The following is a 57,671-nucleotide window of genomic DNA, read 5'->3' as shown; positions in this document are numbered from 1 at the left end:
CTGAGGGAACCTTTGGGCGCCTCCGTTACCTTTTAGGAGGCGACCGCCCCAGTCAAACTGCCCACCTGACACTGTCTCCCCGCCCGATAAGGGCGGCGGGTTAGAAGGTCAATACAGCCAGGGTAGTATCCCACCGATGCCTCCACCGAAGCTGGCGCTCCGGTTTCCAAGGCTCCTACCTATCCTGTACAAGCTGTACCAACATTCAATATCAGGCTGCAGTAAAGCTCCACGGGGTCTTTCCGTCCTGTCGCGGGTAACCTGCATCTTCACAGGTACTATAATTTCACCGAGTCTCTCGTTGAGACAGTGCCCAGATCGTTGCGCCTTTCGTGCGGGTCGGAACTTACCCGACAAGGAATTTCGCTACCTTAGGACCGTTATAGTTACGGCCGCCGTTTACTGGGGCTTCAATTCGCACCTTCGCTTACGCTAAGCGCTCCTCTTAACCTTCCAGCACCGGGCAGGCGTCAGCCCCTATACTTCGCCTTACGGCTTCGCAGAGACCTGTGTTTTTGCTAAACAGTCGCCTGGGCCTATTCACTGCGGCTCTCTCGGGCTTGCACCCTAACAGAGCACCCCTTCTCCCGAAGTTACGGGGTCATTTTGCCGAGTTCCTTAACGAGAGTTCTCTCGATCACCTTAGGATTCTCTCCTCGCCTACCTGTGTCGGTTTGCGGTACGGGCACCTCTCACCTCGCTAGAGGCTTTTCTTGGCAGTGTGGAATCAGGAACTTCGCTACTATAATTCGCTCGCCATCACAGCTCAGCCTTCACGGGAAACGGATTTGCCTATTTCCCAGCCTAACTGCTTGGACGCGGATATCCAATACCGCGCTTACCCTATCCTCCTGCGTCCCCCCATTGCTCAAATGGTGAGGAGGTGGTACAGGAATATCAACCTGTTATCCATCGCCTACGCCTTTCGGCCTCGGCTTAGGTCCCGACTAACCCTGAGCGGACGAGCCTTCCTCAGGAAACCTTAGGCATTCGGTGGAGGGGATTCTCACCCCTCTTTCGCTACTCATACCGGCATTCTCACTTCTAAGCGCTCCACAAGTCCTTCCGGTCTTGCTTCACAGCCCTTAGAACGCTCTCCTACCACTGTTCGAAGAACAGTCCGCAGCTTCGGTGATACGTTTAGCCCCGGTACATTTTCGGCGCAGAGTCACTCGACCAGTGAGCTATTACGCACTCTTTAAATGGTGGCTGCTTCTAAGCCAACATCCTGGTTGTCTAAGCAACTCCACATCCTTTTCCACTTAACGTATACTTTGGGACCTTAGCTGGCGGTCTGGGCTGTTTCCCTTTCGACTACGGATCTTATCACTCGCAGTCTGACTCCCAAGGATAAGTCATCGGCATTCGGAGTTTGACTGAATTCGGTAACCCGGTAGGGGCCCCTAGTCCAATCAGTGCTCTACCTCCGAGACTCTTACCTTGAGGCTAGCCCTAAAGCTATTTCGGAGAGAACCAGCTATCTCCAGGTTCGATTGGCATTTCACCCCTACCCACACCTCATCCCCGCACTTTTCAACGTGCGTGGGTTCGGGCCTCCATTCAGTGTTACCTGAACTTCACCCTGGACATGGGTAGATCACCTGGTTTCGGGTCTACGACCACGTACTCAATTCGCCCTATTCAGACTCGCTTTCGCTGCGGCTCCGCATCTTCTGCTTAACCTTGCACGGGATCGTAACTCGCCGGTTCATTCTACAAAAGGCACGCCATCACCCGTTAACGGGCTCTGACTACTTGTAGGCACACGGTTTCAGGATCTCTTTCACTCCCCTTCCGGGGTGCTTTTCACCTTTCCCTCACGGTACTGGTTCACTATCGGTCACTAGGGAGTATTTAGCCTTGGGAGATGGTCCTCCCGGATTCCGACGGAATTTCACGTGTTCCGCCGTACTCAGGATCCACTCAGGAGAGAACGAAGTTTTGACTACAGGGCTGTTACCTTCTATGGCGGGCCTTTCCAGACCTCTTCATCTACCTCGTTCCTTTGTAACTCCGTACAGAGTGTCCTACAACCCCAAGAGGCAAGCCTCTTGGTTTGGGCTGGTCCCGTTTCGCTCGCCGCTACTCAGGGAATCGCATTTGCTTTCTCTTCCTCCGGGTACTTAGATGTTTCAGTTCCCCGGGTCTGCCTTCTCATATCCTATGTATTCAGATATGGATACCACTCCATTACGAGTGGTGGGTTTCCCCATTCGGAAATCTCCGGATCAAAGCTTGCTTACAGCTCCCCGAAGCATATCGGTGTTCGTCCCGTCCTTCATCGGCTCCTAGTGCCAAGGCATCCACCGTGCGCCCTTTCTAACTTAACCGTTAAAAAGAATCACTACGTGATATCTTGCATTACTAATTGAATGTGAATTACTTCTGTTATCTAGTTTTCAAAGAACAACATCTCGAAGAATCGAATGATCCTTCAAAACTAAACAAGACAGGGAACGTTCTGTTTATAAGACCCGAGGTCTTATATTCCGTTAAAATCCTTAGAAAGGAGGTGATCCAGCCGCACCTTCCGATACGGCTACCTTGTTACGACTTCACCCCAATCATCTGTCCCACCTTCGGCGGCTGGCTCCTAAAAGGTTACCTCACCGACTTCGGGTGTTACAAACTCTCGTGGTGTGACGGGCGGTGTGTACAAGGCCCGGGAACGTATTCACCGCGGCATGCTGATCCGCGATTACTAGCGATTCCAGCTTCACGCAGTCGAGTTGCAGACTGCGATCCGAACTGAGAACAGATTTGTGGGATTGGCTTAACCTCGCGGTTTCGCTGCCCTTTGTTCTGTCCATTGTAGCACGTGTGTAGCCCAGGTCATAAGGGGCATGATGATTTGACGTCATCCCCACCTTCCTCCGGTTTGTCACCGGCAGTCACCTTAGAGTGCCCAACTGAATGCTGGCAACTAAGATCAAGGGTTGCGCTCGTTGCGGGACTTAACCCAACATCTCACGACACGAGCTGACGACAACCATGCACCACCTGTCACTCTGCCCCCGAAGGGGACGTCCTATCTCTAGGATTGTCAGAGGATGTCAAGACCTGGTAAGGTTCTTCGCGTTGCTTCGAATTAAACCACATGCTCCACCGCTTGTGCGGGCCCCCGTCAATTCCTTTGAGTTTCAGTCTTGCGACCGTACTCCCCAGGCGGAGTGCTTAATGCGTTAGCTGCAGCACTAAGGGGCGGAAACCCCCTAACACTTAGCACTCATCGTTTACGGCGTGGACTACCAGGGTATCTAATCCTGTTCGCTCCCCACGCTTTCGCTCCTCAGCGTCAGTTACAGACCAGAGAGTCGCCTTCGCCACTGGTGTTCCTCCACATCTCTACGCATTTCACCGCTACACGTGGAATTCCACTCTCCTCTTCTGCACTCAAGTTCCCCAGTTTCCAATGACCCTCCCCGGTTGAGCCGGGGGCTTTCACATCAGACTTAAGAAACCGCCTGCGAGCCCTTTACGCCCAATAATTCCGGACAACGCTTGCCACCTACGTATTACCGCGGCTGCTGGCACGTAGTTAGCCGTGGCTTTCTGGTTAGGTACCGTCAAGGTGCCGCCCTATTTGAACGGCACTTGTTCTTCCCTAACAACAGAGCTTTACGATCCGAAAACCTTCATCACTCACGCGGCGTTGCTCCGTCAGACTTTCGTCCATTGCGGAAGATTCCCTACTGCTGCCTCCCGTAGGAGTCTGGGCCGTGTCTCAGTCCCAGTGTGGCCGATCACCCTCTCAGGTCGGCTACGCATCGTCGCCTTGGTGAGCCGTTACCTCACCAACTAGCTAATGCGCCGCGGGTCCATCTGTAAGTGGTAGCCGAAGCCACCTTTTATGTCTGAACCATGCGGTTCAAACAACCATCCGGTATTAGCCCCGGTTTCCCGGAGTTATCCCAGTCTTACAGGCAGGTTACCCACGTGTTACTCACCCGTCCGCCGCTAACATCGGGGAGCAAGCTCCCGTCTGTCCGCTCGACTTGCATGTATTAGGCACGCCGCCAGCGTTCGTCCTGAGCCAGGATCAAACTCTCCGATAAAGTAGTTTGACTGACTACGCACATCGCTGTGCGATTTATTTAAAACTTTGAATTAACAGGTGCGTTTTGTCTTGTTTAGTTTTCAAAGATCATTTTGTCTTTCGTTCAAGCGACTTTATTATTATATCTTATCAATCTCTTGAAGTCAACAACTTTTTAAATTTCTTTTTTTTCGTCAGCGCCTTGTTTAGCGGCAACGAATAATAATATACCACCTCACAAATAATAGTGCAATAGTTTTTTAAAAGAAAATCAAAAAAGTTTCACGAGCGGCTTGTTTCTAAAAAAGCGCCGTACTGCGATAAGCAGAAACGGCGCCTTCCCTTTTATTAGCGTTGTCTCATTTGAGGGAATAATAAAACGTCTCTGATAGACGGAGCATTTGTTAACAGCATGACAAGGCGGTCGATACCGATACCCAATCCCCCGGTCGGCGGCATGCCGTATTCAAGAGCTTCAACGAAGTCTTCATCCATCATATGCGCTTCATCGTTTCCTTCTTCTCTTTCTTTTAACTGCGCTTCAAAGCGTTCCCTCTGGTCGATAGGGTCATTCAGCTCCGTAAACGCATTAGCGTGCTCACGGCCGACGATAAACAGCTCAAAACGGTCTGTAAAGCGAGGGTCCTCCGGATTTTTCTTAGCAAGAGGAGAAATCTCTACAGGGTGGCCGTAAATAAATGTAGGCTGAATGAGTGTTTCTTCAATTTTTTGTTCGAAGAATTCATTGATGATATGACCCACCGTCATTGAGTTTGTGATCTCGATACCATGCTCTTTTGCATGACCGCGCGCTTCTTCAACAGTCATCTCATTCCAGAAATCTACACCTGTCGCTTCTTTGACCGCATCTACCATGTGGAGTCGTTTCCATTCAGGTTTCAGATCAATCTGCTCTTCGCCGTACTGGATTGTGGTGCTTCCAAGCACTTCCTGCGCAATATGTGCTACGAGGTTTTCCGTAAGACTCATAATATCTTTATAATCGGCGTACGCTTCATACAGCTCGATCATCGTGAATTCAGGGTTATGGCGTGTAGAAACACCTTCGTTACGGAACACGCGGCCGATTTCGTAGACTTTTTCCAATCCGCCGACAATCAGGCGTTTCAGGTGCAGTTCAATCGCAATACGCATATAAAGAGGCATGTCGAGCGCGTTATGGTGCGTGATGAACGGGCGTGCAGACGCTCCTCCCGGTATGCTGTGCATCGTAGGTGTTTCAACTTCTAAGTATCCATGGTCATCTAAGTATCTTCTCATCGCTTGGATGATTTTGCTGCGTGTGATAAACGTTTGTTTGCTGTCAGGGTTTACGATGAGATCGAGATAGCGCTGGCGGTAACGCTGTTCAACGTCTTTTAACCCATGATATTTATCAGGAAGAGGACGCAGTGCTTTTGTCAGCAGTTCAAAAGATGTCGCTTTGACAGAAAGCTCGCCTACGTTTGTTTTGAAAACTTTCCCCGTGATGCCGATAACGTCTCCAAGGTCTGAAGATTTAAAGATTTCATATTGTTCTTCGCCGACACTGTCTTTTCTTACGTAAATTTGAATTTGACCTTCTAAGTCCTGCAGATGCGCAAAGCCGGCTTTCCCTTTTCCGCGCTTTGTCATCATACGGCCTGCAATGGTCACTTCGACCGCTTTTTCTTCCAGTTCTTCTTTAGAAAGCTCCTGGTAGGCGTCAATGATCTGTTGAGATTGATGCGTTCTCTCGAAACGTTCGCCGAAAGGGTCAATGCCGTTTTCTCTCAGCTGGTTCATTTTATCTCGTCTGACTTGCAGCTGGTCGTTCAATTCCTCATGATTTTGCTCTTCTTGACTCATTGGTATCACTCCGTTACATTTTGATTTCACGAAAAAGCAGAAAAACTGCCAGCGGTAAGCTGGCAGTGAGCAGCAATAGAGGGTGTATATTAACCTACTTTTGCATCTTGAAGCTCTTTTGCCTCTGCTTCGGCGGTAAATGCATCTAAAAGCTGCACAACTTCTTCACGCGTCTCACATTGGTTAATTTCGTTGCGTACATTCGCATTGCCTCTGACACCTTTCAGGTACCAGGCAGCGTGTTTTCTCATTTCTCTGACTGCCACATTTTCGCCTTTTAACTTAATCAGGCGGTCTAAGTGCAGTTTGCATACCGACATTTTTTCACGGACTTTCGGTTCGTCTTTTAACTCGCCGGTTTCAAGGTAGTGCACCGTACGGTAAATCATCCACGGGTTGCCGAGTGCGGCCCGGCCGATCATGACGCCGTCAACTCCTGTTTCCTCAAGCATGCGTTTCGCGTCCTGAGGCGTTTTGACATCACCGTTTCCGATGACGGGAATGGAGACGGATTGCTTCACTTCTTTAATGATATCCCAGTTCGCAGTGCCTTCATACATTTGCACTCTTGTGCGGCCGTGCAGGGCAACGGCTTTTCCGCCGGCACGTTCAACAGCTTGGGCATTTTTCACCGCATAAATGTGCTCTTCATCCCAGCCCATTCTCATCTTCACTGTAACCGGCTTATCAACAGCATCTACTACTGCGGATACCATTTCATAAATCTTATCGGGATCGAGAAGCCATTTGGCGCCCGCATCACATTTTGTAATCTTGGGTACGGGACATCCCATGTTAATATCAATAATATCAGCAGTCGTGTTTTGATCTACAAACTTCGCCGCTTCCACAAGGGTTTCCTTTTTTCCTCCAAAAATCTGAAGGCTGAGCGGTTTTTCACGTTCATCAATGTAAAGCATCCCCATTGTTCTGGCGTTATTGTAAAGAATCGCTTTGTCACTGACCATTTCAGCGCATACCAATCCGGCTCCGAATTCCTTTACAGTCAATCTGAACGCTGAGTTGCAGACACCGGCCATAGGCGCAAGCACAACCCGGTTTTTCAATTGAATATCACCGATTTTAAACATTTTTCCCCTCCTTTCATTTGTCTATTTTTCAGGCGGGGCCAATTCGTCCGCACTTATATTTAAAACATCTGCCGCATCTTGAATGATGGCATCTGATGGCAATCGGTTTCCGCGTTCAATTTCACCGACAATAGAAACTGATATACCTAATGCTTTTGCAAATCCTTCTTGAGTATAACCTTTCAGCTTTCTGAATGCACGAATTCGCCTACCCCAGATTTCTGCTTCCATACTCTTACACCTTCTTGGTTTGTTTCAGCGCTTATCGTGATATGATCCGCCTGCGGGCATATTTCTTTTAACGGCGCAAGGACAAATAAGCGCTCATACATTCTCGGATGCGGAACAATCAGCCGCTCTGTTTCAATATTTTCACGATTATACAGCAAAATGTCAAGGTCTGCCGTCCGCGGTCCCCAGCGAATCTCTCTCGTTCTGCCTAATTCAGCTTCAATGCTCTGCGTTACATCAAGAAGTTCAAAAGGAGATAACGACGTTTTCACTTCAACCGCCATATTGAGAAACTGATCTTGATCCTCATAGCCGACGGGATCTGTTTCATATATGGAGGACACCTTTGACACCGTCACGCCATGATGCCGGCTGAGCATGGCCACTGCCTGACGCAAATAATGTTCACGGTCGCCCATATTGGAGCCGAGGCCGATATATGCCGTATTGTTCATGATTTCTTTCTCGTCATTTCTATGGCTACTGATTTATAATGGCCGGGAATCGGCGGGTCAGGCTTAACAACCTTTACCGTACATTGCTGCACCGGCTCAAATTTCTCAAGGACGGTGTCTGCGATCCGTTCCGCAAGGGTCTCGACCAAATTAACGGGCTCGCCCTCAACGATGCCGCGGCAGACACTGTACAATTCCGCATAGTTAATGGTATAAGAAAGGTCATCCGTTTTTCCCGCTTTGCTCAAATCCAGTTCGGCAGTCAGGTCTACTTTGAAGCGCTGGCCGAGTTTGTTTTCTTCTTCGAACACGCCGTGATATCCGTAAAACTCCATACCTTCCACATATACTTTATCCATAATGTACGCCTCCTTTGTTCAACATAGCATCCATCATCTTCGTCATTCTTGCGATCTCTTTGACATCGTGCACCCTCACAATGTCGCAGCCTTTTTGGACGCCAAGGCATACTGTCGCTCCCGTTCCCTCGGCACGTTCTTCAGGGGGAAGGTCAAGCACACGGCCGATGAACCTTTTTCTCGATGTCGCCAGAAGCAGCGGATAACCTAACCCGCTGAACACCTCCAGCTTGTTCATGACAGCCAGATTGTCCTCATAGTTTTTCGCAAAGCCGATCCCCGGATCCAGAATCATGTTTTCATCTGTGACGCCGGCTTCTGCGGCAATTTTTACGCTTTCCATCAAGTCTGCAAGCATATCAGGAATAAGATCGTTGTAGTTTCTTTCCATGCGGTTATGCATTAAGATAATCGGAACCCCGTGTGCGGCGGCTACTGACGCCATGTCAGGATCACCTTTCGCCCCCCAGATGTCATTAAGGATAGAGGCTCCCGCTTTGACTGCTTCGTCTGCCACGGACGCTTTGTACGTATCGATTGAAAGCGGAATGTCCAGCTCGCTTGTGATCCGCTCTATGACGGGGATGACTCGTGACATTTCCTCATCAGCCGACACGAGTGATGCGCCGGGTCTTGTCGATTCGCCGCCGATATCTATGATATGCGCCCCTTCTTCAGCCATCTTCGCCGCATGCAGAAGCGCCCTTTCCGTACTGTCGTATTTGCCGCCGTCAGAGAAGGAGTCTGGCGTTACATTTAATATCCCCATAACGAGCGTCTTCTCTTTATAGGAAAGAGCGCCTTTTTTTGTATGAATCAGTTTAGGCTGTTCAATTGTTTGCTGCGCCATTTTGTTCCTCCTCCTGTACATTCATTTTGTTTATTTCCTGCTGATACTGATTACGGAGCAATTGCACCGTTTTTCCGCTCACTCCGGGCAGCGGCACTTCCTCTATTTTAGAAAACGGGATGATTTCAAGCACGGAGTTTGTCAACCATGCTTCATCCGCTTCAAGCATTGATTGAAAACGGAATCGGCCTTCGGTGACTTCTGTCCCCTGCCGTTTCAATTCATCAATGACAAACTGTCTCGTTACACCATCGAGAATTCCCGTATCCAAGGATGGCGTAAAGACCTTGTCTCCTTTTCGCCAAAACACGTTGGAGACAATGCCTTCCGCGACATCTCCTTCTCCGGTCAGGAAAATGCCTTCAAGATTGGGATCATTCCCGATCTCCCGTTTAGCATACATGTTGTTTAAATAGTGATGGGATTTTAACCGGAAATATCCTTCAGGCGTATTTCTCCTGATAGAGAGAAGCTTGCCTTCTTTTTGAACAGGCAGAGTTTCCGGATTGAGCCGGTTGACGAAACAAAGGACGGTCGGCTTTTCATAAGTCTGCGCGGCAAACCCTTTATCGCTGACGCCTGCCGAGATGTTAAGCCGGACACGCGCGCTGCCGTCCTTGATGTCATTGAGGAGCAACAGTCTCCGAAGCATATCAAGCAGCTCCTGTTTGTTCACCTCATATGCAATCTGCAGATCCCGAAGCGCCCTGTTGAGCCTGGCGACATGCGCATCCGGCAGAAACGGCCGGCCGCTGTAAAGCCTGAACGTCTCGAACGCGCCGATCCCGTACAAATAACCATGGTCAAAAGGAGAAAGCGCCGCTTCTTTCTCCTCTATATATTGACCATTCAAATATATAATCACACCGTCACTTCCTTTTTGCGGTGTGTCTCTATAAAGTTTCTGAGCATCTCTTTGCCGAAGGAGGTCATGATGGATTCCGGATGGAACTGAACACCTTCAACAGGCAGCTCATTATGGCGGATTGCCATAATTTCTCCTTCTTTGGTTTGAGCGGATACCGTAAAACAATCCGGCAGCGTGTCCGCTTTGACAATAAGTGAATGGTACCGGGTGGCGACAAGCGGATTTTGCAGCCCTTTAAAAATCGTCTGTCCGTCATGCATAACTTCTGACGTTTTGCCGTGCATGAGCCGCTCCGCTCTGACGACATCGCCACCGAATACTTGCGCAATCGACTGATGCCCGAGACATACGCCGAAAATAGGAATACTGCCGGCAAAATGTTTGATCGCTTCGAGGCTGATCCCCGCTTCATCAGGACTGCACGGCCCGGGTGAAATCATTAAGAAGTCCGGACCCAGCTCTTCAATCTGCTCAATCGTAATCTCGTCATTTCGTCTGACGATCAGTTCCTCCCCAAGCTCACCCAAATATTGAACCAAGTTGTACGTAAATGAATCATAATTGTCAATCATTAAAATCATCTCTGCTCACCTCGTCTGATTTTTTGTCTCTTCTTCGCTCAGCTCTAACGCCTTTTTCATTGCAAAAGCTTTTTTGAACGATTCCTTGTATTCATGCTTCGGAACCGAATCAATGACTACTCCTGCTCCGGACTGCATGAAAGCATGTCCGCCGGCTGCATAGATCGTCCGGATCACAATGTTAAACTGCAAATCTCCGTTGAATCCGAACCAGCCTATAGATCCAGTATAAAGCCCCCGTCTTGTCGGCTCAAGCTCTTCTATAATTTCCATCGTTCTCACTTTGGGCGCTCCCGTGATGGTGCCCCCCGGGAAAACCGCATGAATAATGTCTGTCGCGTCATATCCGTCCTGCAGTTCCCCCTGTACGTTAGACACGATATGCATGACGTGGGAATACTTTTCGATCGCCATAAATTCGTTAACCCGCACGGAGCCGTAGCGCGATACGCGCCCGAGATCATTGCGCTCAAGATCAACAAGCATGACGTGTTCCGCACGTTCTTTTTCGTTGTGAATTAATTCATCAGCCAAAGCCTTGTCTTCAGCATCGTCTTTTCCTCTTGAACGCGTACCCGCGATCGGTCTCGTTTCAAGCTTCTTCCCCTTCTTTGTCACCAATAGCTCCGGCGACCCGCATATCACTTGAAACCCCGGTGTCTCGAGATAGGCCATGTAAGGAGACGGATTGACGTTTCTCAAGTGTTTATACACCTCATACGGATGAACGGATAAGGACTGAGACTGCCTGATGGACAAATTAACCTGGAACACATCGCCGCTCGCGATATATTGTTTAATTTGTTCTACAGCCTGCGAAAATCCTTCCTCAGTGAACGGAGCGGCGTACGATCCGTCCCCATTCCGATTCAGCGGTGAAAAAGGCTCGTCCGCCGTTTGAAGGGAACACCACATGTCCTCTAAGCCGGACAGCTTTTCTTCCGCAAGATCCGCTTCTTCCGCTTCAGTATGGGTAATGAGCCATAACGCCTCTTCCTCATGGTCATAAACGGCCACATCATCAAAAACAAGAAAGTAAATATCAGGTGTTTCCAGATCATCTAACGACAGCATCTTAAAATTCTCAATATATCGGGCGTAGTCGTAACTGATAAAACCAATCGCACCGCCTTGAAAGTCCGGAAACTCAACGTTTGTTTCCGTTCCGAGCGTTCCAAACCATTCATGAAAGGCCCGCAGCGGGTCACCTTCTTTAAACAGTGTTTCCCCCTCATGCTTGATCGTTGTAATTCCGTCTTTTCCTCTGACGGACGCAATCGGATCTAGACCGGCTATACTGAATCTTCCCCCTCTCGCGCTTTCGAGCAGAACATGCCGTTTTCTCGATTTCGAAAGGTTTTCATATCGCTGTAAAAATGCTTGTTTCGTAAAAGGTATTTTTCTTCCTGCCGGTCTGCGTTGTGCCATCATATCAATCCTCTGCTTCGTTTTACTGTAGTTTTATTTTAAAGCAATCACACTGGTGAAAAAAGTGAATTTCACTTCCAACCATAAAATTCGAAACGTTTTTTGGATTTCCGATGCTTCAGGCACAAAAAAACTCCCGGATACAGCCGGGAGCCGTGTGTATGTCTCTATTCAAACTGATAAAGCGGTGTGCTTAAGTAACGTTCTCCGTTACTAGGGATGATCGCAAGCACTTTCTTGCCTTTCCCCAGTTTTTTCGCGATTTCCAGTGCCGCGTAAATGGCCGCTCCGGAAGAAATGCCGCCGAGAATCCCTTCTTCTTTTGCCGTTTTACGGGCATATTCAAATGCATCCTCGTTTTTGACGGGAATGATCTGATCATAGATGTCCGTATTCAATGTTTCAGGGACAAATCCCGCTCCGATACCCTGAATTTTATGCGGGCCCGGTTTTCCGCCGGAAAGAACTGGAGAATCCGCCGGCTCTACCGCATAGATTTTGATGGATGGATATGCTTCTTTCAGTACTTCGCCCGCTCCCGTGATGGTTCCGCCGGTACCGATTCCGGCCACGAACGCATCAAGCTGGTCGTCACCAAACTGTTCTACGATTTCTTTCCCCGTCGTTTGGCGGTGAATTTCCGGGTTTGCCGCATTGTTGAATTGCTGAGGCACAAAGTATCCGTGTTCCTCCGCAAGTTCTTCCGCCTTTTTAATGGCGCCCTTCATTCCTTCTGCGCCGGGAGTCAGCACAAGCTCCGCTCCGTATGCGCGCAGCAGATTGCGTCGCTCCATACTCATTGTATCAGGCATAACGAGAATGGCTCTGAGACCTTTAGCCGCTGCCACCATCGCAAGACCGATTCCTGTATTTCCGCTTGTCGGTTCAATGATTGTGTCGCCGGCTTTTAATTTTCCTTCTTTTTCAGCCGCTTCAATCATCGCCGCTCCGATCCGATCTTTTACGCTGCTGCCCGGATTCATGTATTCAAGCTTCAGATATACATCTGCACTGTTTTCATCCGTCAGGCGATTCAATTTCACAATAGGAGTATTTCCGATTAGTTCAGTAATAGAATTTGCAATACGCACCATGTTGGACACCTCAATTTCCGACTAAATTTATTGGTATTATAAATATAAGTTATCAATTTCAAAATTTTTTGTCAATCATTTAGTTCTTTTTTCCCCGTAGAACCAAGAGACCCCCGCCTCTTTCCACAGCGTTTTGACTGTCGCCTTGTCACCTAATTGATCCATCGCGATCTGGCGTCTGATTTGGCTCTTCACTTCATTGTATGAGAAAGTTCTCGCTTTAAGCTTTTCTTTCAGCTGAATGACGGCGTATCCTGAAGAAACTTTAATCGGTTCAGCGGACCATTCATCTTCTTTAAGATTTTTAGCTTCTGTGATATATGCCTGCGGGATATTTTCCTGGTTTTCTGTCACAAAGCCGAGGTCTCCGCCATACTGAGACGTGTATCTGTCCGTGGAACGCTCAGCGGCGACGGCTTCAAAGCTGGAACCGCCTTTCAAATCAGCAAGCACCCTGTCCGCCTCATCTTTGTTTTTGACGACAATGTGCCGGATTCTGTATGAATCATCGAAATGGTACAATTCTTTATTTTTATTATAAAATGATTGCATTTCCTTATCCGATATATCGATGTCCTTCGTCAGCAGTTCTTCAAGAAGAATGTTGTAGCGGATCTGGTCTCTCCATTCTTTTTCGGTAATATGGCTGTCTTCATAAAATGAATTATCTACCGCTTTGATTAAAAGAAACTCCCGCTCCAATTCGCTGTTTGAAACTGTGAGTTTATTCTTTTTCGCAAGCTCTTCCACTACTTGTGCATTAATCATGTCTTCCAGAGTTGATTTTCCGTACTGGTCTTCCATCTTTTTCATCCAGTCTTGCCGTGTGATATGTTTATCACCGATTGTCGCGATGGATTCTTCAGATGACCCCGCGGCTTGGGATTTTGTTAACTTATACGCCACTGTCACACTGCATACTAACAGCGCCGCTACAATAATCGTCAAAAGTGTTCTCGATTTCAAAATCTACCCCATCCCTTTTATAAAATAGAACAACCCGCTAAAGAGCTAGCGGGTTGTTTCGGCACGAAGCTCTTCCAGTTCTTCTTTTGTAAATAAATATTTCTCATTACAAAAATGGCAAACCGCTTCGGCTTTTCCGTCTTCTTCTATCATATCTTGTATTTCTTTTTTGCCTAGTCCTAAAATGGCCGTTTCGAATCGATCTTTTGAACAAGAACAGTGAAATTTGACCGGCATTGTTTCGAGAAAGTCCGGTTTTTGACCTAGAACTTCTTCTAAGATTTCTTCCGGTGTCAGGCCTTTTTGAATCAATTTTGAAATCGGTTCGATTTGAGATAATTGCTTTTCAATTGTTGAAATGGTTTCTTCATCAGTCCCCGGAAGAAGCTGAATGATGAACCCGCCCGCAGCGAGAATGGTGTTATCAGGATTTACTAGAACACCTACGCCGACAGATGAAGGGACTTGTTCAGAAGAAACAAGATAATATGTGAAGTCGTCACCGAGTTCACCCGAGACAATCTCTACTTGTCCCGTAAAATAATCACGTAAGCCCAAATCTTTTACGACACTGAGTGTTCCGTCAGTTCCGACCGCCCGTCTGACATCCAGTTTCCCTTGTTCATTGAGATCAAAATGAACGTGCGGGTTTGATACGTATGCTCTTACCTCACCCTTTGCGTTCGCATCTGCGACAATGGCTCCGATCGGGCCGCCGCCTTCTATTTTGACTGTCAGCTTATCTTCACCCTTAAGCATCGCTCCTAGCATCAGAGAAGCTGTCATCGTCCGGCCGATTGCGGCTGATGCCGTCGGCCACGTGTCATGCCTTCTTTGCGCTTCATTAACCATATCTGTCGTTCTGGCTGCATAAGCCCGCACTTTACCGTCATATGCAATTGCTTTAATTAAATAATCCATCGTTTACCTCCTATACGTGACCCACGCGATTTCGCTCATAAATGATTTCCAGCCCTTTCAGAGTGAGAAACGGGTCAACAATATCAATACAATCTGATTCGTTTGCGATTAATGACGCAAGCCCGCCTGTCGCAATGACTTTCGGTTCCTGTGTTGCCTGCCATTTCATCCGCTTTACAATGCCTTCAACTTGTCCGACATAGCCGAAAAGGATGCCGGACTGCATGGCGCTTACCGTGTTTTTGCCGATGATATTGTCCGGTCGGGCGATTTCAATTCTTGGAAGCTTCGCCGCACGTGAGTACAGCGCTTCCGTTGAAATTGTAATGCCGGGAGCAATCGCGCCGCCCATGTATTGTTTGTTTTCATCAATGTAGCAATACGTCGTCGCCGTTCCGAAATCAACAACAATTAAGGGGCCGCCATACTGCTGGATCGCCGCAACGGCATTGACGATCCTGTCAGCTCCCACTTCTTTCGGATTGTCATACTTTATATTTAAACCTGTTTTCATTCCCGGGCCGACAACTTGCGGCTCGATGTGAAAGTATTTTGTGCACATTCTTTCTAAAGAGAACATAATCGGCGGCACCACGGATGAGATGATAATCCCTTCAATCTGTTCAAACATGAGTCCGGAATGTTCAAATAAGGAGCGGAGCAGCATGCCGAATTCGTCTTCTGTTTTGTGCCTGCTCGTTTCTATGCGCCAATGATATTCTAATTCCCCATCATGATATACACCAATCACGGTGTTGGTGTTCCCCACATCTATAACCAGTAACAACCTCTATCACCACTTTTGAATAGTTTCTAATCATAACATTTTCAACATTCTACAATACCATACACGATCTGCGGCTCTTTTGTAAACAAAACGGAACCAGTAAAAAAACCGCCGGTATACGCCGGCGGTTTTCATATCAGAAAGCGAACTATTCTTTCGGCTCGTCTTTCTTTTCGTCTTCTGTTTTAGACAGGATGTTTACTTTCACATCGTCTTTTGGAAGATGGTCATCTGAGAAATTGCGCTCAGGGAGTTTTCCGTGATCCACGAGATGCTTGATTTGTTCCGCATCTAATGTTTCCACATCAAGCAATGTCTGAGCAATCAATTCAAGCTTATCGCGATTTTCAGTCAGGATGGTTTTCGCACGCTCATAACATTCTTTAATGATGCGCTGAATTTCCTGATCGATTTCGTAAGCGATCTGATCACTGTAGTTTTGCTCGTTGTTGAAATCCCGGCCCAGGAATACTTGACCGCCTTGAGATTGACCGAACTGAAGCGGTCCGAGTTTTTCTGACATACCAAACTCTGTCACCATTCTTCTGGCAATGCTCGTTGCCCGCTGGAAGTCATTGTGAGCCCCCGTGCTGACTTCGCCGAAGATAATTTCCTCGGCAACCCGTCCGCCCAGAAGACCGACAATTTTATCGAGAAGTTCAGGTTTTGTCTGGAAGTAACGGTCTTCTCTCGGAAGCATGACCGCGTATCCGCCCGCCTGCCCCCTCGGAACGATCGTTACTTTATGAACCATATCGGCTTCATCCAGCACAAGTCCGATAACGGTGTGACCGCCCTCGTGGTACGCCACGATATTGCGTTCTTTTTTCGATATGACGCGGCTCTTCTTCGCAGGACCCGCAATCACACGGTCCGTCGCTTCATCAATGTCGCGCATATCAATTTTCTTCTTGTTTTGACGGGCAGCAACGAGTGCCGCTTCGTTAAGAAGGTTTTCTAAATCGGCGCCTGAGAAACCGGGTGTTCTTGAAGCGATTGCTTTTAAGTTCACCGTTTCATCAAGCGGTTTGTTTCTCGCATGCACCTGTAATACGGCTTCACGGCCGATGACATCCGGACGGTCTACCGTAATCTGACGGTCAAAACGTCCCGGACGAAGCAATGCAGGGTCGAGAATGTCCGCACGGTTTGTCGCAGCGATAATAATGATTCCTTCATTCGCACTGAAACCGTCCATCTCAACAAGCAGCTGGTTCAGCGTCTGTTCGCGTTCATCATGCCCGCCGCCAAGACCTGCGCCGCGCTGACGTCCTACCGCGTCGATCTCATCAATGAAGATCAGACAAGGCGCATTCTTTTTCGCATTTTCGAATAAATCACGCACACGGGAAGCACCGACACCGACAAACATTTCAACGAAGTCAGATCCGCTGATGCTGAAGAAAGGAACGCCCGCTTCACCGGCTGAGGCTCTCGCAAGCAATGTCTTACCGGTTCCCGGAGGTCCGACCAGCAGCACGCCTTTAGGAATTCTGGCGCCAAGCTCGGCGAATTTGCGAGGATCTTTCAGAAACTCAACAACCTCAACAAGCTCCTGCTTCTCCTCATCCGCGCCGGCTACATCTTTAAACTTCACGCGTTTCTTTTCTTCCGTATACAGCTTCGCTTTGCTCTTTCCGAAGTTCATGACACGGCTGCCGCCGCCCTGAGCCTGATTGAGCAGGAAGAAAAACAGAATAAAGATGATGACAAACGGAATGATCGTCGTTAAGAACGTCACCCACCCGCTTGTTTCCTGTGCGGGATCAACTTTTACGTCCGTCTTTTTAATTGCATCAAATATCTGGTCTGCTCCCTTTCCTTCAGGAACATGTGTTAAAAAGTACTGGTCTTTGTCGTATTTTTTCAGCTGTCCTTTTACCTCATAAACACCTCTGACAGGCTGAACCGATACGCTATCAACTTTCCCCTCATCGAGGTTCTTGATAAACGTACTGTACGACATATTTTCTGTCTTCGGGTTTGAAGTCTGGAAGTAACTCACAACCCCGATTACTACTAATAAAATAAGTAAATAAAAAATGGTATTACGGAAGACCCGATTCATTCCTTACCTCCTCCCACAGTAAGCACAACTATGTTCAATAGTACCATAGAAAATCATTCCAATACAACCGATAACCATCTCGGAAGCAGGCAGCCGATCAGCTTTCATAAATCGCCGGTTTTAATACTCCGATGTAAGGCAGATTGCGATAGCGTTCGGCATAATCAAGTCCGTAACCCACAACAAACGCGTCAGGAACTTCAAAGCCTACGAAGTCTGCTTTAATGTCCGCTTTTCTTCCGCTTGGTTTATCCAACAGGGTAACAATCTTAATTGATTTCGCTTTACGATATCGGAAGAGTTCTACGAGATAGCTCAAGGTTAACCCACTGTCGATAATATCTTCAATGATTAAGATGTCCCGGCCTTCTACAGATGTATCCAAATCTTTGATGATTTTGACTTCTCCGGAAGAAACCGTGGAATTTCCGTAGCTTGATACATCCATGAAGTCCATTTCCAAATATGTATCAATATGCTTTATAAGATCAGCCATAAAAGGAAGCGCTCCCTTTAACACACCGATTGCCAACGGAAACGTGTCGCTGTACTCGCTTGTTAATTGTTCTCCAAGCTGTTTTACTTTCTGCTGGATCTCATCTTCTGAGATCAGCACTTTTTCGATATCCTGTTTCATGTTAATGCTTGCCCCCTACACTTTTCATGCTGTCTATATTGTAATACAATGCGGTCACTGTTTGAAATCACAAGATCGTCAAAGATGGATTTTTTCAAGCCAGGCAGCCAGATAATTTCACCGCTCGCATCCGTTACAATCGGCCATTCGTCCCGATCCCGCAGAGGCAGTTTATGATCAATAAATATATCTTTCACCTTTTTCGAGCCATTCATCCCTTTAAGTTTGATCCGGTCGCCGATTTTTCTCGTCCGGATTGTTAAAGGAAATTGCACCTTGTTTCTGCTTGTCATAAAAACAGCATTCCCATTTTTGATATGAGGGTCAGCCTGATCGGCCACCTCTATCATAAAGCCGTTGGGGAGAACAGCAGTCTCGCCTTTCGCTCCTTGCAGCTGCAGCTCAAAGGGAACTTTTTCACATTGCCATTGTTCAAATGTAAACAAACATGTCTGATATGATTTGACCACCTTCAGCCCTTTCGGAAAATCAAGCACTCCCGAGGCGCTTCCATTTTCCGCCCATTCGAGAAACTGCTGTATGTGGCGGGCGGAAAACGACGATGGAACGTTTTCATAAAGATAGTTTAATATTAGTTGAACTCCTCTTCTTTGTAAAGGTATCGGAAGGGCAAGCAATTGAGAGGAATTGACTTCAACCGATGTGTCTGACTTGCTTGTAATAACCTTATTCATTCGTTCTTTCGTTAATGACTGCAGGTATTGTTCGTCTTCTGTCAGTGCTTCACTCACCTTTTGAAACATTTTATGAACGTCAGGTGATTCATGTTTTAAAAAAGGAAGCACGGTCTTTCTGAATCTGTTTCTTGCATAATCGTCTTTTGCATTGCTCTCATCCGTTCTGTAGCTGAGCCCTTCTTGACGGCAGTATTCAAGGATTTCATCCTTTGCCGCATAGAGGAAAGGCCTGATCAGCCAGCCGGATGCAAATTCGCGGACGGGCTGCATTCCCGCAAGCCCTGCCCCGAGCGTACCTTTCGCAAGCCTCATGAGCATTGTTTCAACCTGGTCATCGCCATGATGAGCCAGTGCCAAAAACTTCGCTTGGTGTTTTGCCATCAGATCTTCGAAAAACTGATATCTGCAATCACGCGCGGCAGCCTGCTTGTTCAGCTTATTCTTCTTTGCGTATGCAGAAACATCAATCTGTACCGTTTCGCAGAGGATGTGTTCCGCTTCGCAATATGACTGCACAAACTTCATATCTTCTTCAGATTCAGGACCCCTGAACTGATGGTCGACATGCGCCGCTATGATAACGGAGGAATGCCCGAAGTGCTTATTCAGCATACTGAGAAGCGCCATTGAATCAGGGCCTCCGGAGACCCCGGCAATAATCGTTTCTCCCTCCGCCTGAAGATGATATGTTTTGAAAAAATCTTCCACGCTTTTCACAATGTCCCCCTCACAATGAGCAGGTTTTTTAAAGATATACATATCCTATCACTTTCATTCCCTCCAAGCAAAGAAGAAGCATAAGCGCAGGCGTCCGGCCGGCACTAGATGAGAAAAAAGACGATGTAAGCGAAATAAAGGGCGAGAACGCTGATTAAAATAAGTGTTGTTTCAAACAAACCATTGTGCTTTGCGGGTTTTTGTTTAGGTTTATACCGCGTTTGAGATACAGTGCCCTGCCGCGGTTTTGATTGCGGGGGCTTAGGCTTGGCGGCGGCTTTCCTTTTGCTCCCGGCACTCTGCCCCGCCGTCAGGATGTCATGCTTCATGGCTTCCGCAGACAGATATTGGCCGTTTAAAGCAGAAAACAGAACCTTCTTATACTTATTCAGAAACGGGTGGCCTTCAATGATAGAACGAAGCTGTTCTTTCGGCTGTCCTGACTTTTTGCACTCTTTCTTCTGGACACAGTGGATCATGATCATTGCGACAGCAAACAGGTCATAGGATGGTTCTGCTTTTCTTGTTCCATACCCCCAATAGCCCCTGTCGTAAAACTCCGTATACTCTTTAATCGCGCGGCCCTGTTTTGTCGTTCCCCCTACATCAATGCAGCGAATGGCAGCCGGTGGTCCGGTTACAATGAGATTGTCCGGTTTGAGGTCGCCAAAAACCCACCCTTGCTGATGAAGGACTGACAGGCTGGAAAGAAGCTGCACCATCAGCACCGGAATCCACTCCGCTCCCTTACTGCTGATATATTGCGGAAGAAGCGGCCCTTCTATGTACTCCATCACGTAAAAAGAGACATTTTTATTCAGCTGCGGAATAAACGCGTCGTCCGCATCAAAAAAAGAAGGCCCCATCGTTTGCGACCGGGCCTTTGAAAAGGATTTTAAGACATTCACTTCAGAGGTAACAGACATGCTGTCGCTGCTTATTTTCAAAGCGACCTGTCCGCCTGATGCTTCTGCCAGATATACAATACCGTTAGCCCCTTTTCCAAGCTGTTTGAGCAATCTGTAGGATTTGCCGTTCCATTTGCCCTGAATTGCCGTCCCCGGTGCCAGACTACATGCCAAACTCGTTAAAGCGTCGTTCATCATCTGCCAACATGCTCCTTCTTGAGCGGATTCTCTCAAACTGCTGCGTCGCTTCCCGGATAGCGGGGCCCGTAGGGGTGATACCGCCGGTCGACAGCTTCGCAAAAAGTGCAGAAAGGGATTCAAGCTTCGGCGTCCAATTCAGCACAAGCTCAACTTCCTGGCTTTTCCCGGGAAATATACACATTGCAAATTCATTTTGTCCGGCCCGGGAATTTAAACTGATGGAAAGATCGATCAGCGCTTCTTTCACCGTCGGCAGTTTCGGCGCCATACTCGCACTCGTATCAACCAGCACAAGCACTTGCAGATGAACCGTTTCGCCGAGTTCATCAACCACTTCCATCACTTCGCCGCGTTTTTCAGGAGAAAGCTCTTCCATTTCAACGTTTTTCCCTAAGATTTGTTTAAGCTCTTGATTGACGACACCTTGCAGCGTCTGGGTCATTGCTTTTTTCGTCACCATTTGAACCGTCTGAGACAATTGTGACGCATACACAACTTGATGGACGCCGCCTCCGGCCATGGCGATGCCTTCAACTTCCTTCATTGCTTCTTGGTCAATCGCGTTTTCTTCCATAATTCCTATAACATTCACCGTAATCCCCTGCTCCTTGGCGAAAGCCGCCATTGCGATCGGGTCTTCACCATGATTGGAGCAGCCATCTGTAATCAGCAGAACTTGATTTAAATGTCCCTTATTCACATACATTCCTCCCGGTGATACGATTAGTCCCATCTTCGCCAGAAGGAAAGTGATTTATACGAATGGATTAAGAAATCTCCTTTTTATTTTGGAAAACCGCCGGCACCGGTATGGAAGCCCATTTCGGCGTGTTGTGGTCAATCCGGACAACAACCACTGTCATATCGTCTTCGATTTGGCCGGAACGCGTTCTGATGACCTCTTCCATTAATATATCAGCGATTTCTTGCGGGTCTTCGGTTTTCAGCCCTTTCATTTTCCGTTTCATCCACAGGTCGTGGTTTTCAACGTGCTTCGGCCCTTCAAAAATACCGTCACTCATCATGACGAGCAGATCTCCCGCTTTTAACTGTTCACTTACAACCTCCACATCAAATTCATTGATGATGCCGATCGGCAGATTGCTGGCCTGAACTTTCATGACTTGATCTCCCCGCTTGATAAAACTCGGCGTTGAACCGACCTTCAAGAATTTGCAGCTTGCATCCTGAAGATCAATGATAGAAAGATCGAGAGTTGAGTAGATTTCGTCTGTCGTCCGTAAAGACAGAATACTGTTGATCGTTTTTATCGCTATTTTTTCATCAATACCTGATTCGAGAATTTTTTCGAGGAGCTTAATCGTTTCATTGCTCTCATAATGGGCCCTCGCCCCATTGCCCATGCCGTCACTGATCGCGGCCGCATATTTTCTCGCCCCCAGTTCCATCATGCTGTAGCTGTCGCCGGAGACAAGGCCGCCGCCTTTTGCCGCATGAGCCGCGCCTGTCGATACCCGGTACGACTTGGTCGAACCGAACGCAACATGGCTGTAGCCATTCGGATGAGTCGAGTGCTGTTCGCTTTTGACAAGTATCTGCTCCTCAAGAATGTCAGACAGCATCGGGGCGATAATTTTCTCACTCTCGCCGTGTCCTCCGCTGAACGGGATTGTCATTTCGATATCAATATTGCCCTGCTCCAAGCTGTATATCTCGACATGCTGAATCTCGATTCCGAAATGCTGCAGCGCCTCTATCATTTGTTCTTCCTGAATAAAATGCTGCTCCCTCTCCCGTTTTATTTCCCGAGAAAAGTCCGCCATGACCTCAGAAACCCCCAACAGCTGCTCGGCAACAAGCCTTCTGCTGTCCTGAACTTTTCTCTTCAGTGTCAGATGGGCGTGATGGTGGGCAAGTTCGTCCTCAATCAGCTCTTCCACCTGTCTGGATTTGGAACAGTGCTGTTGAAACTCCTTTTTTAATCTGCGGTTTGAGGCATACTGTTTTTCTTCTGTTTCATGCATAACTTGTTTCATTAAGTCATATGTTTTATCAAAGTTTTGAACCCAGCATTTGCTTTTCTTATAGCAGGATTGGCACGAATGCTCCGTGATTTTGCTTAAAAAGAGATCCACTTCCCCTTCTTCCGCCTGCTCATCGGAAGACGTCTGATGAAAGGTGGCGAAGCTCTCCGACAAGGCATGAAACACATTGGAGAACTGGTCTACTTTCTGGGCGGTGACATCTCTGATTTTCCTCGCGTACTGCTGCTGTTCCTGACTGTGCTCAGCAGTGCCCGGTATGTATCGCGCCACCTTTTTCGTAATCGATTGAGGCGTAATCAAAAACAAAACAACGGCAATCAAAGATTCATAAAGAGTGGTCATTAATCCGGCAGACCCTTCTCCATATAATGAAATCAGCAGTGAGCCGATCACTAATCCGACTGCGGCTCCGGCTTTCTTTCCTTCTTTCAGCAGCCCGCCAAGAAGCCCGGAAAACGCAAGCAGACTCATTTGATAGAGATTCCCGATATTCGCAAGCCCGAGGATCAGTCCGGTCACAACACCGACCGTACAGCCGATGCTTGCCCCGCCGACAAAGGAAAAACTCAGCACGACATAGCGGGCCAGGATATGTTCAGCCTGCATTCCCTGAAATGAAACACCGGCAAGCCCGGTTAAAACGGATGCGATCAAGATCATAAAACAGATGATTTCTTCTATTTTTAACGATTGCTTCACTTTTTTGATCGTGAAGATCGGCAGGCTTTGCAAAAAGATCAGCGTCAAAATAAAGGCCAGGCCCGCCTCGACAACAGCCATCACATAATCATAGGTGGTAAAAGCGCCGCTCTCAAAATAAACAAATCCGATTCTCGCGGCAGCCATAGAGAAAAACACCACGATCGGCAGCATCTTCACCCGGTCCTGCACGATATATGTACCGATTTTTGAAAATAGAGTGAAGACGGCCAAAGCTGTGAGAATCAATAAAGAGTGTTTCGGCGAAATGGTTAAAGCGCCCGCAAGTAAAGACAGACAAGCATAGAAGGCTTTATCTCTTCTGATCAAAAGCATCGCTCCGAAAAACGGCAGCGCAAACGGAAGAACCTCAGATAATATGAAAGCCCGTCCAAGTAAAAAACCGATCACGACATAAATGAAACCCTTATAGAAAAAAAGTGAATGCGCTTGATGGACTGTAAGCTTTGCCGCCTTTTCAAAAAACGATTGCAGTTTTTCCAGAGCTTGTCCCGCCATCGGCCCGTTCACTCTTCTTTCCGCTTTTTCCATTGCTCTCATCCCCCACCTGTTTTATTCGTTGCTTGTCATTATAAATGAAAGCCCAGATAGGATTTTGTCAAAAGAAGGTAACAATTCCAAAGAACTCTTCGACGCTTTCTCCCTTGTTCCCCTTTCCTTTCGTATTTCCTCCGACATTTCTCAAAAAGTTGTCTAAATATGAAAAAATCGGCTTCTGCAACAGAAGCCGATTCGCTTGATGACCCGTACGGGATTCGAACCCGTGTTACCGCCGTGAAAGGGCGGTGTCTTAACCGCTTGACCAACGGGCCATATATATGGTAGCGGCGGAGGGGATCGAACCCCCGACCTCACGGGTATGAACCGTACGCTCTAGCCAGCTGAGCTACACCGCCATATAGGTGCTTATAAGCACAAGTTATATAATACAAAGGTTTCTTCATTCCGTCAACAGAAACTTTAAAGTTTTAATTTTCTGACTATATGGGTGAATACAAAAAAAGCACCCGCTGGGATAGACGGATGCTCCATGTATTTATAGAAAGCAGCAAGTTATCCTCTTCTTGCTCCGCGCCCTCCACGTTTTGATTCCGTGTTTCGTTTTAAAGATGATAAGCGGTCTTCGCTATCTTTAAGAAACTTGTTCATTTTCTGTTCAAAAGATTCTTTCGGACGGAAATCATTTCTAGGTCTGGCTTGCGGACGGTCTTTAGCTTTTTTAATTGATAAACCAATTTTCCCGTCTTTTTCAACGTTGATGACTTTCACTTCAACTTGATCGCCGACTTTTAAATGCTCGTTAATGTCTTTAACATAATTATCGGCTACCTCACTGATATGAACGAGACCGGTTGAGCCTCCAGGCAATTCAACAAATGCTCCGAAATTTGTAATACCTGTTATTTTCCCTTGCAACTTGCTGCCAACTTCAATCGACATAAAAAAAGTGCTCCTCCTTAGGCTTATAAAAAGATCGTTTGTTTAATTATACCTAAATAAAAATTTAAGTGTCAACAAGGCTACTTGCTCTTCTTTTCTACATTGAAGAGAATCTCACCATTTCCTGACATAAACAAGTCTCTTCTGGCAAGCTCTGTGACGTAATCCTCATCCTTTAATTTGGAAATTTCATCTTTTAAATCAGCCTGTTTCGCGTTCAATTCTTTCACTTGTTTTTCCAGCTGAGCTTTCTTTTCTTCGTTTGCGCTAAGGGAAGAGGTCTGTGACCACAGAGAACCCGCTAAGACAATAGCCGTCAACAACACAAGGGCGCCGAATACGATCAACCGTCTGAAAAGCCCTTTCCGCCTTCTTTTCATAAGCTGGGATTGCCGTTCAACCTGCTCTTTATAGTCGTTTTGGATTTCAGTTATTGTACGTTCTCTAGATAGATTCAAACCAGACGGTCCTCCTTTCACCTTTTCAAAATACGTATCATGGTCGATCTGATTGTTATGATTAGTTTCTTGCTCTTTTGTAAAAATCCTGCACTTTTTTGAAAATATCGTTTGAAAGTAAGACGCCACTTTTCAGGAAGAAGTTTCAATAATTGTTTCAACAGGAAAAACAGCGGATACAGCAAAAACGTTACGATCTTAAAAAGACACTTCGCAAAAAAGGCACTCACCCGATAGGAGTATAAAGAAATAACCGTGATCAGCCCGATGAGCAGCTTAAAGAGCAGAAGCACCGGACGGAACAGCACGTGCTGAATGAGCTTTTTTGCGAATTGGTAAAGAGACACCGCAAGATGAATGGCAAATTTCAGTATTTTTATATACATTCGTTTAAACAGGCTTTGGTACGTCGCAATCCCCAGTAAGACAGCCAAGAAAATGTATACCCTGAGTTCCCCTTCATTCACGTTGAGCAGCACATAGAAAAACAGCAGACCTTGTACAATCCAAAAGAGAATGTCATGAATGAATAACAGCCATCTGGCCGTTTTGGCGCGGCTGACAAACAGCCTGTATGTATCAAGCGACGCTCCGAGCCAGGCGCCCATACCGGTCATTGCCAGCATCGTATAAAATTGGGTGGTCAGCGTCATTTAAACAACTTGCTAAAAAACCCTTTAGCTTTATCCCCTTGCTGCTCGTCTAAATATACAAGGTCAAACACCCTGCCTTTTATAGATACAATCCCTTTTTCCACATCAAGATTTTTCATCTGCAGGTTCTCGCCTCTGACGGAAAGCATTCCCATAACCGTTTCCAGCAAAAACTCTTCGTTGTCAAAACTTTCTACATGCTTGACGCCCGAAATGTCTAAATGCTTTCTCCCTTTCATCGTTACATCATGCTGTTCCGGAACAGAAGAAGAACCTTTTTGCTCATAATATGAATTCATCTATTCAGCCCCCATATCCTCGATACTTTTAGCATTATTACTGCATTGTATGAGACGGGAGCCTTGTTTAGAACAAGCCTATTCGCCGAGTTTTTCTTCCTTGACGATTGTATACATGCCCGCGGCTTCTTCTTTTTTCGTTGTTTCTTTCAATTCGTTTACCTTCACGGTGACAAGCTTCTGGCCGAAGCGGACCGTCAGTTCATCACCGGCTTTTACGTCTGAGCTGGCTTTCGCCTGATTCCCGTTAACTGTGATTCTCCCTTGATCGGCGACCTCTTTCGCCAATGTGCGGCGTTTAATTAATCTGGATACTTTTAAAAACTTATCAAGTCTCATATCAGAATCTCCTCTCCATTTCTTTTGCTTCATCCCACAATTTGTCCATTTCCTCAAGTGACATTGCGGTCAATTCAAGTCCCTTTGCTGCCGCTTCTTTCTCAATATAAGCAAAGCGTCTGCGGAATTTGTCATTTGTCATGGCGAGCGCTTCCTCAGGCTCAATTTTATAGTATCGGCCGATATTGACCAATGCAAATAAAACATCGCCGAATTCAGCTTTTAAGCTGATTTCATCTGCTGATTCGGCGGAAGCCTCTGCAGAAAATTCCTTCAGCTCTTCATTTACTTTATCCCATATATCCTGAACGTCATCCCAGTCAAAGCCGGTTTTTGCGGCTTTTTTCTGAAGCTTGGCCGCTTTTGCAAGAGAAGGCAGTGTTTTCGGCACGGCATCCAGCAATGAAGTGGATGTTGTTTGCTTTTCCGCCTTTTTGATTTCTTCCCAGTTGGCGACGACATCATGTTCATCCTGAACCTTAACATCCTTAAACACATGCGGGTGCCGTCTGACCATCTTCGCACTGATGTCTCTGATGACATCATCAATTGAGAAATACCCCTCGTCTTCTCCGATCTGGGCGTGCAGCATAACCTGAAGCATGACGTCCCCGAGTTCTTCTATCATGTGATCCGTGTCCTCTTCGTCAATGGCCTCAAGCAGTTCGTAGCATTCCTCAATCATATATTTCTTTAATGACTGGTGTGTCTGCTTTTGATCCCACGGACAGCCGTTCGGCCCGCGAAGCTCGCGAATAATACTTCGGAATGCAGAAAATTCCTGGTAAAGGAGTTCTTCTTTTTTAATCGGCGGAACATACACGCTTGTTAAGTTATTTATTTCTACATTGCGGTCAAGCTCAAACAAAGGCACCTTGGTCATCTTTTCTCCCTTGCTTCCGGCTGCCGTGACGATGACCACTTCATAGTCGTCAGGCAATTTCTCCATAAGCGTCAGCTTCACCTCAGAGGCCGTCATTTGGTCATAAACCTGGCAAATGATCAGGTGATGGCGGAGTTCGAGCTCATCCGGCGTCATTGTTTGCGCATCCGTAAATTGAAACCCTTCAATCGGATCAATTCGCAATGCATTAAAAGTGGCATCCAAAAAGCTTTGCCCTCCGGCAGTATGAACAGCTACCTGTTGTTCTTCCCGGCGTTCAAATAACAGCTGAACGGTTTTCTCAGCGACAAACGGATGTCCGGGAACAGCGTAGACGACATCCTCTTGCTTCGCTTTTTCAAACAGAATGTCCGCGATCTCTTCATAGACCGCTTCAAACTGATCATGTTTTTCATAAATATCATCAAAATACCGGATGTCCGCTTCCGTCTCTTGCTCTAATTCCGGAATCAAAGGGTGGTCTTTCGTTCTTATATATAAATGCTTCGCCTGAGTCAGCAGCTTATGTATGCCCACTGTCAACTGATCCATGTCTCCGGCGCCGAGGCCGACGACCGTAATGTTACCTGCCATGTTTTTCTCTCCTCTTTTTCAATTTGCTTAAAGCACTGCCGAAAGGAAGGCCGCTCAGCTCTTCGTCCGTGAAAATCTTCATTCTTATCATACAATAAATAAACAATAGCCCTCCGATGACTGACGCAGACAGACTCTCACATACAGCTCCGGCCCTGCTGACGGGAACAAATAACTGCCATAGCTTCATATATACGAGCAGAAAGAAGACCATCAGCAGACTGCACCAGCACAGACGGGCAATCACGCCGCCGATATTCGTCAGCCAGCCCTTCGACCAAATTCTCCGGAGATTCAGGCACGCAACTGCGGCAAATGCCAAGACGGTCGCCAGTGCCGCTCCTGTAATACCCCAGCCGGGGACCAGCCAAACATTCAGCACCCATTTCAGCGCCCCTCCCGCCAAAACGGATACGGCGGGGAAAACGGTATGTCCCGCTCCTTGCAGAATCGCGGCTGCTGTAAGCGCAATCGAGGCAAAAAAGATAGATAAGCTGAATATTTGTAAGGTCTGCGTCCCCTCACTGTTTTGGAAAAGCATGATATTCACCGGCTCTAAAATGCAAAAAAGCCCGGCTGATGCACCGATCCCTACCGCAAGGCAGAGCTTGACGGCTGATGTCGCTTTCTCTTTTATGATAAACGGCTTATTCTCATGCACCGCTTTTGAAATTGAAGGAACCAATGACGCGGCGATACTGACGGCAAACACGGTTCCCAGCTGAAGGAGCGGCTGTCCGCGGTCATATATGCCTTTCAGCTGTTTCGCGGCATGGCTCTCCGTCCCGTCTGAAAGCAGTGAATATAAGTTTAAGGCGTCTACAAGCTGAATCAAAAGCATGAGTACACTGCTGATACAGATGGTGACTGAATAAAGCAGCAGCTTTTTTACAATGACGGCCGTTGCGATATGTCCGCCGTCTTTCTTGGTTTCTTCCCGCTTATACCAGAAAACAGCCAATACACAAAGGGCTGCCAAGCTTCCGGCAATTGATCCCGAGGCCGCCCCCGCACCAGCGGCGTATAATGAACGGCCGCTTTTCAAAAGCCAGAAGGATAAACCGAGAAGCACCGCCACGCGAAGAAGCTGTTCCGTAATCTGGGATAAGGCTGACGGCATCATATCATGCACGCCTTGGAAATACCCCCGGAAAACCGCCGTAAACGGAAACAGTATGAAAGCGAACGCCGCGACCCTTATCAGCATCACAAGGCGGGCGTCACCCATAAAACCGGCCAACGGCGCCGCACCGGCATACATGAGCGCAAACAGAACAAGTCCGGCCGCCGTGACATAAAGGGCGGAAATTTTCATTATTTTTTGTTTATGATCGCTATAATCGTTCATTAATTTTGAGATGATAACCGGAAAACCGGATGTTGACAGCATGACCGCGATCCCTAAAAACGGATACACCTGCTGATAAATGTAAAATCCGACGTCACCGACAATATTCTGAAAAGGAACCCTGTACACGGCGCTTAATATCTTCGTCACGATACCCGCAACGACGAGCACAAAAGCACCTTTCCATGCCGATTGCCGCTTGGCGCCAACTGAATCGTTCATCCAAAAGCTCCTTCCAGCCGCTAGAAAATTACGTCTATAAAACGAGCTTATTATATCACAATCCTAACGGCCGAACCGATAGAGAGCACATATGAATATGAAAAAGAACAGCACTTGTATAAGGGCTGCTCTTTCTCCGTTTTCTTATTTCAATAATGGTAATAAGACCTACTGCTCCATTTGTCTCGCCAAAAAACTGGCTGCCGTTTCTACCGCTTTATGTTCTACTTCTCCAAGTGCCTGTTCCTTGGAAAAGATGACCACGGCACCGATAGGATCGCCATTTGCCACGATCGGAGCTATTGTATAGGAGCTCATATCTTCATCAATGTCATTAACAAGCTGCGCGGACTTCACGTCGTTTTCTACCACTGAGCTGCGCTGATCCATCGTTTTTTCGAGCAAATCGCTGATGGCTTTGTTCAGAAATTCTTTTTTCGAACTGCCTGAAACGGCAATATACGCGTCACGGTCGCAAATCAAGACGGAATGGCCGAGACTGTCATACAAAGCATCTGCATATTCCTTCGCAAAATCGCCAAGCTCACTGATAGGAGAATACTTTTTCAATATAACTTCTCCGTCGCGGTCAACGAATATTTCAAGCGGGTCTCCTTCCCTGATTCGCAGAGTTCTCCGAATTTCTTTAGGAATGACGACCCGTCCTAGATCATCAATACGACGTACGATACCTGTAGCTTTCATCTCTCTGGTGCCTCTCTTTCATGTGATGATATTTAAGGGAAAGTACTAAAGCTCTTTACTTTATGTAGCTTCCGCCACTCGCTTGAAATTAGTATCCGTCACATCAAATGTAATATACACCAGAGAGTAACAATTTTTATGAAGACGCGATTGTTTCTTTCTTCACATCCTGAAGGCCTTTCAGCATGCCGAGCACGGTCTCCAGCCACTCTTCCGTTTTGCGGCCTTTCGTCTGTACTGAGATTTTCAGCTTTTTCCCTTCCATTCCCAGTCCGATCTGCCGGCCGTATTTATTGCCGAGTTCGAACAATTTCTGACCGTCAATCTGTGCGCTGGCCTCTTCAGAAATGGTAAATCTGATCGCGTCTTTATCCTGCTTGATGAGTTCGACGCGTTCATATTTTCCGTATACCTTCATCTCAGCAACCGTAAACAGCCATTCAACCTCTTTAGGATAGCTGCCGAACCTGTCGATGATTTCATCTTGAAGCTCATTTTTCTCCTCAATTGTGGCGATTGACCTGAAGCGTTTGTACATGTCGATTTTTTGCTTGCCGTCTTGTATATAGTTTTCAGGAATATACGCGTCAAGCTCGATATCAATTTCTGTCTCAAACTGTTCGCTTTTCGGAATATCGCCTTTCCGCTCTTCAATCGCTTCCTTGAGCATTTGCGAGTACAGGTCAAAACCGACTGAGTCGATAAAGCCGTGCTGCTGGGCGCCGAGAAGGTTCCCCGCTCCCCTGATCGTCAAGTCACGCATGGCGATTTTAAAGCCTGATCCCAGCTCGGTAAATTCTTTAATCGCCTGCAGCCGTTTTTCCGCCACCTCAGTGAGCACTTTGTCTCTGCGGTACGTAAAATACGCGTAAGCGACGCGGTTGGAACGGCCGACCCGTCCTCTCAGCTGATACAGCTGAGACAGCCCCATTTTGTCTCCGTCGAACACAATCAAGGTATTGACATTTGGTATATCTACGCCTGTCTCAATAATAGTCGTGCTGACAAGGACGTCTGATTCCCCTTCCAGAAAATTGAGCATGACGCTTTCCAATTCATTTTCGGTCATTTTTCCGTGGGCATATGCCACTTTCGCATCGGGAACAAGCATGGAAATTTCATCAGCCTTCCGCTCGATGTCATCCACGCGGTTGTACAAGAAATATACCTGTCCTCCGCGCGCCAGTTCTCTTTCGATGGCTTCCCGCACAAGCGCGCCGTTGTATTCCACGACATATGTCTGAACAGGGAAACGGTTTTCCGGCGGCGTTTCAATAACAGATAAGTCCCGCACACCGAGCATGGACATATGAAGCGTGCGCGGTATCGGCGTCGCTGTAAGAGTCAGCACATCGACATTGGCTTTGATCTGTTTGATTTTTTCCTTATGCGTTACGCCGAAGCGCTGCTCTTCATCAATGATGAGCAAGCCGAGATCTTTATAGACGACGTCTTTAGATAAGAGCCTGTGGGTTCCGATTACGATGTCTACCGTTCCGTTTTTCAGGCCTTTAATCGTTTCATTGGATTCTTTTCTCGTTCTGAATCGGCTGAGAAGACCGATGTTAATCGGATAGTCCTGGAAACGCTCCATAATGGTTTCATAATGCTGCTGCGCGAGTATTGTCGTCGGCACAAGAAGCGCGACCTGCTTTCCGTCGGCGATCGCTTTAAAGGCCGCTCGGATGGCTACCTCCGTCTTCCCGTAACCCACATCACCGCAAAGCAAACGGTCCATCGGGCGCTCTCTTTCCATATCCTTTTTAATCTCCTGAATGGAACGGAGCTGGTCCTCTGTTTCCTGATAAGGGAAAGCAGATTCGAACTGCCGCTGCATTTCATGATCCGGCGAGAACGCATAGCCCTTGCTTGCTTCCCGTTCCGCATAAAGCTTAATCAGATCATCGGCAATATCCTGAACGGAGTTTTCAACTTTTTTCTTCACCCGTTTCCATTCACTGCCGCCCAGTTTATAAAGCTTCGGTTCTTTTCCTTCAGAGCCGACGTACTTCTGCACCTGGTCGATTTGTTCTACAGGGACGTACAGCTTATCGCTGCCCTGATAATGAATGTTGAGGTAATCTTTATGAATGCCTTTGATTTCTAGTGTTTCGATCCCCAAATACTTACCGATCCCGTGGTTGACGTGGACGACATAGTCACCGACCTGAAGCTCGGAATAGCTTTTGATCCGTTCGGCATTTGTCAGCTTCTGCTTTCTCGGCTTTTTCTTGATTCGGTTTTTGAACAGCTCTTCCTCCGTAATGACGGCCAGCTTCATCAGCGGCAGTTCAAAACCGGATTGCAGCTCGCCTTCCATGACATAGACCTGTCCTTGCACAAACGCTTTGGAGCTGTCCGTTTTTGCGGCTTCAATTTCGTAATCAGCCAGCACGGATGCCAATCTGTCGGTTCTGTCCTTATTTGCGCCTAAAAAGACGACGGTGAAGTTTGATTTCTTAAAGCGCTCCATTTCACCTGCGAGCACATTCATCTGCCCGTGAAAACTCTGCATCTGCCGGCTTGTCACATTCACGATATTCTGAGGGCTTGTATGCTGGACATGACGCAAAAATAATGAATAATAAATAGCCGGGCGCCGCTTTTCGCTCATAAGCTCCTGAAAGCTGAAGGATAAATGAATGTCATGCAGAATTTTCCCTTCCTCGAGCAGACTTGTCATAAATTCGGCCTCTTCTTTTTGCAGCTGATCCTCCATTTCATGAATGCGGCTGACCTCGTCTAACAGTAACAACGTGTCTGCCGGTGTATAATCTAGCAAACTAGCAGGTTTTTCGTAAAAGTACGAGAGATACTTCACAAGTTCCTGATCAGTCTGTCCCGTTGATAACCGTTCTTTATCATGTGAGATATTGATATGAAGCATTTCCTTTTGTTTGTCCTGCTTCAGCTTTTTCAGACTGTCGGCAAGCCCTTTATCGAGCCTTTCCATCGCCCGGGCTTTTTCTTCCGCCCTGATGATCAATTCCTTCGCCGGTCCGATCGCCACATGTTTGAGCGTCTCAATTGATCTCTGGTCATCAGAATTGAAGCTTCTGATGGAATCGACCTCCGTATCAAACAGTTCAATTCGCACCGGATGCTCCGACGTCAGCGGATAAATGTCGATAATTCCGCCGCGAATACTGAATTCACCGGGTGCAGAAACCATATCGGAACGCTCATACCCCACCTCTACAAGGCGCGCGGACAGCTGATCCGGTTCTATTTCGTCTCCGAGTGAAATGACGAGCTGGCTGCTTTTCCACAGCTCCTTCGGCGGAAGCATTCTTCTCACTGCCGCAACGGGCGCCACAACGACCGGCGCTTCTCCGTTTGTTAATCTATTAATGACATCAAGCCGCTGAGCACGCAGTTCAGGGCTCGCTACCGCAATTTCTGAAGAAATCAATTCATTCACGGGGTATAAAAAAACAGATTGATCCCCGAGAAGCGCCGTCAGATCTTCCGTCACTTTTTGGGCCTGATATAAATTATGGGTGATAAAGAAAATCGGCCTTTTCGTTTCCTGTGCAAGGGCAGAGGTAAAAACAGAACGCGCGGAACCTGACAGACCCGCAAGCAGCTGTTCCTTCAGCCCCTCATGTAAACCGTTGACAATGGATTTAAAATCATCGCTTTCTTTAATAAAGGTTTGAATGTTGTCCATATGGGCCCTCCTCTCTATTTTCTGCAAGAACAGAAAAACGCTTTGGTCTAGAATCTACACCAAAGCTTCTTATTGAATAAATGTGTTGTGTTCATGGTAGTGCGGATTGCGCTCCAGCGCCTCTTGGCAGTCTTCACAAATTGTAAGAACATGGACATCTCCATTGTCTTTATATGAAATCATATCGTTTCTTTCCTCATTTGTTAAGTGCTGAAATCCAAGTGACTGTGTCGGCACCGTCGAATATTCCAGGCTCCCTACCTTAAAGCCGCAGTGGCGGCAGAAATAATGCAAAGCCATACGTTGGACCTCCTGATGTGAAAAAATCATTTTTCCCTAGTATGGTCTCCCATTATTTATCTTATACATTTGCATTAAATTCGTTCATGACTTCTAAAAATGGTTTCGTTAAGGAAGCTTCGCAGGCTTTTACGGTTTTTGTGACGGCATCATTGATATGCGGCGCTTCTTCCTTCGTAAAAGCTCCCAGTACATAGTCAACGACTTTCATTCCGTTGACGGGGCGGCCGATTCCGATTCTGACCCGGTCAAATTCAGGGGTTCCGAGGTGCTGTATAAGCGATTTAATTCCGTTATGTCCGCCTGCGCTCCCCTTCGTCCGGAGCCTGATTTTTCCCGTCGGAAGATCAAGGTCATCGTATATGACTTTCAGATCTTCATGATCGGCATCATAATAATCCAGTAGCGGCCGCAAACATTCCCCTGATAAATTCATATATGTAAGCGGTTTAACAAGTAGAACTTTTTTTCCGGAAACAAACCCCATTCCGTAAAGTCCGTTGAATTTCGTTTTATTCAATTCAATATTCCATTCTTTAGAAAGCTCGTCAATGGCCATAAAGCCGACATTATGTCTCGTGTTCTCATAGGTTTTCCCGGGGTTACCGAGACCGGCAATCACAAGCATCGTAAATCCTCCCTCAACATCGCTGTAATTCTTCTCATTCTAGCACAAAAGACGTAACCTCGGGCGGGTTACGTCTTAAAGCGCTTATTGATTTTCTCCTTCGGGCTCTTCCCCAGGAGACGGTTCTGCATCTTCTTCGAATGCTTCCTGCTTAGGAGGAAGGATGGAAGCCACGACTTCTTCCGGATCGTTTGTAAATGTATAATTGCCGTCAGCAGTCAGATTTGCGATGGTCAGCACATCATTCATTTCAAGCCCGGAAATATCAACATTGATTGTCTGAGGGATGTCCTTCGGCTTAGCCTTAATCGAAAGCTCATGCAGCGGCTGCTGGATGACGCCTCCGTCTTTGACTCCCTTCGCCTCTCCCGTCAGCTGAATCGGCACCTCGGCCTCCAGCTCCTCACTCATATTCACGACTTGAAAATCGGCGTGCGTCAATTCGTTTTTGAGCGGGTCTGTCTGAAGATCAGTCACCATAACCGATTGCTGATTTCCGTTGACATCAATTGTGATAATCGTGTTTTTTCCTTCGTCCCGCAATGTTTTAAGCAATTCAACACTGTCTAAAGAGACAGGCGTGTTCGTTATTTCTTTACCGTATATAATCCCTGGAACATGTCCTGAATGACGGATTTTCCGAAGCGTCGAACGTTTAAAATCTGTTCTTTCATTTGCTTTTAAAGTTGCCATATTCAGCACCATCCTAATTATCGTTTTATCGTCCTATTAGAACAATACCCACAATAACTGGGATTTAAACCTTAAAGTTTCGGTTTAGCTGAATAAATAGCTGACAGATTGTTTCTCGTGAACGCGGATAATCGCTTCAGCCAGAAGCGGTCCGACAGAAAGCTGCTTAAAGCGTTCGATTTTTTTCTCATCAGGAAGCTTAATGCTGTTCGTTACGACAAGCTCCTTGATTTTAGAGTTATTGATCCGCTCAACGGCAGGACCTGACAGTACAGGGTGCGTACAGCATGCATACACTTCTGCAGCTCCGTTTTCAACCAGCGCGTTAGCGGCAAGTGTGATTGTGCCGGCCGTATCAATAATATCATCGATCAGAATCGCTGTTTTACCTTCCACGTTACCGACGATGTTCATCACTTCTACCTCATTCGGTCTAGGACGGCGTTTGTCGATAATCGCGATCGGCGCTTTCAGACGGTCCGCAAGTTTGCGGGCGCGCGTCACACCGCCGTGGTCAGGAGAAACAATGACGATATCTTTCAAGTCTTTACCTTCAAAGTAATGGCCTAAAATCGGAACACCCATTAAGTGGTCAATCGGAATATCAAAGAAACCTTGAATTTGCGGCGCGTGTAAATCAAGCGCGATCACGCGTGTCGCACCCGCTGTTTCAAGCAGGTTTGCAAAAAGTTTTGCCGTAATCGGTTCACGTGATCTTGCTTTTCTGTCCTGGCGCGCATAACCGTAGTACGGAATGACAATGTTGATTGTTTTCGCGGAAGCGCGCTTTAAAGCGTCAACCATAATCAGCAATTCCATGATGTGCTCGTTGACCGGCGCACTTGTAGACTGAATGATATAGCAATCACAGCCGCGAATACTTTCTTCTATGTTGATCTGGACCTCTCCGTCACTGAATCTTGTAACAGAGCACTTTCCTAATTGAACCCCTACATTATCCGCGATTTCTTTTGCAAGTTCTGGATTTGAATTCAAAGAAAAAATCTTTAAATTCTTATCTCCGTATTCGTTAGACATGGTAAACCTCCGATTTTAGGATTATTTTTTATGAATGTTTTTCACATAATCTTCTTTATTTACTTGTCTTGCTCTGGCAATGGCAAGCGCTTCGCCCGGCACATCTTCAGTTACGGTTGAACCCGCAGCGACGTACGCGCCTTCTCCCACTGTAACAGGAGCGACCAGATTGGAGTTGCAGCCAATAAAGGCGCCGTCTTCAATTTTGGTTAAATACTTTTTCTTCCCATCATAATTGACCGTGATGGAGCCGCAGCCCAGATTCACATCCGTGCCCACTTCGGCATCACCGATATAGCTTAAATGAGATGCTTTGCTTCGGTCGCCGAATTGTGTTTTCTTGATTTCAACAAAGTTTCCGATCTTCACTTCATTGCCGATTGCGGAATCGGGTCTGATGTGAGCAAAAGGACCGATATTTACATCATTCCCAACTTTGCTGCGATTGACAACGGATTGTTTAATCACAGTGCGGCTGCCGATTGAGCTGTCCTCTATCTCAGTGTGGGGGCCGATGACACATTCATCGCCAATTTCAGCTTGTCCCTTTAACACAGTTCCGGGATAAATAACTGTATCTTGTCCGATACGTGCGTCAGGTGAGATGTACGTATTCATCGGATCGATTAAAGTGACTCCGTTCTGCATATGCCGTTTGTTAATACGCTCTTTCATATACATTTCAGCCTGAGAAAGAGCGACTCTATCATTCACTCCGAGCGTCTCTTGGAAGTTACCAGTCTGGTAAGCGGCAACAGTTTCGCCTTCGTCTTTGAGGATTTCGATCACATCCGGCAGATAATACTCGCCTTGGGCATTTTCATTCGAAACCTGTTCGATGACACGAAAAAGAGCCTCGTTATCAAAACAGTACGTTCCCGTGTTAATTTCTTTCACAAGACGTTCTTGCTCCGAAGCATCCTTGTGCTCCACGATTTTTTGAACGGCGCCGTCTTCACTGCGGATGATTCTTCCGTATCCGGCGGGATCGTCGGCAACGGCCGTTAACACCGTGGCTTTTGCACCTTTGTCTGTATGTTCATTCAGCATGGCTTCCATCGTCTCCGCCGTCAGAAGCGGTGTATCGCCGCAAATAACGATCGTGACACCCTTTTCTCCGTGAAGAAATGGTTTTGCCTGTTTGACCGCATGAGCCGTACCGAGCTGTTCTGCTTGGAGAGCGTAATCGCTTTTCTGTCCGAGCTGCTTCTTCACATCTTCGGCGCCGTGTCCTACGATGGTGACAAGCTTCGCTAAAGATAATTTCAGAGCTTCGTCTGCGACGTGCTCTACCATAGGCTTTCCGCATACCGGATGAAGGACCTTGTAAAGCTTCGATTTCATTCTCGTTCCTTTTCCGGCAGCTAAAATCACTGCAAACCGCTTATCCATTTAATGGCCTCCAATATCCCTTTTATCCATAGAAAAATATATCCTAAATAGCTGTTGATTTCAAGAAGACATCAAAAAGTGCAAGAATTTTCTATGTAATCGCTTTATTACTGAAAAATCAGATTTAAAAAAGGACTGCCGGAAAAGGCCTTGTGTCAGCCTTTATCAGCAGTCCTTACATTTTGTTATGTTTAAGAAGCCCCGGCTTCTTCATATTCTAATGCTTCAGAATCACCCAAACGATGATACTCATTTAAAACAGCATCCTGGATCTTGCCCCGCGTGCTGGAATTAATAGGATGAGCAATATCGCGGAATTCTCCATCAGGGGTGCGTTTACTCGGCATCGCAACGAAAAGACCATTGTTTCCATCAATCACACGAATATCATGTACGACAAATTCGTGATCCAGCGTGATGGATGCAATCGCTCTCATGCGACCATCGGTATTCACGCGGCGTAATCTTACGTCAGTAACTTCCACAGTAGTTCACCACCTTTTCCCTATATAAAAGCATTAGTCTAACAATTCCACGATTCTTTTTAAATTCCTGCACGTTTCAAAAAGTTTTTTTGAAAATATAGGATATACATACACAATTAGGTGATAAACCATATTTGGGGATCATATACTGCATAAAAAAAGTGATCCCGGATACCGGAACCACTTTTCTGAGATTTAAGATTTCACCAGCGCAATGACTTCAATTTCCACGAGAGCGTCTTTCGGCAGTCTCGCCACTTCCACACAAGACCTTGCCGGCTTATGTACATCAAAGTATTGTCCGTACACTTCATTCACTTCCGCAAACTGCTCCATATCAGCAATAAACACCGTTGCTTTGACAACCGTCTCGAGAGAAGCGCCCGCTTCTTTCAGCACAGCTTTTAAATTGCTGAACACCTGATGCGTTTGCTCTGTGATATCACCGTTTACCATTTCTCCTTCAGCAGTAAGAGGAATCTGGCCTGAGCTGTAAAACATGTTGTTTACGATGATTCCCTGTGAATATGGCCCGATCGCTGCCGGCGCGTGTTTTGTATGGATTGCTTTTGTCATTTTTCTGTCTCCCCATTCTTTAAATGCTGTTCTTTAAAAAATCGCAGAAAATTGCCGTTTTGAATCTCAATCGTTTTGTCTTTCATATTGATGGTTGAAAGCGTGAGCAGTGACATGTATTCATCGACAAGCCGTTCATTCACTCCCTCGGCTTCAACCAAGACGCCTATTCCCGCAACGTTTGCATTAAACTCATCAAGCAGGCTGATCATGCCGTTAATGGTGCCGCCGGCTTTCATAAAATCGTCAATAATTAAAACGTTCGAACCCGTAGCCAAACTTCTTTTCGCAAGCGACATCGTTTGAATGCGGTTAGACGACCCTGATACATAATTGATGCTCACCGTGGAGCCTTCCGTCACCTTATTGTCTTTTCGCACGATGACAACCGGAACGTTCAGATAACTGGCCGCTGCGTAAGCAAGAGGGATTCCTTTTGTCGCAACGGTCATCACCACATCAATCTCCCGCTCCGCAAAAACGGAAGCAAAAAGCCTGCCTACATGAGAGAGGACAGATGGTTTTCCTAAGATATCCGTTAAATATACATAACCGCCCGGAAGGATACGCTCAGGATTTACTAAAGACTGTCCCAGCTCCTGTATAAACGCTTCTGCTTCAGCCTGTTTCACTTTCGGAATGTATTTGACGCCTCCGGCAGCTCCCGGCACTGTAAGCAGCGTCCCAATGCCTTGCTGTTCAAAGGTCTGTTTAATAATCGTTAAATCTTCACTGATTGATGACTTTGCTGATTGATACCGTTCTGAGAAAAACGTTAACGGTATTAATTCATGCGGATGGGTTAACAAATAATTTGTTAAGTCCACCAATCTGCCGCTGCGACGAAACTTCATGAACTTACCCCCAAAATCCGAATAATTTAAAAATAATATAACTTAACATACGGATTTAATCAAGAGCATTCTGTTCGCCGATCATCCGCACCGCGTACACTTGATCACAGAAACCTCTTAACCCGTTATAAATCCGCTGCACCTTCGATTCGTATTGAACCAAACCGAATACAGTCGGTCCGCTTCCGCTCATTAACACCGCATCAGCGCCGAAGCGTTTCATTTGATTTTTAATCATCGCCACCTCGGGATGGAGGCTGAGCGTAACCGACTCCAATACGTTTCCTAATTGTCCGCATACCTTTTGGAAGCTTTTTTCTTCAATCGCGTCAATCATCGCCTGCACATCGGGATGCCGAACCTGCTGTAAGTTCAGCCGGCGGTACACTTCGGCAGTCGATACCCCGATCGTCGGTTTGGCGAGCACGACCCAGCAATGAGGCGGAGCACTGATGTGCCTGATCTTCTCACCGCGTCCGGTTGCCAGAGCAGTGCCCCCGTATACACAGAAGGACACGTCTGAACCGATTTCAGCTCCAAGCTCCGCGAGCTCTTCGACAGAAAGCTTTAAATCCCAAAGCCTGTTCAGCCCTCTGAGCGTGGCTGCCGCATCGCTGCTTCCGCCGGCAAGCCCTGCCGCTACAGGGATCACTTTTGTAATCATAATGGAAACGCCTTTTTTGACTTGAAATCGTTCTTTAAGCAGTTTGGCTGCCTGATAAGCCAGATTCCTTTGATCATCCGGAACAAAGCGATTATGCGACGCCACTCTGATAACGTTTTCGGGCAGTTCTGTCAGTTCAATCCGATCTGCCAAATCAATTGTCGTCATGATCATCTCCACTTCGTGATAACCATCCGGGCGTTTACTCGTCACATCGAGGGACAGATTGATTTTGGCCGGCGCTTTTTCTAAAATACGCATAGCTTTCACCTACTTCTCCATCTAAACATAAGTATGAACATTGTATCACATTTGGAGACCCGGAGGTACTTATCCGAAATTGAAGCCGGTTTTGACAGCCGATAGAAAAAACCGGGGAACGGATTGTCCCCCGGGCCACTGCATTATCGGTTATTTTGGTTCTGAGCCGCCATCTGCTGTTCGGCAATCTCAATCGCGCGCTTTACCATATTCCCGGCGTCACGCGCCCGAATGCCTCCCCAGCCCTCGTTTTTCACCGTATCGTAAAAACCAAGGTCCTTCGCCAGCTCATATTTGAACTCATCTGACATAACTCCACGACGTCTGCCCAAACGAAACAACCCCTTTTATAGAATTGATCACCATTCGTGCACGCCACGATAAAACATGTGACACTTATAGCTTCCGTTTAATCGGCTGAAACTTTCGAGGGAATAATTAGAAGAGCTTTAGAAGGCAAAACAAAAAGCAGTAAACAAAAGGTTCACTGCCCATTAAAATGCTACTGAGCTTGCCGCATCGTCATTGAATGTCAATTCAACAGTCTCAGTCAGAATATCAGCATAACTGTATGAAACTCTTTCAAACGAATTCTCGTCTTGATCTAGTTGTATCACAAAAACAGAAGGGTACGTCTCAGCTAAAATGCCCGAACGCTCAATCGTTTTTCGGCGGCCGCCGTTTGCTTTTAACGTAAGCCGTTTACCTAAATTCCCATCAAGCGATCTTTTTATATCGGACAACGTCTTCGCCATTGCATCCACCTCACTACATTTATTGTACAACAAGAGCCCAATTTTGTCAAATAAAATTTAAATTATATCAACGTTAATAAGTCATTGTCAACAAAATTATTTTGACAAAATTCTATTGATTTCTGCGTTATTTTTCACAAGTTCCGGAAATTTATGTATCAATTTGTAAAATAATTAACCCGCATAGCGAAATATATGCGGGTTTTATCACTCATCCATTTGATTTATACGGCATACCGACACGCAGCACACCCTTCGTTTCAATTCCTCCCAGCCCTTTCTCTCTCGTCAGCGTATTTCTCAGGACATCCCACACATTGATCCGCTCCATAAACGGAGTGAAGCTGATTTTCGCGACAATATATACCGGGTCAAGCGCATGAATATTGACGCGTGACGGCGAACTTGCGAAATTCGCGCCCGCTCTGATTAAAGACTCGAAATGAGATTGGCAGGCCCCCGCGAATATGACCAGCTGATCCAAATGAGGGACTTTACGCCTCGCTCTTTGAACGGTTTCGACAAAGTGTTTGGAATGCCTGTAGGCGCTTAAATCGTTCACGCCTCCCTTATGCTTGGAATATGCATCATGGCCGGTGATGACTAAAATATCCGGCCTGTATTTATCAAGCAGCTCGTCAATTGATGCCGGCATTTTTTTCTCATGGCAATGAATTCCGTATACCGGCACACCGATTTTTTCATAAAAGTTCAGGCACTTTTTCAAATAGGCCTCATCGCCGTCCAGATGCAATACCTTTCCGGGCATATGAAAGTAGTGCTCCTGATGCTGATATTGATTTGTCGCATAATATTCCTGTTTTTCCCGAAGCAGCTTATAATCCTGGCGGAGCAGCTCGAGAGATTCATTCATCCTGCTTTCATCTCTTTTCTTTCTCATGGCCTGTTCGTCTTTTCTGACAGGCTCCAAATCAGAAAAATCAGCATCCGCAATCAATCTGACTTCGTCACCATGCAGGATGGCAATTGAATTTCCGTTGCTTGTTTGCTCTATACCGATAATGCGAAATAAAACATCCATTTGATAGGATTTCCTGGCTACCATATCTCCTATTTGAAATTGCACGTTACCCACTCCACAAATAGACTAAGCCTCATCATGAAAGAAGTCTTGGCAAATACACCTCTTTCCGCTGCGGCGCTTGATGTTTCAAGCTTTTCTTGCAGTTGAATGAATAAGGTTCTCCTCTAGCCTATGTAGCGGCAGTCCAAGTGGTGACGCAAAACAAAAAGCCCTCTTAGAAAAGGGCTTTATGCAATCCGTTGGACAGGAGCGCGAATTCTTCTATGGACAGGGATTCACCGCGCCGCTTTCCGTCAATATTCGTTTCTTGAAGAACTTCTTCAATTTGAGCTTTTTTCTCTTTTCCGCCCGGAAGATTGTTCACAAGGTTGTTAAGCAAGGTTTTCCGGCGCTGTGCGAAGCTTGCTTTAATCAGCTGGAAGAAAAACGGTTCATTATCGACGTCAACCGCCGGGCCGTCACGAAGCAAGAGACGGATGACGGCAGAATCAACATTAGGCTGAGGCACAAACACCGTTTTCGGGACGGTCATGACGGTTTTGGCCTCCGTATAGAATTGAACCGCAATGGAAAGCGATCCGTACTCCTTAGAAGAAGGATCAGCGGCCATCCGCTCAGCGACCTCTTTTTGCAGCATCACGACAATCCCTTTTAACGGAAGATGTTCTTCCAAGAGCTTCATGATGATCGGCGTCGTCACATAATATGGGAGATTCGCCGTCACCATAATTTCATCACAATCCTGAAAATGCTCTTCAATGACGGATTTGACGTCTGCTTTCAGCACATCTTGATGAATGATCGTTACATTGTCATATGGAGACAGCGTATCATTGAGAATGGGCAGGAGGCGCTGATCAATTTCAAACGCGACGACCTTTTTCGCCCGTTTGGCAAGCTGCTCTGTCAGCGCGCCGATTCCGGGCCCGATTTCAATGACTCCGGTCCGATCCGTAATTTCCGCATGGTCCACAATTCTGTCCAATATATTTGTATCAATTAAGAAATTCTGTCCCAGACTCTTTTTAAAAGAGAAACCGTACTTTTTCAGAATTTCCTTCGTTCTGATAGGTGTCGCGATATCTTTATTGTTCATCCTGTTCCTCCTGCCTCATAGCATCGAGCGCATCAATAAAATCACTTCTTTTGATTTGAAACATTTGCAGCCGTTTTTGAAGCTGCTTGCCGTTTGTATAGCCGATCTTCAGCAGGTCGCCCAATCGTTCGCGGCGTCTTTTGGCAGCCGGTCCGCCGATCAGACCGGCCTGTATGACATCTTCAGCTGAAATCTCACTCGGCTTTGCCTCCATCTCTTCATGCACATTTTCCAGACATGCTCTGATGCTTTCAATGGATGCGTGCTCAACGCCAATGCCGCGCTTGTTTTTCGGTTTGGCAAGATGTTTGGGCAGAAATGCGTGTTTACAGCCGGGTACTGCTTCAGAAATGGTTTTCCGGATCTTTTCCCCCGGAAAATCCGGGTCCGTCAGCACGATGACCCCTCTCGTTTCCTGCGCCAGCCGAATCTGTCTGATGACTTCGTCTCCGATTGCGGAACCGTTTGTCTCGATCGTATCCGCATCAACGGCAAGTTTTATGCGCGCAGTGTCATCGCGTCCCTCGACTACAATAATTTCTTTAATTTTCATTACTTCCTCCAAAAAAACTTTTTATATCCAAAACGAAACCTTTGCTTACATGTCACGTCTAATATACTGAAAATACACTTTACCTATTATAACGAAAAAAACAGAGGGCGCAAAACCCTCTGAGTGAATCGGAATTAATTTAAGATTTTTATTTTGACCTGTTTCTTTCCCCAGCGGTAAGCCGAAGATTTTTCAGGGAAAAAGACATCAATCCGTCTTCCTTTAATGGCTGAGCCTGTATCAGCGGCCACGGCATCCCCGTATCCGTCTACGTGGACTCTTGTGCCGAGCGGAATGACGCTTGGGTCTACCGCAATGACTTTAGCATTCGGATTGCTTGTCAGGTTAACGCCTGTAGCCGTATGGCCGGAACAGCCGCTGCAGCTTGCGGTATAAGCCGTGGAAGACACGGTAATCACTTTACCGGAAGATCCGGTTTCGCCAGAAGATGCCTTCACAGGTGCACTGAGCTGCTCAATCTTGGGACTGTGCCGCTTTGTGCCGACCGCAATGATTTGATCTTTGCTTTTTTCAGATGTTTCTTCTTTAACAAGCTTTCTTGAAACTTCTTTTCCATTTTCTTTGACAACATGAAAATGCTTTTTAAGTTTGCCTTCTTTTCCTTTTTGAACGATCTTTTCTTTCCCGCTGTCGAGAGACGCATCTTCTTTTTCTTTCACTTGATACGCTATTTTTTCCTCAACTACATCGGTGACTTTTTCGATACGAGTGATTTGTATGCCGGCCTGATTTTTTGTGAGCTTTTCGTGTAATGCCGGTTTTACTTTATCTTCGTCTTTCATGTCCATCTTATGCTGCGTTAAAAAGTCAGCGACCGTAGTCGAAGTCGTCCATATTTTCTTTTTCTTTCCCGCATCATTTACAGTGACCTGAAAAGCCGGGTCGACCGTGACTTTCATGCCGTTTGTCACTTTCGTATCTGCTGCTGGATCTATTTTATCGTGCTGATTCACAGGTGTATGCTGTTCGTTCAGAAATGCGCCGACTGTTTTTGCCGTTGACCATAAAGTCTTTTCTTCTCCGCCTCTTGTCACACGGATCTGCTTTGCAGCTTCATACACGACATTCATGTTGTCTGCCAATGCTGTCTGCTTAGACGGGGTAATCCGGTCTTCATTTCTCGTCTCTATATGTAAATCTTCCAGAAGTTCCCCAACCGTTTTTGCATGAGTGCGTATTTGCTTTTTCTTGCCGTTGATAGAAACAGAAACTGATTGTTTTGAGAGCTCATGTGCCCCGTATGCAGTCCCGGTTCCGCCCAGCAGAATAATAGCTGCAATAAGAATAACCTTGCTTTTACCAAGCTTTACGGAAAACAGTTTTTTCATTTTTTGTGTGATGAAAAACGCCTCCTTCTCCTCGGAGAGATTATATAGAGTATCTAAAATGCTGTCAACCCTCCCATCTCGAAGATGAAAAACCTTCAGCGTATCCCTCATTATGCAAAAACAAAGCAAAAAAAGGAAGAGAGACATATCGACAACCTATCTTATGAGGAGAAGGAAGCTTGTAGAACCGTTTTACATATCCACTGAATCGGACAAGCCTTTACACGTTACGACAGCGCATTCTGTCAGTTCATGCGGAAAAGTCTTTTTGCGTTTTCGGTTGTAATTGAGGCAATTTCTTCATATGTCAGCCCTTTTAATTCAGCGAGCTGTTCAGCAACATATTTTACGTAGCTTGGCTCATTTCGTTTACCGCGGAAAGGATGCGGTGTCAGGAAAGGACAGTCCGTTTCAATCAGCAAACGGTCATTCGGAATTTCCTTTGCTACTTCTTTTGGTTTCTTCGCATTTTTGAAGGTAACCGGTCCGCCGAATGAAATATAAAAATTCATATCGATACACTGCCGCGCAACCTCCGCGCTCCCTGTAAAGCAGTGCATAATACCGCCGACTTCTTCCGCCCCCTCTTCTTTCAAAATCGTGACAACATCTTCCGTTGCATCACGATTATGAATGATAATTGGAAGGTTCACTTCTTTGGCGAGAGCGATTTGTTTCCGGAATACTTCTTTCTGAATGTCTTTTGGTGATTTATCCCAGTGGTAATCAAGGCCCATCTCTCCGATTGCCACAACTTTTTCGTGAGAGGACAGTTCCTTAATCCATGATAAATCTTCCTCTGTCATGTCAATTGCGTCTACCGGATGCCAGCCGATCGCAGCGTATATAAAGTCATATTCCTCAATCAGCTCCATCGCACGCGTGATAGTGGGTTTGTCGAATCCGACAACGACGATCCGTTCAACTTTTTCAGCCTTTGCACGCGCAATGACTTCCTCTAAGTCTGTGTCAAATTGCTCGGCATTTAAGTGCGCATGTGTATCAAAAAGCATCATAAAAACTCCTTTCTTGTTGAAAAACAAAAGGTGTTCGACGGAATGTTACACGTGAAACACCTTTTGCATCTATTTATTTAATTCGAGTGCCTTTCGGTAATGACTGGTCGACAGCTACAACTTTGAGAACGCCGTCTGATTCTCCCGCCAGTATCATTCCTTGAGAAAGCTCGCCTCTCAGTTTTACCGGTTTTAGATTCGTTACACAAATGATCTTCATTCCCACAAGCTGATCCGGTGTGTAATGCTTCGCGATACCTGATACAACTTGGCGCTGTTCAAAGCCCAGATCAATTTGCAATTTCAGCAGCCGATCTGCTTTTTTCACCGGCTCTGCGGACAAGACTTCTGCGACGCGAAGTTCTGTATCCATAAATTGATCAAACGTAATTTCAGGAAGACGTTCTGCTTCTTGCGGCTCTTGCGCCTTTTCTTCTTTAGCAGGAGCAGTTCCTTGCATTTTTTGCTTGATGTAAGCTACTTCTTCTTCAGCTTCAAGACGAGGGAAAAGCGGTTCCCCTTTTTTCACTTTCGCGTTCTTCAATTGGCCGAATGTCTGAATGCTGTCCCATGCTTTAAGAGACTGATCCTCAACTCCGAGCTGGGCAAACATTTTTTCAGGCGTTTGTGTCAAGAAAGGCTGGAGCAATACGGCTGAGATACGTAAAGATTCAGCTAAATGATACATGACGGAACATAATTCTTTTTCTTTTTCCTGGTCTTTAGCAAGCACCCACGGAGCAGTTTCATCAATATATTTGTTCGTACGGCTGATTAATTGCCATAGCGTTGATAAAGCGACTGAAAACTCCATGTTTTCCATTGCCTTTTCATAAGCTTTAACCGTTTCACCGGCTACAGAAGAAAGCTCTGAATCAAAATCGGTCACATTTCCTTCATATGAACCAATCTCACCGTCAAAATATTTTTGGATCATCGCGACTGTACGATTCAGAAGGTTTCCTAAGTCGTTCGCCAAGTCATAATTAATCCGTTCTACGAAACCTTCCGGCGTAAAGACACCGTCTGAACCGAACGGTACTTCGCGAAGCAGGTAATAGCGAAGCTCATCCAAGCCGTAGCGTTCAATTAACGTTACCGGATCAACGACATTTCCTTTTGATTTCGACATTTTTCCGTCTTTCATCAATAACCAGCCATGCGCGAATACTTGCTTAGGCAGCGGGAGATCAAGCGCCATCAGCATAATCGGCCAGTAAATGGTATGAAAACGGACAATTTCTTTACCGACAAGGTGGACGTCAGCCGGCCAGTACTTTTTGTAAAGCTCATCATTTTCCGTATCGTAACCGAGCGCTGTAATATAGTTGAACAGTGCGTCAATCCATACATACACGACATGCTTCGGATTTCCCGGCACTTTTACGCCCCAGTCGAACGTCGTTCTGGAAACGGCCAAGTCTTCAAGCCCCGGTTTAATGAAGTTGTTAATCATTTCATTTTTGCGTGATTCAGGCTGGATGAAAGAAGGATTTTCCTCATAAAACTTCAGCAGGCGGTCTGCGTATTTGCTCATGCGGAAGAAGTATGACTCCTCTTTGATTAATTCGACCGGATGGCCGCTGTCCGGGCTTTTTCCGCCGACAACCTCACCCTTCTCATTTCTTTCTACATCCACCAGCTGTGTTTCCGTATAGAATGTTTCATCAGGTATGCTGTACCAGCCCTCATACTCATCCAGGTAAATGTCACCATTATCAAGAAGTTTTTGAAACACTTTCTCGATAATTTCTTTGTGCCGGCTTTCCGTCGTCCGGATGAAATCATCGTGAGAAATGTCGAGCTGCTTCCATAGTTTTTGGATTTCAGCAACTGCACGATCCACATAAGCTTGAGGCGTGATATTCTCTTCCTCCGCTTTCTGCTGGATTTTCTGTCCGTGCTCATCCGTTCCGGTTAAGTAGCGTACGTCAAATCCTTTTAATCTTTTGTAACGCGCCATCGCATCGCCGGCCACGGTAGTATAAGCATGGCCGATATGTAATTTTCCGCTCGGATAATATATCGGGGTTGTAATATAAAAAGTATTATTGTCTTGCGGCATGTTGCAACCTCCCATTCAGAATGTCGAAAAGCTCACGCCCAAAGGACGAGAGCGGTTTTATTTGATATACAATATTGATATTTGTCCTCTATCTATGATACCATCTTAGCCTTTAAGATCAAGGATATATACGTACTGCGCGTAAAAGAGTAAATAAAATTAAAAATTTTTATTGAAATTAAAAAAAGTCTTAACATGTCGAAATTTGTCGTATATAATCTACTAATATAAAACTTCTTGGTTCGAAAGTCTTGATTTAAAAGGATTTTCAGTAGGATAATAGGTTCGAAAAAGCAGTCAAAAAGCCTGTTATTTCAGGATTTCCAAGGCTTTACTTACTATAAGAACTAATTCTTACAATCAATAGTAAACAAAAAGATTGACGATTATTGGAAACCTTGTTATGCTAGGAATGTAAGGAATTTTGTCGAATAATGACGAAGAAAAATATAAACTACAAAATAATTATCTCTCGGGAGGAGACTGTTAATGAAATCTACTGGTATCGTACGTAAAGTTGATGAACTTGGACGCGTCGTTATCCCTATCGAACTTCGCCGTACACTGGGCATCGCAGAAAAAGACGCTCTTGAAATTTATGTTGATGATGAAAAAATCATCCTTAAAAAATATAAACCAAACATGACTTGCCAAGTAACTGGTGAAGTTTCTGATGATAACCTTAAACTTGCCGGCGGCAAATTGGTACTCAGCAAAGAAGGCGCTGAGCAAATCATCTCTGAAATTCAAAACCAGCTTCAAAACCAAAAATAAGCTATTTCATACAAAAACCGTTCTTGTTACGATACAAGAACGGTTTTTTTTATGATTGAATGTGATAAGCGTCATAAATCTCGCGTTTCGGAACGCCCCGATCTACCGCTGTTTGTTTTATGGCCTGTTTGGAAGATGCTCCTTCGTTTATGTAATGCTCCACATGCTCTTTCTCAGAAAGCTCCGTCCACCAAGGCTTTTCCTCTTCATCTGGTTCAGCGGTTTGATTTCCTTCGACAACGAGACAGAACTCACCGCGGATTTGATCTTCATTTGCCCATTCCATCACCTCGGCGATGGTTCCTCTGATGAATTCCTCGTACTTTTTCGTTAATTCTCTCGTGACGGCGATGGTTCGATTACCCAAAACGTCATGCATTGCTATTAATGTTTCTTTTAATCTGTGCGGCGCTTCGTAAAATATCATCGTTTCCTGCCGTTTTTTCAGGATTTCGAGTTCTTTCTTCTTTTCTTTTTTCTGTCTGTTTAAAAATCCGTAGAAGAAAAACGGCTGCGGGGTGATGCCTGATGCGGTCAGCGCGGTTAATGCCGCATTAGCACCCGGGAGCGGAACGACATATCCGCCGATTTGGGTGAAATCTCTCACAATCTCAGCCCCCGGGTCGGAAATTGTCGGCATGCCGGCATCACTGACCAATGCCACATTCTTTCCGCTTTTCAGCCATTCAATGATTTTATGGCCGCTGCTTTCTTTATTATGTTCATGATAGCTGATGAGAGATGTTTCTATGTCATAAACATGGCACAGCTTTTTCGTCTGTCTCGTATCTTCGGCAGCTATGACATCGGCCGATTTCAGCGTCTCTACTGCACGAAAGGTCATGTCCTCCAAATTGCCGATCGGTGTAGGAACAAGGTACAGAGTTCCCATTTCAGATTTTCCGTTAAAACTCATCTGGCGTCTTAACATATACAGCCTCCTTGCTGCGTCGTTTTTCTTCTATATATTGCTCTTTTTTCTTTCGGGTCAGCTGCTTAAAACGGTATTCCGCCTGCATCGCTTCCCGTTTTGTTTCAAATGATTCCGCATGGCATAACGAAACCGGCCTACGCGCCCTTGTGTACTTCGCGCCCTTTCCCTCATTGTGAGTTTTCAGCCGTTTTTGCAGATCATTTGTATAACCGGCATACAGACTGTTGTCATTGCACAGCAGCACATAAAAGAAATGACTATTTGTCTCCATATAAAATCGTGCGGATCTCTTTCGTATATTCATTTTGTTCATTGTATACGAACAGCGGGGGAAGAATTTTGAGATCAGGGCGGCCGCCTTTAATTCCTTCAACCAAAATGGTATTCGCTTCTTTACCTTGTTTCGGATAAATAAACTGAACCCGTTTCGGTTCTATTCGGTACGCTTTCATTAATTCAAAGATTTCCAAAAGCCTCCCCGGCCGATGAACGAGAGCCGCTTTTCCGCCTTGCTTCAGCAGTTTGCTGCTGACGGAAATCACATCTTCAAGCGTGCAAAGAATTTCGTGCCTTGCGATTCTGAGATGCTCGTTCAGGTTCTGCTCCGCCTCTTTCGGTGTTTTAAAATAAGGCGGATTGCAGGTGACAATATCATATTTATTATGTCCGAGTCTTTCCGGCATATTTTTCAGATCATCATGAATGAGACTGATCTGACCGCCCAGCCCGTTGTATTCCACGCTTCGGAGCGCCATATCATACAAGCGTTCCTGAATTTCAACCCCGGTGATATCAGCTTTTGACCTTGTGCTGAGCAAAAGCGGCACAATGCCGTTCCCCGTGCATAAATCAACGATGTTCCCCTTTTGAATCGGAACGTATGCAAACTTAGACAGCAGCACGGCATCTAATGAAAAAGCGAAAACCGTCGGACTCTGTACTATTTTCATATCCTCTGCTAATAAGTAATCCAATCTTTCATCATCACGTAATGAAACCATAATCTTATTCCTTTCGGCACTCTTTGAAAAAGGCTTCCGACATCAGCGGAAGCCTTTTCCTTATTTTTTATTTAAGAAGGACAGACAAAAAAGGCAATCTCCCTTGCGGACGCTCCCATAATGGACGTTGCAAATATGAAAGCCTTCTTGATACAGCCGGGCCAGATTGTCGTACCCTTCTCCTATATCACTCTGCTCTGCCTTCTGTGTTTTTGTTTCTTTCTGATCGGCTTTGAATTTCTCAATTTGCTCTGTCGTATCATCAAGCCGCTTACGCAAATGCTTATTTTCAAGCTGAAGATGGTGATTCTCTTCAATCATTTCGCCGATATGCTGCTTTAAGTCACCCAGCTGACGGTACAGCGAACCGATTTGTTCCTCCAGGTTTATGACAGTATCAAATAACTCTTTTTTATCCAAGGTTCCACACCTCGTTAATCTGTGGTTTGTGCGGATACGACGCCCTCTTCCAAGAGCTCTTCCCAAGTATATTCTATCACTTTTTCACGATTCTTCAGTTCCACCTGAAGCACCCGTTCCAGAATATTAAGACCGACAACCTTTGCGGGGCCGTTTGCCGTCGTAATCATTTCGCCTAAATCCGGCAGCTGTTCTTTTGCCGTCTCATACTCATCATTTTCGTACTTCAAACAGCACATCAAACGGCCGCACAGACCGGAAATCTTCGTTGGGTTCAACGATAAATTTTGATCCTTCGCCATTTTGATGGACACCGGTTCAAAATCACCGAGGAACGTGGAGCAGCAAAGCATTCTCCCGCATGGTCCGATACCGCCGAGCATTTTCGCCTCGTCCCTCACCCCGATTTGGCGCAATTCGATTCTCGTTTTAAAGATAGAAGCCAAGTCTTTGACCAATTCCCTGAAATCAACCCGTCCGTCTGCTGTAAAGTAAAAAATGACTTTATTGCGGTCAAATGTAAACTCAACATCAACCAGCTTCATATCTAAGCCGTGGTCAGCCACTTTTTTCTGACAGACTTCAAAAGCGGACAGGGCCTCTTGTTTGTTTTCTTCTACAATGAGAAGATCGCGTTCATCAGCAACGCGTATGACCTTTCGAAGCGGAAGCACAACATCATGCTCGTCCACTTGTTTATTTGCGATGACAACCTGCCCGTATTCGACACCTCTTACGGTTTCAACAATGACGCAGCTGTCTTGTTCTATATCAAATCCGTTCGGATCAAAATAATAAATTTTCCCCGCTTTTTTAAAGCGGACGCCTATTACGTTGTACAAGCTTATCCCTCCTGCAACGTTAACACCAAGTGCTCCATTAATCCCTGCACATTCACATTGGAATGAAGCCGTTTTTTTGCTTCTAAAACAGCGAGAATTTGGTTCGTAACGCTTTGTTGTGTAAATTGCAGCGCATGCTGTTTTATTGATTGGAATAAGTCTTGATAAATCAGTTTATCTTCATTTCCAATTTGGATGGATAATACATCACGGTATATCAATAAGAGCATATCAAGACCCATTTCTTGATGGGTTTTTTCTTTGAAAAAGGGCACCCACTGATCCTGAATGAAGAAAAAGGCATGTCCTTTCCGCTGATGTAAGACTTCATACAATTTTATCACTTTCGCTCTGGACTCTGCAAACTCATCATTTCGACTTAATTCGACTGCTTCCGCAATATTATTTGTCATATTTGCTAAGAGCCGGGCCATGTGAGGGCTCACTTCCTGTTCAATCAGTCTTTCTTCTATGGCTTTCGGTTGAAGCGGCTGGAACGGGAGAACCTGACATCTCGAAACGATGGTATCCAGTATTCGGTGGAGCTGCTCAGTAATAAGAATTGCGATGGTGTCTTGACTCGGCTCCTCTAAAAATTTCAGCAGACTGTTTGCTGCATTTGTCGTCATTTGATCCGCATGGGATATAATGTACAGCTTTTTATGCGATTCCAGTCCTGTTTTAGAAAACTCTTCCTGAAGCGATTGGATCTGAGCCTTTTTAATGGATAATCCGTCGGGCTGAACCACATGGAGGTCGGGATGGTTTCCGGATTCAATACGCTTACAGTTCCGGCACTCCCCGCAAGGCTCAGTCCCGTCTTCAAGGCAAAAAAAGCTTTTTGCGAGAAGCAGTGCGGCATCCAATTTGCCCGTTCCTTTTTTGCCTTCAAACAGATATGCGTGAGAAAGCCTTTTCTTTTCAATGCTGTTATGCAAAAGCCGCATCACTCTGGGCTGCTGCCCGGTCATTTCCTTCCATGATATTGCCATTGTATCACTCTCTATGTGTAAAGGTTAATCAATAAACCTTTTATTTCTCCGATTCGATCCAGCAAATCAATTGCCGGTTTTTCCTGATCTAACATTTCTTCCGTCAGCTGAAGCAGTTTTTCATCTATTTCTTTCACAAGCCCCAGAGTCCGGCTGCTGCCGTACAGGTCAAAGCTTTTCTCCGTCTCATGCGATAATCCGCTGTCTACGGCCTCTTTTACAAAACGTTTTACCAATCCTTTGAATTTCGCTAAGTCTTTGAAGTTTCTCGACTTCGTCAGCCTTTTCCCGAACGTTTCTATATCCGTTAAGAACCTGCTCAGCTGATCAAATTTCAGCTTGCTGCTTTGGCTGTCCATTGAACTTTTAAACGTTCCGGAAAGCTCTGCCGCTTTATAAGCAGGCTGCTGCTTTTTCTCAATAAATGTACGTAAGTCAGAATTTATTTTCACGTCGTCAAATCCTTAAAATTGATGAAATTCATCGACCGGGAGAACAAAGACCGTCGCTCCGCCGACTTCCACTTCGACGGGATATGGAACGTAGGAATCCGCATTCCCGCCCATCGGGGATACCGGGGCAATCATCTGATCACGTTTACAGCCATTCTCTTTAATAAGGCTGAGCGCCTTATCGACACGGATATCTTCCACCCCGATCATAAACGTCGTATTGCCTGATTTAAGGAATCCGCCTGTTGTCGCAAGCTTCGTCACCCGGAAGTTGTGGTCGGTTAATACTTTCAAAAGCCTGTTGCTGTCCTGATCCTGCACCACTGCCACTATTAGTTTCATTCTCTAGGCCCCCTTTAGGTTGGAAAGAACATTGTCGTTACATTCATTATAGCAACTTATGAGAAACAGGTCACAACTGAATTTTTTTCAATGCTTCATTTATCACTTGAAGTGCGTCCTGAATGACGAGTTCCTTCTTTTTCGAAGCGTCGATTGTATGAAATCTTTCCGGAAAACGCTGCATGACCTTTTGGTATCCTTCCCGTACTTTTGTGTGAAAGTGCAGGGCCTCAAGATCGAGACGATTCTTCTCTCTTGAATCATTCGACGTAATCCGTTTCAACCCTTCTTCCGGCTCAATAGAAAAATAGATGGTGACATCAGGCATCGTATCGCCGATTGCAAACTGGTTGATAGAAAGGACTTCATCAATGCCGAGCCCTCTCGCATAGCCTTGATAAGCCAGCGAACTGTCGATGAAACGATCGCACAGCACAATGCGGCCTTCTTTCAATGCAGGCTGCACCTTTTCGGCTAAATGCTGTCTTCTCGCCGCGGCGTAAAGCAGCGCCTCCGTTTTTGCATCCATCAGTGTATTGTTTTTATTTAAGATCACTTCTCTGATCTGTTCCGCAATGTCGATGCCGCCCGGTTCTCTTGTCGCTGTCACCGGGAGCCCCTCTGCCGACAGAATCTCTTTCATTTCCTGAAGCACAGTCGTTTTCCCTGCACCTTCAGGACCTTCAAATGTTATAAATAAACCGCTCATGATTTCTCCTCTTCTATATAGACAAGTAATTGTTCCCCGTTTAACAAGCCTTGAATATGCGCGTCCATGCCGATTAAACGGGAAAGCTTTTGTACGATCTCTTCTGTTATCCGTTCTCCGTCCATGATCAGCGGAATTCCCGGCGGATAAGGAATAATGTTGCCCGCATGCAAGCGCCCGGCCGCCTTATTTATATCTGTAAGCTCTTTTTTAAACTTCCGCATCTCATTTTGCGGGTATTCAAGTGTCGATATGGACGGAAATGTCCATCTCACGGCATCCGGCAATTTATCGGGCGGTGTATTCTCCAGTTTCTGCTGTATGTTTCTTACGGCTGCCTGTTCTATCATCCGCCGGCCGCCTATCGGCAGCACGAGCAATACTTGGTACTCGTCAGCCAGCTCGGCAACAATGCCTTCACTCTCCAAAATGCGTTGTAATGAATAGCCGGAATGTCCGAGCTTTGACCGAAGAATTAATTTTAACGGGTCCGCCCGCAGTCCATATCCGGAAGGCTCGATTATTTCAATAGAAGAAATTGATGCGAATCTTCGTTTGATTTTCTCAATGTGCTCCATATGAACGGGAAGTGTCCCTTTTTCAGCAATATCCTGCACATAAGCGCGCGCCGTATCTAAAGATGCCATAATCGGGTATGACGGGCTGCTGCTTTGCAAACTGCTTATATAATAAGTTAATCGATCTCTGTCAATTCTGGTGCTGTTCAAATGAAAGTAAGACCCCATTGTCATAGCCGGAAGCGTTTTATGAGCCGATTGAACAACGGCGTCCGCCCCCATAGCCAATGATGAAGGCGGGAAAGGCTGGCCTAACACAAAGTGAGCCCCATGAGCCTCATCCACCAGTACAGGAACGCCGTATGAATGGGCTTTGTTAACTGCCGCAGTCAAATCGGCGGCGTGTCCGTAGTAAGTCGGATTGGTCAGAACAAGTCCTTTCGCGTTCGGATATGACGCCAGCGCTTTTTCGATGACTGAAAGGGATACATGTGCCGGTACATGCATGTTTTCATCGATTTCCGGTGCCAAATAAACCGGCTTGGCTCCGGCCAATGCCGCCGCATGAAAAACAGACTTGTGACAATTACGCTGGATCAGAATCGGTTCACCCGGTTCACAAACAGCTAAAATCATCGCCAGATTGCCGGCGGTCGTTCCATTGACGAGAAAGAAACTTTCCTGAGAGCCGTAAAATCTGCTCACCAATTCCTGCGCTTCCTTAATGACCCCCGTCGGGTGATGCAAGTCATCAAGACCCGTGATCTCAGTCATATCAATAGATAAAAGAGATTGATATACAGATTTGGCTTCATCAAAAAAGACATCTCCATTGTGATGTCCCGGAACATGAAAAGAATACGTATTTCGGTGCGCATGCTTCATCAGCGCTGTATATAAAGGTGTGTCCATTTTTAAACAAATCCTTTGCCTGTCTTTCTTATTATATCGTGACTGCGAGCCAACTTAAAGCTAAGACTTTTGCCATCTAGCCGTTATCCCGGCCGGACCTCATATCAAGCAGCTTCTTTTTTAAATCGCCTTCCATGATAACAAGCTCCTCCTCGGCACGCCTGCGTTTCATCCTGCCTTCTTCTTGAATAGACATGATTTCTTCAAGTGTGCTGACTAAGCTTTCCTGCACTTTTTTGAGGGTTTCTGCCTCAACAAGTCCGCGCTCATTGGCTTTGGCGGTCTCGACTGTACTTGTTTTCAGAAGTTCGGCGTTTTTCAGCAGCAATTGATTTGTCGTATCCGCCGCCTTCTGCTGCACATCTGCCGCACTCCGCTGCCTCATAAGCGTCAGCGCGATGGCGACTTGATTCTTCCATAAAGGAATAGCTGTAACAATGGAGGACTGAATTTTCTCTGCCAGTGCCTGATTCGTGTTTTGAATCAGGCGGATTTGCGGCGCACTCTGAAGCGTAATCTGCCTGCTCAGCAGCAGATCATGCACCCTCTTATCCAGACGGTCAGCAAACTGGCGAAGATCATTCACTTCCTGCGCGGCCATTTGATTGTGTTCTTGTAATTCGGCTTTTCTTGCCGCTTCGGGTATCAGCTTTGTTTTCAGCTCATCTATTTTTAATTCCCCCGCTGCTATATACATAGTTAAATCAGAAAAGTATTGTTTATTTTGGGCGTACAGCTGATCTAACAATTTATTGTCACTCAACAGCACATTTTTAGAATGTTCCAGCCTTCTGCTGATACGGTCAATCTGCACACTTGTCTTTTGATATTTCGAAAGCACTTCCTGTACAGAACCGGACATCCTTTTAAACAGCCGGGCGATAAACCCTTTGTTCTTCATCTGCAGATCATCAGGGTTGACCT

Annotated in this window: 57 protein-coding genes, 2 tRNA genes and 2 rRNA genes (2 of these 61 only partly in view); 1 reads left to right on the top strand and 60 read right to left on the bottom strand. The window is 46.1% G+C overall.

Annotated features, from left to right (window positions below):
* The 49 genes from JNUCC22_RS00495 to metG all read right to left on the bottom strand — a co-directional run.
* Positions 1-2,330 (bottom strand): 23S ribosomal RNA (locus JNUCC22_RS00495) (it extends 600 nt beyond the left edge of the window).
* Positions 2,331-2,505: 175 nt separating this feature from the next.
* Positions 2,506-4,055 (bottom strand): 16S ribosomal RNA (locus JNUCC22_RS00490).
* Together the 16S and 23S rRNA genes form the textbook arrangement of a ribosomal RNA operon.
* 329 nt (positions 4,056-4,384) lie before the next feature.
* Positions 4,385-5,884 (bottom strand): lysine--tRNA ligase, encoded by a 1,500-nt coding sequence (gene lysS, locus JNUCC22_RS00485; RefSeq protein ID WP_007409949.1) that lies wholly within the window; start codon positions 5,882-5,884, stop codon positions 4,385-4,387.
* Positions 5,885-5,973: 89 nt separating this feature from the next.
* Positions 5,974-6,975 (bottom strand): tRNA dihydrouridine synthase DusB, encoded by a 1,002-nt coding sequence (gene dusB / locus JNUCC22_RS00480; protein WP_007409948.1) that lies wholly within the window; start codon positions 6,973-6,975, stop codon positions 5,974-5,976.
* A gap of 21 nt (positions 6,976-6,996) precedes the next feature.
* Positions 6,997-7,206, bottom strand: a complete 210-nt coding sequence (locus tag JNUCC22_RS00475) for a helix-turn-helix domain-containing protein (RefSeq protein ID WP_003150668.1) — start codon at positions 7,204-7,206, stop codon at positions 6,997-6,999.
* Entirely contained in the window at positions 7,158-7,661 is a 504-nt protein-coding gene (gene folK / locus JNUCC22_RS00470; RefSeq protein ID WP_007409947.1) for a 2-amino-4-hydroxy-6-hydroxymethyldihydropteridine diphosphokinase, read from the bottom strand. The genes JNUCC22_RS00475 and folK overlap by 49 nt, the downstream gene beginning before the upstream one ends.
* Positions 7,658-8,020 (bottom strand): dihydroneopterin aldolase, encoded by a 363-nt coding sequence (gene folB, locus JNUCC22_RS00465; protein ID WP_003150671.1) that lies wholly within the window; start codon positions 8,018-8,020, stop codon positions 7,658-7,660. Before folB ends, folK begins: the two co-directional genes overlap by 4 nt.
* Positions 8,013-8,870, bottom strand: coding sequence for a dihydropteroate synthase (gene folP, locus JNUCC22_RS00460; protein ID WP_007409946.1), 858 nt, complete (start codon positions 8,868-8,870; stop codon positions 8,013-8,015). The genes folB and folP overlap by 8 nt, the downstream gene beginning before the upstream one ends.
* Positions 8,851-9,735, bottom strand: a complete 885-nt coding sequence (gene pabC, locus JNUCC22_RS00455; protein WP_080491658.1) for an aminodeoxychorismate lyase — start codon at positions 9,733-9,735, stop codon at positions 8,851-8,853. The genes folP and pabC overlap by 20 nt, the downstream gene beginning before the upstream one ends.
* Positions 9,732-10,319: an aminodeoxychorismate/anthranilate synthase component II gene (pabA, locus tag JNUCC22_RS00450; protein WP_007409944.1), complete on the bottom strand. Its 588-nt coding sequence runs from the start codon at positions 10,317-10,319 to the stop codon at positions 9,732-9,734. The genes pabC and pabA overlap by 4 nt, the downstream gene beginning before the upstream one ends.
* A 6-nt stretch (positions 10,320-10,325) precedes the next feature.
* Complete coding sequence (pabB, locus tag JNUCC22_RS00445; RefSeq protein ID WP_024084798.1) at positions 10,326-11,747, bottom strand: aminodeoxychorismate synthase, component I; 1,422 nt, start codon at positions 11,745-11,747, stop codon at positions 10,326-10,328.
* 167 nt (positions 11,748-11,914) lie between these two features.
* Positions 11,915-12,841, bottom strand: coding sequence for a cysteine synthase A (gene cysK, locus JNUCC22_RS00440; RefSeq protein WP_004264603.1), 927 nt, complete (start codon positions 12,839-12,841; stop codon positions 11,915-11,917).
* Positions 12,842-12,916: 75 nt separating this feature from the next.
* Positions 12,917-13,807 (bottom strand): peptidyl-prolyl cis-trans isomerase, encoded by an 891-nt coding sequence (locus tag JNUCC22_RS00435; protein ID WP_072588722.1) that lies wholly within the window; start codon positions 13,805-13,807, stop codon positions 12,917-12,919.
* A gap of 45 nt (positions 13,808-13,852) precedes the next feature.
* On the bottom strand, positions 13,853-14,728 hold the full coding sequence (gene hslO / locus JNUCC22_RS00430; RefSeq protein ID WP_216062043.1) for an Hsp33 family molecular chaperone HslO: 876 nt from the start codon (positions 14,726-14,728) through the stop codon (positions 13,853-13,855).
* Between the two features lie 10 nt (positions 14,729-14,738).
* Positions 14,739-15,515, bottom strand: coding sequence for a type III pantothenate kinase (locus tag JNUCC22_RS00425; protein ID WP_007409940.1), 777 nt, complete (start codon positions 15,513-15,515; stop codon positions 14,739-14,741).
* A gap of 148 nt (positions 15,516-15,663) precedes the next feature.
* Complete coding sequence (ftsH, locus tag JNUCC22_RS00420; protein ID WP_216062042.1) at positions 15,664-17,583, bottom strand: ATP-dependent zinc metalloprotease FtsH; 1,920 nt, start codon at positions 17,581-17,583, stop codon at positions 15,664-15,666.
* 97 nt (positions 17,584-17,680) lie between these two features.
* The gene (gene hpt, locus JNUCC22_RS00415; protein ID WP_004264611.1) at positions 17,681-18,220 is read right to left on the bottom strand and encodes a hypoxanthine phosphoribosyltransferase; all 540 of its coding nucleotides are present in this window, start codon (positions 18,218-18,220) and stop codon (positions 17,681-17,683) included.
* On the bottom strand, positions 18,217-19,635 hold the full coding sequence (tilS, locus tag JNUCC22_RS00410; protein WP_043020651.1) for a tRNA lysidine(34) synthetase TilS: 1,419 nt from the start codon (positions 19,633-19,635) through the stop codon (positions 18,217-18,219). Before tilS ends, hpt begins: the two co-directional genes overlap by 4 nt.
* A gap of 104 nt (positions 19,636-19,739) precedes the next feature.
* Entirely contained in the window at positions 19,740-20,741 is a 1,002-nt protein-coding gene (locus tag JNUCC22_RS00405; protein ID WP_216062041.1) for a protein kinase domain-containing protein, read from the bottom strand.
* Positions 20,707-21,444 (bottom strand): vWA domain-containing protein, encoded by a 738-nt coding sequence (locus JNUCC22_RS00400; RefSeq protein WP_004264624.1) that lies wholly within the window; start codon positions 21,442-21,444, stop codon positions 20,707-20,709. The genes JNUCC22_RS00405 and JNUCC22_RS00400 overlap by 35 nt, the downstream gene beginning before the upstream one ends.
* A gap of 67 nt (positions 21,445-21,511) precedes the next feature.
* Positions 21,512-24,001, bottom strand: coding sequence for a stage II sporulation protein E (gene spoIIE / locus JNUCC22_RS00395; RefSeq protein WP_007409936.1), 2,490 nt, complete (start codon positions 23,999-24,001; stop codon positions 21,512-21,514).
* 209 nt (positions 24,002-24,210) lie between these two features.
* Positions 24,211-24,282: transfer RNA gene (locus JNUCC22_RS00390), tRNA-Glu, on the bottom strand.
* A 7-nt stretch (positions 24,283-24,289) separates the two neighbouring features.
* Positions 24,290-24,366, bottom strand: a tRNA-Met gene (locus JNUCC22_RS00385).
* Between the two features lie 157 nt (positions 24,367-24,523).
* Positions 24,524-24,910 (bottom strand): S1 domain-containing RNA-binding protein, encoded by a 387-nt coding sequence (locus tag JNUCC22_RS00380; protein WP_004264630.1) that lies wholly within the window; start codon positions 24,908-24,910, stop codon positions 24,524-24,526.
* Positions 24,911-24,990: 80 nt separating this feature from the next.
* The gene (gene divIC / locus JNUCC22_RS00375; RefSeq protein WP_004264632.1) at positions 24,991-25,368 is read right to left on the bottom strand and encodes a cell division protein DivIC; all 378 of its coding nucleotides are present in this window, start codon (positions 25,366-25,368) and stop codon (positions 24,991-24,993) included.
* A gap of 17 nt (positions 25,369-25,385) precedes the next feature.
* On the bottom strand, positions 25,386-26,021 hold the full coding sequence (gene yabQ, locus JNUCC22_RS00370) for a spore cortex biosynthesis protein YabQ (protein WP_007409935.1): 636 nt from the start codon (positions 26,019-26,021) through the stop codon (positions 25,386-25,388).
* Positions 26,018-26,320 carry a sporulation protein YabP gene (gene yabP, locus JNUCC22_RS00365; RefSeq protein ID WP_004264638.1) on the bottom strand — a complete coding sequence of 101 codons (303 nt, stop codon included), beginning with the start codon at positions 26,318-26,320 and terminating at the stop codon, positions 26,018-26,020. Before yabP ends, yabQ begins: the two co-directional genes overlap by 4 nt.
* 78 nt (positions 26,321-26,398) lie before the next feature.
* A complete protein-coding gene (locus JNUCC22_RS00360; RefSeq protein WP_007409934.1) occupies positions 26,399-26,659 on the bottom strand; it encodes an RNA-binding S4 domain-containing protein in 261 nt (86 codons plus the stop codon).
* Between the two features lies 1 nt (position 26,660).
* Positions 26,661-28,136, bottom strand: coding sequence for a bifunctional methyltransferase/pyrophosphohydrolase YabN (gene mazG, locus JNUCC22_RS00355; RefSeq protein ID WP_007409933.1), 1,476 nt, complete (start codon positions 28,134-28,136; stop codon positions 26,661-26,663).
* A complete protein-coding gene (locus JNUCC22_RS00350; RefSeq protein ID WP_015239026.1) occupies positions 28,126-29,706 on the bottom strand; it encodes a putative polysaccharide biosynthesis protein in 1,581 nt (526 codons plus the stop codon). The genes mazG and JNUCC22_RS00350 overlap by 11 nt, the downstream gene beginning before the upstream one ends.
* 168 nt (positions 29,707-29,874) lie before the next feature.
* Positions 29,875-30,411 carry a stage V sporulation protein T gene (gene spoVT / locus JNUCC22_RS00345; protein ID WP_004264646.1) on the bottom strand — a complete coding sequence of 179 codons (537 nt, stop codon included), beginning with the start codon at positions 30,409-30,411 and terminating at the stop codon, positions 29,875-29,877.
* 136 nt (positions 30,412-30,547) lie between these two features.
* Complete coding sequence (gene mfd, locus JNUCC22_RS00340) at positions 30,548-34,081, bottom strand: transcription-repair coupling factor (protein WP_216062040.1); 3,534 nt, start codon at positions 34,079-34,081, stop codon at positions 30,548-30,550.
* Positions 34,082-34,150: 69 nt separating this feature from the next.
* A complete protein-coding gene (locus JNUCC22_RS00335; RefSeq protein WP_004264650.1) occupies positions 34,151-34,381 on the bottom strand; it encodes an anti-sigma-F factor Fin in 231 nt (76 codons plus the stop codon).
* Positions 34,382-34,442: 61 nt separating this feature from the next.
* Positions 34,443-35,009 carry an aminoacyl-tRNA hydrolase gene (gene pth / locus JNUCC22_RS00330; RefSeq protein WP_007409930.1) on the bottom strand — a complete coding sequence of 189 codons (567 nt, stop codon included), beginning with the start codon at positions 35,007-35,009 and terminating at the stop codon, positions 34,443-34,445.
* 84 nt (positions 35,010-35,093) lie between these two features.
* Complete coding sequence (locus JNUCC22_RS00325; RefSeq protein WP_108725196.1) at positions 35,094-35,702, bottom strand: 50S ribosomal protein L25/general stress protein Ctc; 609 nt, start codon at positions 35,700-35,702, stop codon at positions 35,094-35,096.
* A gap of 84 nt (positions 35,703-35,786) precedes the next feature.
* A complete protein-coding gene (locus JNUCC22_RS00320; RefSeq protein WP_007409928.1) occupies positions 35,787-36,740 on the bottom strand; it encodes a ribose-phosphate diphosphokinase in 954 nt (317 codons plus the stop codon).
* A gap of 21 nt (positions 36,741-36,761) precedes the next feature.
* Positions 36,762-38,132 carry a bifunctional UDP-N-acetylglucosamine diphosphorylase/glucosamine-1-phosphate N-acetyltransferase GlmU gene (gene glmU, locus JNUCC22_RS00315; protein ID WP_004264658.1) on the bottom strand — a complete coding sequence of 457 codons (1,371 nt, stop codon included), beginning with the start codon at positions 38,130-38,132 and terminating at the stop codon, positions 36,762-36,764.
* Between the two features lie 191 nt (positions 38,133-38,323).
* A complete protein-coding gene (gene spoVG / locus JNUCC22_RS00310) occupies positions 38,324-38,617 on the bottom strand; it encodes a septation regulator SpoVG (RefSeq protein WP_004264660.1) in 294 nt (97 codons plus the stop codon).
* Positions 38,618-38,812: 195 nt separating this feature from the next.
* On the bottom strand, positions 38,813-39,193 hold the full coding sequence (ridA, locus tag JNUCC22_RS00305; RefSeq protein WP_004264663.1) for a 2-iminobutanoate/2-iminopropanoate deaminase: 381 nt from the start codon (positions 39,191-39,193) through the stop codon (positions 38,813-38,815).
* Positions 39,190-40,047 carry a pur operon repressor gene (purR, locus tag JNUCC22_RS00300; RefSeq protein WP_004264666.1) on the bottom strand — a complete coding sequence of 286 codons (858 nt, stop codon included), beginning with the start codon at positions 40,045-40,047 and terminating at the stop codon, positions 39,190-39,192. The genes ridA and purR overlap by 4 nt, the downstream gene beginning before the upstream one ends.
* A gap of 55 nt (positions 40,048-40,102) precedes the next feature.
* Positions 40,103-40,972: a 4-(cytidine 5'-diphospho)-2-C-methyl-D-erythritol kinase gene (gene ispE / locus JNUCC22_RS00295; RefSeq protein ID WP_007409927.1), complete on the bottom strand. Its 870-nt coding sequence runs from the start codon at positions 40,970-40,972 to the stop codon at positions 40,103-40,105.
* A gap of 143 nt (positions 40,973-41,115) precedes the next feature.
* Positions 41,116-41,304: a small, acid-soluble spore protein, alpha/beta type gene (locus JNUCC22_RS00290; protein ID WP_011996172.1), complete on the bottom strand. Its 189-nt coding sequence runs from the start codon at positions 41,302-41,304 to the stop codon at positions 41,116-41,118.
* 162 nt (positions 41,305-41,466) lie between these two features.
* Positions 41,467-41,727, bottom strand: a complete 261-nt coding sequence (gene veg, locus JNUCC22_RS00285; RefSeq protein WP_003218330.1) for a biofilm formation stimulator Veg — start codon at positions 41,725-41,727, stop codon at positions 41,467-41,469.
* A gap of 211 nt (positions 41,728-41,938) precedes the next feature.
* A complete protein-coding gene (yabG, locus tag JNUCC22_RS00280) occupies positions 41,939-42,814 on the bottom strand; it encodes a sporulation peptidase YabG (RefSeq protein WP_004264691.1) in 876 nt (291 codons plus the stop codon).
* 172 nt (positions 42,815-42,986) lie between these two features.
* Positions 42,987-43,868: a 16S rRNA (adenine(1518)-N(6)/adenine(1519)-N(6))-dimethyltransferase RsmA gene (gene rsmA / locus JNUCC22_RS00275; RefSeq protein ID WP_015239023.1), complete on the bottom strand. Its 882-nt coding sequence runs from the start codon at positions 43,866-43,868 to the stop codon at positions 42,987-42,989.
* Complete coding sequence (gene rnmV / locus JNUCC22_RS00270) at positions 43,858-44,421, bottom strand: ribonuclease M5 (protein WP_004264696.1); 564 nt, start codon at positions 44,419-44,421, stop codon at positions 43,858-43,860. The genes rsmA and rnmV overlap by 11 nt, the downstream gene beginning before the upstream one ends.
* A gap of 134 nt (positions 44,422-44,555) precedes the next feature.
* On the bottom strand, positions 44,556-45,881 hold the full coding sequence (locus JNUCC22_RS00265; RefSeq protein ID WP_023356663.1) for a resuscitation-promoting factor: 1,326 nt from the start codon (positions 45,879-45,881) through the stop codon (positions 44,556-44,558).
* A 134-nt stretch (positions 45,882-46,015) separates the two neighbouring features.
* Positions 46,016-46,783, bottom strand: coding sequence for a TatD family hydrolase (locus JNUCC22_RS00260; RefSeq protein WP_042635683.1), 768 nt, complete (start codon positions 46,781-46,783; stop codon positions 46,016-46,018).
* 76 nt (positions 46,784-46,859) lie between these two features.
* On the bottom strand, positions 46,860-48,851 hold the full coding sequence (gene metG, locus JNUCC22_RS00255; protein WP_216062039.1) for a methionine--tRNA ligase: 1,992 nt from the start codon (positions 48,849-48,851) through the stop codon (positions 46,860-46,862).
* Between the two features lie 483 nt (positions 48,852-49,334).
* On the opposite strand from metG, the gene abrB reads away from it, so the two are divergent.
* A complete protein-coding gene (gene abrB / locus JNUCC22_RS00250) occupies positions 49,335-49,625 on the top strand; it encodes a transition state genes transcriptional regulator AbrB (protein WP_169510469.1) in 291 nt (96 codons plus the stop codon).
* A gap of 49 nt (positions 49,626-49,674) precedes the next feature.
* On the opposite strand, the gene rsmI is transcribed toward abrB, so the two are convergent.
* The 11 genes from rsmI to JNUCC22_RS00195 form a co-directional block, all read right to left on the bottom strand.
* Entirely contained in the window at positions 49,675-50,556 is an 882-nt protein-coding gene (gene rsmI, locus JNUCC22_RS00245; RefSeq protein ID WP_020953847.1) for a 16S rRNA (cytidine(1402)-2'-O)-methyltransferase, read from the bottom strand.
* Entirely contained in the window at positions 50,531-50,830 is a 300-nt protein-coding gene (locus JNUCC22_RS00240) for a GIY-YIG nuclease family protein (RefSeq protein ID WP_007409921.1), read from the bottom strand. The genes rsmI and JNUCC22_RS00240 overlap by 26 nt, the downstream gene beginning before the upstream one ends.
* The gene (locus tag JNUCC22_RS00235) at positions 50,817-51,560 is read right to left on the bottom strand and encodes a tRNA1(Val) (adenine(37)-N6)-methyltransferase (RefSeq protein ID WP_007409920.1); all 744 of its coding nucleotides are present in this window, start codon (positions 51,558-51,560) and stop codon (positions 50,817-50,819) included. The genes JNUCC22_RS00240 and JNUCC22_RS00235 overlap by 14 nt, the downstream gene beginning before the upstream one ends.
* A gap of 60 nt (positions 51,561-51,620) precedes the next feature.
* Positions 51,621-51,980: a replication initiation-control protein YabA gene (yabA, locus tag JNUCC22_RS00230; protein WP_004264720.1), complete on the bottom strand. Its 360-nt coding sequence runs from the start codon at positions 51,978-51,980 to the stop codon at positions 51,621-51,623.
* Positions 51,981-51,994: 14 nt separating this feature from the next.
* A complete protein-coding gene (gene ricT / locus JNUCC22_RS00225; protein WP_004264723.1) occupies positions 51,995-52,822 on the bottom strand; it encodes a competence/sporulation regulator complex protein RicT in 828 nt (275 codons plus the stop codon).
* 2 nt (positions 52,823-52,824) lie between these two features.
* Positions 52,825-53,814, bottom strand: a complete 990-nt coding sequence (gene holB, locus JNUCC22_RS00220) for a DNA polymerase III subunit delta' (protein WP_007409919.1) — start codon at positions 53,812-53,814, stop codon at positions 52,825-52,827.
* 11 nt (positions 53,815-53,825) lie between these two features.
* Entirely contained in the window at positions 53,826-54,266 is a 441-nt protein-coding gene (locus JNUCC22_RS00215) for a YaaR family protein (RefSeq protein ID WP_004264730.1), read from the bottom strand.
* Positions 54,267-54,278: 12 nt separating this feature from the next.
* A complete protein-coding gene (darA, locus tag JNUCC22_RS00210; RefSeq protein WP_004264734.1) occupies positions 54,279-54,608 on the bottom strand; it encodes a cyclic di-AMP receptor DarA in 330 nt (109 codons plus the stop codon).
* A gap of 70 nt (positions 54,609-54,678) precedes the next feature.
* Positions 54,679-55,317, bottom strand: coding sequence for a dTMP kinase (gene tmk, locus JNUCC22_RS00205; RefSeq protein ID WP_007615155.1), 639 nt, complete (start codon positions 55,315-55,317; stop codon positions 54,679-54,681).
* Positions 55,314-56,747 carry an aminotransferase class I/II-fold pyridoxal phosphate-dependent enzyme gene (locus tag JNUCC22_RS00200; protein WP_108654938.1) on the bottom strand — a complete coding sequence of 478 codons (1,434 nt, stop codon included), beginning with the start codon at positions 56,745-56,747 and terminating at the stop codon, positions 55,314-55,316. Before JNUCC22_RS00200 ends, tmk begins: the two co-directional genes overlap by 4 nt.
* 76 nt (positions 56,748-56,823) lie before the next feature.
* A protein-coding gene (locus JNUCC22_RS00195; protein ID WP_007615151.1) for a toxic anion resistance protein crosses the window boundary here: on the bottom strand, positions 56,824-57,671 show its 3' portion. It continues 271 nt past the right edge of the window; 848 of the gene's 1,119 nt are visible here — the last part of the coding sequence; the start codon falls outside the window, past its right edge; its stop codon occupies positions 56,824-56,826.

The sequence above is a fragment of the Bacillus sp. JNUCC-22 genome, assembly GCF_018861275.1.
GTDB lineage: Bacteria > Bacillota > Bacilli > Bacillales > Bacillaceae > Bacillus > Bacillus velezensis.
Note: the sequence above shows the minus strand (reverse complement) of the source record. Positions and strands in the feature narration are given on the sequence as shown.

What these genes read in the sequence shown, in the direction of transcription:
- lysS (WP_007409949.1), bottom strand. Translation starts at nt 5,884, where the DNA reads ATGAGTCAAGAAGAGCAAAATCATGAGGAATTGAACGACCAGCTGCAA.
- pth (WP_007409930.1), bottom strand. Translation starts at nt 35,009, where the DNA reads ATGCTTGTGATTGCCGGTCTCGGTAACCCCGGGAAAACCTATGAGAAC.
- mfd (WP_216062040.1), bottom strand. Translation starts at nt 34,081, where the DNA reads ATGGACAACATTCAAACCTTTATTAAAGAAAGCGATGATTTTAAATCC.
- JNUCC22_RS00325 (WP_108725196.1), bottom strand. Translation starts at nt 35,702, where the DNA reads ATGGCAACTTTAAAAGCAAATGAAAGAACAGATTTTAAACGTTCGACG.
- rsmI (WP_020953847.1), bottom strand. Translation starts at nt 50,556, where the DNA reads ATGTTAAGACGCCAGATGAGTTTTAACGGAAAATCTGAAATGGGAACT.
- ridA (WP_004264663.1), bottom strand. Translation starts at nt 39,193, where the DNA reads ATGACAAAAGCAATCCATACAAAACACGCGCCGGCAGCGATCGGGCCA.
- purR (WP_004264666.1), bottom strand. Translation starts at nt 40,047, where the DNA reads ATGAAGTTTCGTCGCAGCGGCAGATTGGTGGACTTAACAAATTATTTG.
- holB (WP_007409919.1), bottom strand. Translation starts at nt 53,814, where the DNA reads ATGGCAATATCATGGAAGGAAATGACCGGGCAGCAGCCCAGAGTGATG.
- hslO (WP_216062043.1), bottom strand. Translation starts at nt 14,728, where the DNA reads ATGGATTATTTAATTAAAGCAATTGCATATGACGGTAAAGTGCGGGCT.
- JNUCC22_RS00380 (WP_004264630.1), bottom strand. Translation starts at nt 24,910, where the DNA reads ATGTCGATTGAAGTTGGCAGCAAGTTGCAAGGGAAAATAACAGGTATT.
- folK (WP_007409947.1), bottom strand. Translation starts at nt 7,661, where the DNA reads ATGAACAATACGGCATATATCGGCCTCGGCTCCAATATGGGCGACCGT.
- rsmA (WP_015239023.1), bottom strand. Translation starts at nt 43,868, where the DNA reads ATGAACAATAAAGATATCGCGACACCTATCAGAACGAAGGAAATTCTG.
- JNUCC22_RS00405 (WP_216062041.1), bottom strand. Translation starts at nt 20,741, where the DNA reads ATGATGAACGACGCTTTAACGAGTTTGGCATGTAGTCTGGCACCGGGG.
- folB (WP_003150671.1), bottom strand. Translation starts at nt 8,020, where the DNA reads ATGGATAAAGTATATGTGGAAGGTATGGAGTTTTACGGATATCACGGC.
- darA (WP_004264734.1), bottom strand. Translation starts at nt 54,608, where the DNA reads ATGAAACTAATAGTGGCAGTGGTGCAGGATCAGGACAGCAACAGGCTT.
- ftsH (WP_216062042.1), bottom strand. Translation starts at nt 17,583, where the DNA reads ATGAATCGGGTCTTCCGTAATACCATTTTTTATTTACTTATTTTATTA.
- ispE (WP_007409927.1), bottom strand. Translation starts at nt 40,972, where the DNA reads ATGCGTATTTTAGAAAAAGCGCCGGCCAAAATCAATCTGTCCCTCGAT.
- rnmV (WP_004264696.1), bottom strand. Translation starts at nt 44,421, where the DNA reads ATGAAAATTAAAGAAATTATTGTAGTCGAGGGACGCGATGACACTGCG.
- yabQ (WP_007409935.1), bottom strand. Translation starts at nt 26,021, where the DNA reads ATGACGCTGACCACCCAATTTTATACGATGCTGGCAATGACCGGTATG.
- veg (WP_003218330.1), bottom strand. Translation starts at nt 41,727, where the DNA reads ATGGCGAAGACGTTGTCCGATATAAAAAGATCGCTTGATGGGAATTTA.
- yabP (WP_004264638.1), bottom strand. Translation starts at nt 26,320, where the DNA reads ATGAATTCATATTATGAGCAAAAAGGTTCTTCTTCTGTTCCGGAACAG.
- JNUCC22_RS00335 (WP_004264650.1), bottom strand. Translation starts at nt 34,381, where the DNA reads ATGGCTTTGCATTATTTCTGCCGCCACTGCGGCTTTAAGGTAGGGAGC.
- JNUCC22_RS00360 (WP_007409934.1), bottom strand. Translation starts at nt 26,659, where the DNA reads ATGAGACTTGATAAGTTTTTAAAAGTATCCAGATTAATTAAACGCCGC.
- JNUCC22_RS00235 (WP_007409920.1), bottom strand. Translation starts at nt 51,560, where the DNA reads ATGGTTTCATTACGTGATGATGAAAGATTGGATTACTTATTAGCAGAG.
- JNUCC22_RS00320 (WP_007409928.1), bottom strand. Translation starts at nt 36,740, where the DNA reads ATGTCTAACGAATACGGAGATAAGAATTTAAAGATTTTTTCTTTGAAT.
- glmU (WP_004264658.1), bottom strand. Translation starts at nt 38,132, where the DNA reads ATGGATAAGCGGTTTGCAGTGATTTTAGCTGCCGGAAAAGGAACGAGA.
- metG (WP_216062039.1), bottom strand. Translation starts at nt 48,851, where the DNA reads ATGCCGCAAGACAATAATACTTTTTATATTACAACCCCGATATATTAT.
- pabA (WP_007409944.1), bottom strand. Translation starts at nt 10,319, where the DNA reads ATGATTTTAATGATTGACAATTATGATTCATTTACGTACAACTTGGTT.
- spoIIE (WP_007409936.1), bottom strand. Translation starts at nt 24,001, where the DNA reads ATGGAAAAAGCGGAAAGAAGAGTGAACGGGCCGATGGCGGGACAAGCT.
- tmk (WP_007615155.1), bottom strand. Translation starts at nt 55,317, where the DNA reads ATGAGCGGTTTATTTATAACATTTGAAGGTCCTGAAGGTGCAGGGAAA.
- hpt (WP_004264611.1), bottom strand. Translation starts at nt 18,220, where the DNA reads ATGAAACAGGATATCGAAAAAGTGCTGATCTCAGAAGATGAGATCCAG.
- JNUCC22_RS00350 (WP_015239026.1), bottom strand. Translation starts at nt 29,706, where the DNA reads ATGAACGATTCAGTTGGCGCCAAGCGGCAATCGGCATGGAAAGGTGCT.
- dusB (WP_007409948.1), bottom strand. Translation starts at nt 6,975, where the DNA reads ATGTTTAAAATCGGTGATATTCAATTGAAAAACCGGGTTGTGCTTGCG.
- mazG (WP_007409933.1), bottom strand. Translation starts at nt 28,136, where the DNA reads ATGGCAGGTAACATTACGGTCGTCGGCCTCGGCGCCGGAGACATGGAT.
- cysK (WP_004264603.1), bottom strand. Translation starts at nt 12,841, where the DNA reads ATGGTGCGTATTGCAAATTCTATTACTGAACTAATCGGAAATACTCCT.
- spoVT (WP_004264646.1), bottom strand. Translation starts at nt 30,411, where the DNA reads ATGAAAGCTACAGGTATCGTACGTCGTATTGATGATCTAGGACGGGTC.
- JNUCC22_RS00265 (WP_023356663.1), bottom strand. Translation starts at nt 45,881, where the DNA reads ATGAGGGATACGCTGAAGGTTTTTCATCTTCGAGATGGGAGGGTTGAC.
- JNUCC22_RS00475 (WP_003150668.1), bottom strand. Translation starts at nt 7,206, where the DNA reads ATGGAAGCAGAAATCTGGGGTAGGCGAATTCGTGCATTCAGAAAGCTG.
- JNUCC22_RS00240 (WP_007409921.1), bottom strand. Translation starts at nt 50,830, where the DNA reads ATGGAGACAAATAGTCATTTCTTTTATGTGCTGCTGTGCAATGACAAC.
- JNUCC22_RS00200 (WP_108654938.1), bottom strand. Translation starts at nt 56,747, where the DNA reads ATGGACACACCTTTATATACAGCGCTGATGAAGCATGCGCACCGAAAT.
- pabB (WP_024084798.1), bottom strand. Translation starts at nt 11,747, where the DNA reads ATGGCACAACGCAGACCGGCAGGAAGAAAAATACCTTTTACGAAACAA.
- folP (WP_007409946.1), bottom strand. Translation starts at nt 8,870, where the DNA reads ATGGCGCAGCAAACAATTGAACAGCCTAAACTGATTCATACAAAAAAA.
- JNUCC22_RS00260 (WP_042635683.1), bottom strand. Translation starts at nt 46,783, where the DNA reads ATGCTTTTTGATACACATGCGCACTTAAATGCCGAGCAATTTGACACA.